This window comes from Variovorax defluvii, from assembly GCF_039541515.1.
GTDB lineage: Bacteria > Pseudomonadota > Gammaproteobacteria > Burkholderiales > Burkholderiaceae_C > Variovorax > Variovorax defluvii.
Window position 1 is genome coordinate 56,928 of the sequence record NZ_BAABGJ010000021.1, and the last position, 53,885, is coordinate 110,812.

Here is a 53,885-nt window from a genome sequence, read left to right on the forward strand (position 1 = left end):
CAGCCAGGCCACGACGGCGAAGAAGGTCCAGGCCGCAATGCGCTTGACCCATGGCCACCAGGCGCGCCGCGCCCGGCCCGCCGCGCCGCCGGCGCGCGGGGTGGTCCTGGAGCTGCCGCTCATGCGTGGTCCGTTCGCGCCGCGCCGGTCTCCGTGGACTTCGGGTCGACCACCGGTTTCAGGCGCGGCGCGTGGCGCGGCAGCCAGCCGGCCCAGGAGGGGTACCAGCGCAGCAGGTGAAACACGAAAAAGCTGCGAACCAGCCGCCAGCCGCTCCATTCGTCCAGGTCGGCCGCCTCCACGTGCTTGCAGTGGTTCTGCATGAGGCGGTCCAGGCGTGACTGCAGCTCCTGGGCGAAGGCGGCATCGCGCACCACCACGTTGGCCTCGAGATTGAGCGAGAGGCTCAGGGGGTCGAGGTTGCTGGAGCCCACCGTGCTCCACCGGTCGTCCACCACCGCGACCTTGCCGTGCAGCGGCCGCTGGCAGTACTCGTAGATGTGCACGCCGGCGTGCAGCAGGTGGTGATACAGCATGCTGGCCGCCACCTTGACGATCGGCATGTCCGGTTCGCCCTGCAGGATCAGGTTCACCTCCACCCCGCGGCGAGCCGCGCGGCGCAACGCCTTGATCAGCCGGTAGCCCGGGAAGAAATAGGCGTTGGCGATCACGATGCGCCGGCGGGCGCTGCGGATGGCAGCCAGGTAGTGGCGCTCGATGTCGTTGGTGTGGCGGCGGTTGTCGCGCGTGACGAACTGCACTTCCGCGTCCCCGGTCGGGGCCAATTCGGCCTGCGGCGCGGCCTTGATGCGGCGGCGGAACCAGCCCGCGCCCTTGCCGCCGACGGCGATCGCATGCAGCACGAAGCGATGAATCTCCGACACGATCGGCCCGGTCAGCGCCACGGAATAGTCCTGCTTGGCCTTGGGGCCGAAATCCATCACATGGTCGGCGGAGTAGTTGATGCCGCCGACGAAGGCCAGGCGGCCGTCGATCACCACGATCTTGCGGTGCATGCGGCGGAACAGGTTGAGGCGCTGGCCGAGGAACTGCTGGCCCGGATCGAAGGCACGCATCCGCACCCCGGCCTGGCCCAGCGACTGGATGTAGGCCTCCGACAGATCGGGCGAGCCGAAGCCATCGATCATCAGGTCGACCTTCACGCCGCGCCGTGCGGCCTCGCGCATGGCGTCGGCCAGTGCATTGCCGACCTTGTCCTCGAACAGGATGAAGGTCTCGATGATGACCTCACGCTCCGCGGAGCGGATCGCGTCGAAGACGCGCGGGAAGAATTCCTCGCCGTTCTCCAGCAGTTCGATGCGGTTGCCGCCGATCCAGGCCATCTCGGTGTCCTCAGAGCTCGATTTCCGCGACCAGCGGAGCGTGGTCCGACAGGTGCGACCAGGGCCGGCGCGGGAGCACCACCGGCGCATGCACGCCGGCATTGCGCACGTAGATGCGGTCCAGCGACAGCACCGGCAGCCGTGCCGGAAATGTCCTCGCAGCACGGCCCAGCGCCTGCACGAACACCTCGCGCAACTGCGCGCCCTCCTCGAGGATGCGGTGCGCGCGGCCGCGCCAGTCGTTGAAGTCGCCCGCGACGATCAGCGGTGCATCGGCCGGCACCTCGTCGCGCACGATGTTGCACAGAAGATCGAGCTGCTGCTCGCGGTGGTTCTCGGCCAGGCCCAGGTGGGCGCAGATCACGTGCACGTCCACCGTGCGGCTCGGCAAGCGCAGGATGCAGTGCAGGAGCCCCCGCTTTTCCGGGCCGACGATCGACACGTCGTGGTTCTTGTGGTGGACGATGGGGAATTTCGACAGCACCGCGTTGCCGTGGTGGCCGCGCGGATAGACCGCGTTGCGGCCATAGGCGAACTGCGGCCACATGGTGTCGGCCAGGAATTCGTAGTGCGGTGCCTCGGGCCAGTTGTCGATGCGGCTCGAATGGCGCGAATGCGTTCCGAGCACCTCCTGCAGGAACACCACGTCCGCACCCACCGTCCTCACCGCTTCGCGCAATTCCGGCAGGATGAACTTGCGGTTGAGCATCGTGAAGCCCTTGTGGGTGTTCACGGTCATGACCTTGAGCGACTTGGGCGGTGCCGTTGTGCCGGCAGCGGGCGAGGAAGGTTTCACGTGATGAGTTGTAAGCCGCCTTCGCTGCGTCGGCTGTAGGAGCCCGCCATCTCCTGCCGCCGCCTCCTGGCTTGGCCTGCGCCGGGCGCGGGCAGGCTCCTACAGGAATGGCGGTCGGGCCCTCACACCGGGCGCGTGGGGCGCTCCCTACCTTGAAACCAGAGTCTTTCGAAAAGGACTCGGATTCTTGAACTGTCGAACCTGTTGAACCTGGAGACAAGGAGATCGCCATGAATAAAGCATCGGTAGCCACCGCCATGCTCGCGGGCCTCATGGGCCTGGCGGGCGCCAGCTACGCGCAGACGACCTCTGTGCCGGCGCAACCCGACCCGGCCAAGGGCGGGCAGGCCAGCACGAAGAGCGTGCCGGGCGGGGTGGCCAACGCCACGCAGCGCCCCGACGGCAGCGCCCCTGCATCGCGAGAGGCCGTGCGAGCCGAGGCCCGTGCGCACAATCGCAACAACGTCAACAACCCTGTGCCGAAGGGCGAGGCGACCACCACGGTCAACGGCCAGCCCAATGCGATGCCGCGCACCACGGGCCAGATGTCGCGCACCGAGGTGAGCATGGAAGCGCGCAAGGAGCGTCCGCGCTTCGGCAATCCGGGGGAGCGGCCGGACGTGCCGACCAATCCGACCAACCGCACGGGGACGCCGCAATAAGCGCTGCGCCAACTGCGACCCCATGAAAAAGCCCGCTGCGATGCGGGCTTTTTCATGGGGCGGTACCGAGTCTCAGCTTCGAGTGGGCTCGCCCTCGCCATGCCTGTGCATGTGCGGTCCGTGGCCGTGGCCGCGCGGCCCGAAGCGCAGCGTCTGGGCATCGAAGGTCTTTTGCTGCTCTGGCGAGAGCGTCGCGTAGAGATTGCGCGTGGCCGTCATCAGCTCGTTGAAGCGGGTGTTGCGCTCGGCATGGCGCGCCTGCATGCGTTCCAGGCGCTGCGGGGTGCTCATCTTGGCGAAGGCCTCGCGTTCCGCACGCGCCTGGCCGGCAGGCCGGGCCGGGCGTCGTTGCGCGGCGGCGAACTGGTTCCACGCGCTTTCCTGGCGCGACTCCAGGTGCAGCTTCTGCTTGAGATCGGCCAGGCGCTGGGCGCGTTGGGCCTGCATGCGCTCGATGCGTTGCGCGCGGTCCATGCGCGGCTCCTTCTTCGCGGCCTCCGTGGCCTGGGCCTGCGGTTGTGCGACCGGCGCAGCGGAGGCGGGCTGCGGTGCCTGCGCGAAGGCGGCGCAGGCGAAGGCGGCCGAGGCGATCAGGCCGGCCATGCGGATCTTTTGACGGGGCGGGATCATGTGCGTTGCTTCCTTTCGAAGAAGCCTGACGGCGGGGCCGGCAGGTGAGGAGGAGTCTGAAGGCCCTCTGTTTCGCCGCCGTGGCCCGTGCGTCAGCCGTGCGTAAAGAAAGATCTCGGAGCGTGTCGTCCGCCCTGGCCCGGCCCTTCGGTGGCCGGCTACTTGGGTCGTGGCGGCTCCAGCCCCGCGTCCGCCGTCGTCAGCCGCCCGGCGCGCAAGGCCATGACCGCACGGGCCACGGCGCGCGCGACGTTGCGCACCTCTTCCTGCAGGCCGGTGTCGCGGTCCAGCGCGTCGTGGCCGGTGGCGTAGGGCTCGTAGTAGCCCAGGTAGCGGTCCAGCCGGGCCTGGGCCCCCGCGTCGATCAGGCCCATCCAGTCCAGCCAGTCGCTGAGGTTGCGCCGCAGGCTTTCGACGCCAGCCACGTCGCCATGCACCACCAGGCCGTAGGCGCGACCGGCCAGGTGCTTGGGATAGTCCCAGCCCTTGAGCTCGATGGCCTTGGCCTCGTCGGCCTTCTTGCCGTGCGTGGAGCTGGGATCGGGGTTGCCGCCGTCGGCGCAGACCATTCGGTCGGCCATCAGCTTGAGCGGACTGGTGGCCTGGTACCAGTGGGTCGGCGTGAACAGAATGACGCCGTGCGCCGAGACCCAGCGCTCGTAGATCTCGTTCATCCAGTCGCCGGTCTGCTGCAACGCGTGGTTGGGGTAGCAGCTGCAGGGCCAGTGGCACAGCGGCATGGCGGTGGAGACACAGCCCTTGCAGGGATGGATATGGCGGCCGTAGTCGGAGGTGAGCCGGCTGAGGTCGAGCACGTCGCAATCGAGCTGCGGCTCGAGCACCTCCTTCGCGAGCTGAAGCAGGCGCCAGGTCTTCGACATCTCGCCCGGGCAGGTGCCGTCGTTGCGCGGGGAACCGTTGATCAGGAGCACGCGTGACGGTGTTTCCGGCCGCGACCATGCGGCCTGCGCCTGCTCGATGCGCTCCCTCGCCTCCAGCCAGTCGACCGAGAGTTCGTAGTCGGGATCGGCATAGCCGGGGCCGGCCTGGCGCGTGACGGGCGCCTTGCGGCCTTCTTCGTAGGCCCTCCACGCGATGGCTTCGATGCGCGAGAGAGCTTCCAGCTCGGCTTGATACGCCGGATCGCGGAAGCGCTGCATGAATCGCTCGTGGAACGCGCCGCGTTCGATCGGGAGCGGCGCCTGGCCCTTGCGGACGTCGGTCATCGCGCCAATCTAGCCAGTGCACCGCGTTTGCGAGGCGCTCCGCTGGGCGCAAGATGCCGTAGGCAGAGGGCTACAGCTTGCCGTTCTGGAAATCGTGCACGGCCTGCGTGATCTGCTCGCGCGTGTTCATCACGAAAGGGCCGTACTGCACGATCGCCTCGCGCAGCGGCCTGCCGGCAATGAGCAGCGCGCGCGCCGGGCTGTGGTTGGAGGCCTGGGCGCGCAGCCGCACACCGTCGCTGTCGGGCTCGTTGGCGAGGATCGCCATGCGCTTGGTGGGGATCTCGCTGCTGTCGACGAAGAGCGATTCGCGGAATACATAGACGAGTGCGTTGCGGTCCGGCGGCAGGGGCTGGGCGAATTCGGTGCCCGGGGGCAGGGTGAGGTCCAGGTAGAGCGGCTCGGTGAGCTCGCGCTGCACCGCACCCGCGATGCCATGGCTCTCACCCGCGATCACACGCACGTGTACGCCGGCGGGCGTGACGAACGCGGGGATCTCGGCGCTCTGGATGTCGCGGTACCAGGGCTCGCGCATCTTGTCCTTGGCCGGCAGGTTGAGCCAGAGCTGAAAGCCTTCCATCATCCCGTGTTCCTGCTCGGGCATCTCGCTGTGCACCAGGCCACGGCCGGCGGTCATCCACTGCACGCCGCCGTTTTCGAGCAGGCCTTCGTGGCCGGCGCTGTCGCGGTGGCGCATGCGGCCCGCAATCATGTAGGTCACGGTTTCGAAGCCCCGGTGCGGGTGGCTGGGGAAGCCGCCGATGTAGTCGCCGGGGTTGTCGCTGCTGAAGGCGTCGAGCATCAGGTACGGGTCCAGGCGCTGCTGCAACGTCTGGTGCAGCACGCGCGTGAGCTTGACGCCGTCGCCGTCGCTGGTGGAGACGCCGGCGACGATCTGGTCGATGCCGCGCGGACGCGCCAGCGTCACGGCTTCGACGTGGTGGTGATGGGGGCTGTTCGGCCTGGGTGCGGTGTTCGGTACGGTACTCATGGAGCGGATGGTGGCACGGAGCGGAGACCGCGCTAGGGGTGGGGCTGCCGGCCGCCGAGCGCCTCCGGCTCCCAGGGCTCACGAGCGTGCCTCCGCCGGGGCAGCTCTGCGTGTCACGAGCGCCGGCGGGTGGCGCGCCGGCGCAGCCAGGCCGAGGTGCCGAGCGCCACCGCCATCACGGCGAAGGAGACCACGGTGGTGACCGTGCCCAGCGCATAGATGGCCGGCGTGGTGACGGTCGAGGTCAGGCCCTGCAGCTCCAGCGGCAGGGTGTTGACGTCGCCGATGGCCTGCGAGGTGCGCGCGATCTCGTCCCACGACAGCGTGAAGCCGAACATGCCGATGCCCACGATGGACGGCCCGATCAGCGGCAGCACCACGTGGCGGAAGCTCTGCCAGGGCGTGGCGCCGAGGTCGCGCGCCGCCTCCTCGTAGGCCGGGTCGAAGCGGTTGAAGACCGCGAACATGATCAGCAGGCCGAAGGGCAGGGTCCATGTGAGATGGGCGCCCAGCGCCGAACTCAGCAGGCCGAGGGCGGTGCCGTAGTTCTCCAGCGTACCGGTGGCCTCCAGCGCCTGCAGTGCGCTCTTGATGCCGCCGTCGAGCAGGCGGAACTGCAGGCCGATGCCGAGCGAGACGATGATCGACGGCATGATCAGGCTGGCCACGGTGACGAAGAACAGCGTGTTGCCGCCCGCGAGCTTCTTGCGGAAGGCAAGGCCCGCGAGCACGGAGAGCACCACCGTCATCAGCATCACCACCATGCCCAGCATCAGCGAGCGGCGGAAGGCCGCGCCGATGTCCACCGTGCCCAGTCCTTCGGCCAGCTTGCGGAACCAGTGCAGCGACATCCCGCGCAGAGGAAAGGTGAGCCCGCCCTCCGGCCCCTGGAAGCTGAGCACGAAGATGGTGATCATCGGCCCGTAGAGGAAGAGCACGAAGAGCGCGAACACGATCGCCAGCGGCCAGAAGCCGGGGGCACGCTGCTCGCCGATCGGGGTTCGTCCCACCTCAGAGCTCCTTTCGGAGATCGACCAGTCGTGTGAGGCTCCAGATGAGCATCAGCACCACCGCCAGCAGAATCATCGCGTTGGCGGCCGCCAGCGGGAACTGCAGGTAGGAGGTCTGCACCTGGATGATCTTGCCCACCGAGGCGATCTGCTGCCCGCCCATCACGCCGATGGTGACGAAGTCGCCCATGACGATGGTGATGACGAAGATCGAGCCGATCAGGATGCCCGTGCGCGACAGCGGCACGATCACGTTCCACAGCGTCTGCCAGCCGGAGGCGCCGGCATCGCTGGCGGCCTCGAGCAGCGAACGGTCGATGCGCATCATCGAGTTGAAGATGGGCACGATCATGAACATGGTGTAGAGGTGCACGAAGGCCAGCACCACCGAGAAGTCGGAGAACAGCAGCCACTCCACCGGCTGCTCCACCAGGCCCACTCCGACCAGCCCCTGGTTGACCAGCCCGTTGCGGCCCAGCAGCGGCACCCACGAGATCATGCGGATCACGTTGGAGGTCCAGAAGGGCACGGTGCACAGTACGAACAGCAGGGTCTGCATGCCGGGCGAGCGCACGTGAAAGGCCAGGAAGTAGGCCACGGCGAAGCCCACCACCAGCGTGATGGCCCACACCAGCAGGCAGAATTTGAGCGTGCTGAGGTAGGTCGACAGCGTGACGCACAGATCGCCGTTGTCCGTGAGCCCCGAACAGCCCTCGAAGATGCTCGCGTAGTTGCGCAGCGTGAGGGCCGGGATCAGCTCGTACTCGTTGAAGTTCCAGAGGCTGACCATCGCGATCAGCGCCAGCGGGATGAGGAAGAAGAGCAGAAAGACGAGCGCAAACGGCGCGGCTTGCCACCACGCCTTAGGCGCCTTTGCCGGCGTCCGGTCGATCAGGAGGGTCGTTGTGGTGGCACTCATTGATGAACGTGGGGTCGAATTTATGGACTGCCCTCAGGCAGCCACGAATTCGTTCCATTTCCTGACCATGTACTCGTTCTCGTCCATCACCGCGTTCCAGCAGGCGATGCCGCCCATGCGTTGCTCGTAGCTCCCACCGTCGCGCGTCGACCCCGCCTTGGCCAGCAGTTCGCCATTGGGGCTCTTGATGTCCTGCGTGGCGGCCTTGCCCTCCATCCAGTAGGCCCACTCGTAGGCCTCCATCCTGGCCTTGGCCGTCTCCAGCACCGCGCTGTAGTAGCCCTGGCGGTTGAGGTACGCGCCAGCCCAGCCGTCGAGGAACCAGTTGATGAACTCGTACGCGCCGTCGAGCTTGCGGCCCGAGAGCGTGGCGGGCAGGCCGAAGCCGGCGGCCCAGGCGCGGTAGCCTTCCTTCAGCGGCTGGAAGTTGCAGGCGATGCCCTTGGTGCGTACGGCCGTGACGGCGGGCGACCACATCGACTGGATCACCACCTCGCCCGAGGCCATCAGGTTCACGCTCTCGTTGAAGTCCTTCCACAGCGCGCGGAACTGGCCGGCCTTCTTGGCCTCGATCAAGGTCTTGATGGTGAGGTCGATCTCGGCCTTGCTCATGTTGCCCTTGTCGGCGTACCTGTGCAGGCCCTTGGCCTCCACCACCATGGCTGCGTCCATGATGCCGATGGAGGGGATGTTGAGGATCGCCGCCTTGCCCTTGAACGCCGGGTTGAGCAGTTCGGCCCAGCTGTCGATGGGCCGCTTGATCAGGTCGGGCCGGATGCCCAGGGTGTCGGCGTTGTAGACCGTCGGAATGAGCGACATGAACTGCGTCGGCGACTTCGCGAACACCTTGCTCTTCTCGCCCTCGAGAAAGATCACCTTCTTCGGCGCCGTGCCCTGGTCGCCGACCTTCTTGCCGCCCACCTCGCCCTGGGTGAAGAGCGTGGTGATCTTGTCGGCGTTCCTGATCTTCTTCGTGTCGATGCCCTTGAGGTTGCCGGTGGGCACGATCTTCTTGAGCGAGAAGTACTCCGTGTCGATCAGGTCGAAGCTGTTGGGCGCGGTCACGGCGCGCTTGGTGACGTCGTCGGTGGTGACGGCGACGTACTGGATCTCGATGCCGGTGTCGGCCTTGAACTTCTCGGCGATGGCCTTGTCCTGGTTGACCGCGGTGCCGAGGTAGCGCAGCACGATCTTCTCCTGCGCGTGGACGGCAGGGAACACGCCGGCCGCGAGGATACCGGCGGTGCCCTTCAGCAGGGTGCGGCGCGCGAGGCCTTGGCTGTTCGGATCGTGGGCTTGGGACATGGGCGGGTTTCCTCGAAAGGCATTGGTTGAAGGATCGGAAGGGAGGGGCGGTGCTAGGCCGCCATCGTTGCGAGTGCGGACAAGGGCTGCCGCACGCTGGGCGTGCCGGCCGGCGGCGCCTCGGGGCGGATCGCGCCTGGCCCGAGCGCGCGTGCATCCGCCGCGGACCAGGAGAGCCGGACGTGTTCACCGACCGAATAGGGCCGCGCGGCGAAGCTCTTTTCCGCCAGCTGCACAGACGCCTCGCGCATCGCCGGCGCCGCATCGGCCAGCCGCAGCCCGATCAGCACGTAGGTGCCCTGGTATTCCACGTCCGTGATGGTGGCGGCCAGGCCCTCGCCTTCGCCCTCGGGCGCGATGCGCATGTGGTCGTTGCGCACCGCGATCAGGCCATGGGGCAAGGCCAGCACGTTGTGCCCGCCCATGAAGCGGGCGACGAACTCGCTGGCGGGGTGGTTGTAGACCTCGTGCGGCGTGCCGACCTGCTCGATCAGGCCCTGGTTCATCACCACCATGGTGTCGGCCAGCGCCATCGCCTCTTCCTGGGAGTGCGTGACGTGGATGAAGGTCAGGCCCAGGTCCTGCTGCCAGCGCCGCAGCTCTGCGCGCATCTGGATGCGCAGGAAGGGGTCGAGCGCGGACAGCGGCTCGTCCAGCAGCAGTACGCGCGGCTCGGTGATCAGTGCGCGCGCCAGCGCCACGCGCTGCTGCTGTCCGCCGGACAGCTCGCCCGGCTTGCGTTGCGCCAGGTGGCCCATGGCGACGCGGTCCAGCAGCTGGGCCGCGCGCCGGTGGCGCTCGACCCGGGAGACGCCTTTCATCTTGAGGCTGAAGGCCACGTTGTCCAGGGCCGAGAGGTGCGGGAAGAGCGCGAAGCTCTGGAACATCATCGCCGTGCCGCGGGCGGCGGCCGGCAAGTGGGTGATGTTGCGGTTGTCCAGCAGGATGTCGCCGGACGAGACCGATTCGTGGCCGGCCACCATGCGCAGCGTGGTGCTCTTGCCGCAGCCCGAGGGGCCGAGCAGGCAGCAGTAGCTGCCGCTGGCGATGCGCAGGTCGATCCGGTCGACGGCGGGCGGCGTGCCGGCGGCATAGCGCTTGGTCAGCGCGACGATCTCGACGGCCGCGGGAGGTGGGGCGGTGACGGCATCCATCGCTGCCGGCACCGCAAGACGTATGCCAGCATCGCCTGGCCCGGAATGCGCCGACTTGGTGCGATGCTGACCAAGTCAGTGATTAGATTAAAAACAGCTCTGCAAATCGTGCGCTTATAAATATATCGAATTAGCTTGGCAATCGTTGCTAATGGCCGTGACTAAGAGTTCATCTGTTGTTCTCGCTTCTTTTCATCAGTTCTATTCGCGAGACGCATCTTTTCTTTAAACTCATCCAGTCCTTGTGCGCGCAGAGTTCGACGTTCTTCTTGTGACCAATTGGCAATTTGTCGTTCGGCCTCAGCGATACGTTCGTCGAGGCTAGGCTTAGGATGGATCATTGAGGTTCTCCTTGTTCAGTGAAGAAAGCAATTTGCTTCGATATTTTTTACCAAGTTCTCGAAGCGATTTGATGAATGACCCTGTAATTTGAGTTTCTATATTAAAATAAGTGTTTAGGTATCGCTGAAAGCGTACCTGCCCGCCGGCAATTGACCATTCGACAGCATTTCCATCTCCTTGCTTGCGAAGATCAGCGGCATCAAAAAGAAGTTGATACTGACGCGGAGCAATACCCTGAAAAGGTTCAAAGTTCACGATACGCTGTGAAGGTGTTGCTGGGTCCACAGCGATGGAATCATCATGTAGTTGCTTGGCGCGGCTTTTTGGATACGGCTCAATATATACGACTCTCATGATCCCGCTCGCAACAATGTGACGGGCGCACATATGACAAGGAAACGTCGTAGTAAAAAGTGTTGAACCCTTCAGCGGTATTCCGAGTCTCGCCGCAGACGTAATTGCTGCCATCTCTGCGTGCACACTACGACCAAACTCGAGCAAGTTCATCAGCGCTGCACCTTTCAAGACATCAATGCGATCACCGACAGTCAACTGCTTTACCAGTGCTTCAATATCCTCTGTTTCTGCCGTTTCTGCAAGCAATTTCGCTTGCTTTAATCGACCCAATGCTTCTTCGAGCATGAATTTTCGTTGTCTCGCACTGGAGTCATAGCCTCTCTTGAAGTCCCGCGCATCAGGGGCATCCCCAGGCCAATATTGATCACCCCCAGCCTTGGGAACATCATTGCAGCCAACTGTCAGCACATCGCCAGTTTCTGTGAGAATCGCCGCGCCGACTTGCCGGTTTAAGTCAGCCGACCTAAGCGCAGCAGAGCGAGCGTGATACATACCATGCTCGTCCCGCGTTGGTGTGTGGAATCTGTAACCAAAGAAGAGTTCAAGAAACCTTTGAACCTCGCTTTTTACGCCGTCGACATGGCGAACATCAACGAAGAAATCTGCCAACGGGAACGCATCCTTAACATCCTGTCCAAGCTTTTTTCCAAACTCTGTTTCGTCTTTTTCTATCAGCCTCTCTGCATGTGCACGGGATTGACTTTCGTCGCCCAATCGGGATCTGGAAAATCGCTCGGCCAAGGTATTGACTCTAAATTCCCGTGGAGCGTACGCGCTCACCAGGATAAATCCGCGGCCATATATCGCCCTTAGCCGTTCGACTTCCGCAGGATGTTTAAGTGAGCGCAAAATGTAGGCATTTTCTTTTACTTTGCTGCCCAGAGAGTGCTTCCGATGCAAGGCGATTTGCTCAACTCCCAGCCATGCCACGGCATCACCGCATCGGCTTTTCTCGCGAAGCATTGTGCCCGCATTCATAAGCAATTCAATGCGCTCGTGTTCAGGGTAAGTTTTGCAGTCAATTCCAAATACTTCTTGGATTGAATCGCTTAAGCGGATCGGAGTTGTGCTGTAGTTGGCCGCAGACAATACTGAAGTAAGGGCCGAAATAAGCGGTTCCAACTCAATCCCGATTGGGCTGACTAAACCGATAACAATCTCCGGCTTGCCTTCCGCAGGCATTACGTCGGTGAATGGCGCCGCATCGTCGTCATATTCTTCTTCATTCCCGGTTGCAGAAGTATTTTCGGTAATGGTTGAATCGTTCATCGCTTCTTAGTTGTTGGTTGATGAATTGTCTTTTTGCTTGCAGCCAAATGGTGGATCCGTCTAAGGCGGGGCAAATCGTGCACTCGTCAATGTCTTCTTTAGTGCTTCGCGCTGCGCGCGGTTAAGACCGCTAATCCCCTCGGCCACCCACTTGGCGCGCTCGCCGTCGATGCGGCCGTCGCGCTGCCATTTGCCGACCGCCGCGCCGGGATTGTTCAGCATGGCGGCCAGCCAGACGGCCTGGGCCGGCTCCAGGTTGCGCGCGCTGCGCTTGAAGTAGCGCTTGGCGGCCGCCTCGGCGCCGCACGGGCCGCCCTCGCCCCAGGGCGCGTTGTCCAGGTAGAGCTGCAGGATGCGCGCCTTGCCCAGGGTCTGCTCCATCTCGACCGCGTAGAGCAGCTCGCGCAGCTTGCGCTCGGCGCTGCGCTCGCTGCCGGTGACGATCAGGCGGGCCAGCTGCTGGGTCAGGGTGCTGCCGCCGCGCTCGACCTGGCCGGCGTTCTGGTTGGCGTCCAGCGCGGCGGTGAGTTCGGCCAGGTCGTAGCCGGGGTGGCTGAAGAAGCGCTGGTCCTCGGCGGCGATGACGGCGCGCGCCAGCCAGCTGTCGGTGGCGAGCCGGCTGGGCGGGCCGCAGCTGGTGCGGGCATCGAGCAGGGCCTCGGTGCCCAGGCCCTCGACGGTGAACTGCTCGATGCGCGGGTGCAGGGCGAAGCGCTCGGCCGGCAGGTCGATTTGCGCGCGCAGGGCCAGGGTGCCGCCGATCCTGGCGCGTTGCAGTTCGGGCAGGGAGGGGGCCAGCACCGCGTACCAGCGGGCGATCGGCGCCTCGGGCGCGTCGAGGTGGATCTGCAGCGCGGTCTGCGTCAGCCGGGCGTCCCAGCGCGCGCGCAGCAGGTTGTCACCGGCCAGTGTGGAGACGGTGGAGGCTGCCGGGATGGCCTCCAGCGTGCCGGCGAGAGAGGGGCCGTCGCGGCGGGCGGTGAAGCGTCCGGTGTCCAGCCGCAGCGGCTGGGTGCCCAGCGCCGGCACGGAAGCGGTGCAGGGTGCACAGATCAGCGCCAGCGTGTTGCTGGCCTCGACCCACTCGACCTGCACCGGGCCGTGCGCGGTCTGGAAACTGCGGCCGTGCAGCCAGGGGCCGAACCAGGAGGAGGTGGCCAGGCGGATCGCGGTGGGCACGCCCACGTTCAGCGCGAAGGGGCCGGCCTGGATGCGGGTGGGCCATTCGCCCGGGCTGGGCGCCAGCGCGAAACGGACGACCAGGTAGATGGCGACCACGGCGGTCAGCACCAGGGCCAGCAGCCCGAAAAGCAGGAACAGCAGCGCTTTCTTCAACAACTCTTTTCACTCGCTCGCGAAGGCAATCGGCCTGGCCTGGGTGACCGCCTGCCAGGGCCCCTTGGACCGGCCCGTGGCCGCTGCCCAATACCAAGCCGAAGTGTCGGTGAAAGCAGTGCCCCGGGCGTCCACGATGCGCTCGCAGACCCTCAACTTTTGACCATTGTGGCCTTCGGTGACGAAACAACGCCACAGTCGGCCCTGGCCATCGCGTTCCAGGCGGGCGTCTCCGATGCGAAAGCCGAGGGCGCGGTAGCAGTCGCTGGCCGGGTGCAGCATGCGGGTGGGCACGTCGACTCGACGCAGCACCAGGGTCCGGCGGCCGTCGGTCAGGCGGGCGATGGTGCCGGGAAAGCGCTCGGCGAAGCGCTGTTCGACCGCGCCCAGCGCCATCGGGCGCACGGGCACGCCGTCCCAGTGGCTGGGCCATTCCTGGAAGGCCGCGACCGGCGCGGGAGCCGGCGCCGGCCGCAGCGCGACGGCGGCCGACCACAGCAGGCACAGCGCCATGACGAGCGCGAAGACCGCCTTGTGCGCGATGCGGTTGAGGAAGCGGTTGCCGAAGCAGCGTTCAAGAAAGAGCGGTATCCACATGGCGGGCTCCGGGTGCGGTGATCAGGTCGGCAACGCCCGGGGAGGGTGCGGGACGCCGCCGAGCGGGCGCCATCAGACACGCGACGGCGCCGCACACCCCGGCCAGCACGGCCAGGCCCAGGGCCTGGTGCAGCCAGGGCGCGAGCGCCCGGCCGGCGCCTTCGAAGCCCACCAGCACGCTGTTGCGCAGCACGTTGCCGGCCAGCACCAGCAGCCCGACGGCGGGCAGGCGCCCCAGGAAGCGCTGGTCGCCGTGCCGGGCCCACAAGGCCACCACGCAGGCGCAGAAGTAGCCGAACCAGGCCATCTGCACGCCCGAGCAGGGTGCATCGACGATCACCAGGCGCCCGTCCACCAGCAGGCTGCTGCCCTCGCGCAGCACCGTGAAAAACGGCGCCAGCAGCCAGCGGCTGGCCTCGGCGGTGACGAGGCGCAGCGGGTAGCCGGCATAGAACTGCAGCGATGACAGCAGCGGCAGCGCAAGCACTGCCAGCCCGATCACCGGCAGCCTGGCGAGCTGCCGCGGCAGGAAGGCCAGCAGGCCGGCGGCCAGGGCCAGTACGGCGATCAGGGCCGCGGCCAGCGGCGGCAGCGCGGGCAGGGCGCCCACGCCGGTGCGCAGCAGGGTGGCGGCGACGGTGCCGGCACCGGCCAGCGCGAGCCAGCCGAGTCGCGGCGCGGCACGCAGGGCCCCGCGCTGGTGCCAGGCCAGCACCGCGAGCGCGGCCAGGGCCAGCAGGCCGAGCGGATCGTCCGCCCCGTCGCCGAGCCGGCGGACCATCCAGGCCCAGGTCGGCGCCAGGGCCGCAGCCTGGAGGGCCAGCCAGGCGCCTGCGGGCGCGCGGTCGAGGCGGATGCCGCCTTCGAAGAGCCGGGGATGCCGGCGTGCCCATTGATCGAGCGTCACGGGCCGGTCCTCACGCGGTGTAGCGGCGTTCGTCGCGGCGGCGCGCACGCCGGCGCAGCATGGCCAGCATGGAGAGTGCCACCGCGATCGCGCCCAGCGTCTCGGGCTCCGGCGTGCTCGGTACCTCGGCGCCCAGGGCATGGCCCTGGCCGAGCGCCTGTTCGCTCACGCCCTTGGGCAGGGGCTGGGGCTGGTCCACCGTGGTACCGGCCTGCGGGGTGGGGTTGCGTACCACCTCGTCCACCGCGATGAAGCTGGTGTACTGCGTCAGCAGGCCGTAGCGCAGGCCGAGCTCGGTGATGCGCTGCTTGAGGGCATCGCCGCCTTCCAGCGCTTCCTGGTCGCCGAGGCGCGCGATGCGGTGGCGCGCCCACAGGCTGCGCAGCGCGGCGGCGTCCTGGCGCATCCGGCCGTCGATGGCCAGTTCCTGCCGGAAGGGGCCGCCGGCGCCCTGGCCTTCGATGACGACGCGGCCGCGGGCCTCGCCGCGCCATTTGCCGAACACGATCACCGGGCGCTCGCCCAGCACGTCGGGCAGGGCCTGCGGCTCGACGTCGTAGACCTCGAGGCCGCCGAAGGCGGCTTTCACGTTCGTGAGCACCGGCGACTCGACCATGCGGCGGAAGCGCGCGGCCTCCGCGGGCGCCTGGAGAGGGTCGGTGACGATGAAGGGCTCGCCCATGCCGGCGCGCGCCAGGCCTTCCATCAAGTGCCGGTTGACCGAGATGCCGATGCCGAAGGCGAAGACATTGGCCTTCGACAGGTTGCGGCGTACCAGCTCGAAGGCCTCGCGCTCCACGGTGACGTAGCCGTCGGTCACGACCACGACGGTGCGCGAGACGTTCTCGGCCTTGGGCTCGGCATAGACGCGCTTGAGGGCCGGGATCAGCTCGGTGTTGCCGCCGCCGCGGTAGTTCGTGATGGTGGCCAGGGCCTGCTCGATGTTGGCGCGGCTGGCCGGCACCGACTGCGGCGCCAGCATCTTGCTGCTGCCCGAGAACAGGAGCACGTTGAAGGTGTCGCTGGGGCGCAGGCCGCCGATGAGTCGCTCGAGCAGTACCTTGGCCGTGTCCAGCGGAAAGCCGTGCATCGAGCCGGAGATGTCGACCACGAAGATGTAGTCGCGTGGCGAGATCGTGCTGGCCGCGACCGACCTCGGCGGCTCGACCATGGCGAGGAAGAAGTTCTCGGCGTTGTCGCCCTGCCCCTTGTAGAGCATGAGGCCGGACTCGACCTTCTCGCCGGCCAGGCGCCAGTCGAGCACGAAGTCGCGGTCGTTGGCCGGGCCGGCGCCAGAGGCGAGGGCGACCTCGGCATGCCGGTCCTCGCTGCTCTTGCGCACGTCGATCGCATGCGTGGCGCAGCGGATGTCCTTGATGCCCAGCGGCACGTCGAGCGACACCCTCATCGCGAACGCCGTGTTCGGCGCGACGCCGGCGCGCAGGGTGGGCTGCGCGACCCAGGCCGCAGCCCTTTGCTCCGAGCGCGGGCTGTTGTAGCGCGGGCCCACCACCGTGGGGAAGACGAACTGGTAGCTGCCCGCCTGCGGTACCAGCAGCTCGGTGTAGCGCAGCTCCACCCGGACGTCGTCGCCCGGCAGGATGTTGGCGACGTTCATCTGGAACACGTTGGGCAGGTGCTGCTCCAGCAGGGCGGCGGTCTTGCCCTCTTTCTTCGCCACTTCGTAGTCGATGCGAGCCTGCTGCTTCTCGCGGATCTGCGCGGTGATCAGGCGGTCGGCCAGGCGCACGTTCAGTCCGCTGACGGCGGCGCGGGTGGAGCCGGGGAAGACGTAGCGCGCCTCGAGGGGTCGGGTGCCTTCGTTGCGGTAGGTCTGTGTGACGGTCACGTCGGCGATCACGCCCGAGACCTTCACGTCCACCTCGGTGCGCTTGAGCGGCAGCTGGTCGACGGCGGGTTCGTCGCTCTTGACGAAGAAATAGGGGCTCTCGGTCTTCTGGCGCGGCGCCGTCTGCTGCGCATGCAGCGGCTTGGCGACGAGCAGCGCGAAGCCGGCGCCGGCGAGCGCGACGGTCGTGAGCCAGAGCCAGCGGCCGGGGCGGGTGGTGGTGGCTTCCATGGTCCTTGTCCCTCGATGGATGTCGTGCAACGGTGCACGGCGCTCACTGTCGAGGGCGAGGACGAATGGAATGGGAAGCCTTCTTGAAGCGCGGGGCGCTGTGTGAAGTCCGTGTGAAGTCCGCCGGCGGCGGCACTTCACATGCGCTTCGGACGGTGCGGCCAGCATCGCTTCATCGCTTCCATCGAGGAATCACCGTGCTTCAAGTGCTTTGCAACCCTCTGCCGATCCCCGTCGCCCGCATCGCGTGCGCGGCCGTGGAGGGAGGGGCATGAAACGAATGCTCCGCTGGACCCTCGGGCTCGCCGCGGGGGGCGCGCTGGCCTCGCTCTGCGCCGTCGGCATCGCCGTCGCCGTGCTCCATCCGCGGCTGCCGGATGTCTCCTCGCTCGACGACTACCAGCCCCGGCAGCCGCTGCGCATCTACACCGCCGACGATGTGCTGATCGGCGAATTCGGCGAGGAGCGCCGCACCTACACACCGCTGGACCAGATCCCGCCCGTGATGAAGAACGCGGTGATCGCGGTGGAGGATGCGCGCTTCTACGAGCACCCGGGCGTCGACCCCATCGGCCTGCTGCGCGCGGTGGTGGCGAACCTGCGGCACGGGCTGCACCAGGGTGCCTCCACGATCACGATGCAGGTGGCGCGCGAGATCTATCTGAGCCAGGAGCGCACGCTGACGCGCAAGCTCTCGGAGGCGATGCTGGCTTTCGAGCTGGAGCGGCGTTTGGGCAAGGACCGCATCCTGGAGATCTACCTGAACCAGATCTACCTGGGTCGGCGAGCCTTCGGCTTCGCTGCAGCCTCCGAGACCTATTTCGGCAAGCCGCTGCAGCAGATCACGCTGGCCGAGGCTGCGATGCTGGCGGGCCTGCCGAAGGCGCCGCATGCCAACAACCCGGTGGTCAATCCGCGGCGCGCGCGGGCGCGCCAGCTCTACGTGCTCGACCGCATGCAGGAGGCCGGGATGATCGACGCCGGCCAGGCGTCGGCCGCGAAGAAGGCGCCGCTGCAGCTGCGCACGCCCTCGGACCCGCCGCGCCTGCATGCGGAGTACGTGGCCGAGACGGTCCGGCAGATGATGGTGGCGCAATACGGCAAGGAGGCGTACACGCGCGGCTTCCAGGTGCGGACTTCGCTGGTCGCCGCGGATCAAGGCGCCGCTTACCAGTCGCTGCGCAAGGGCCTGCTGGACTACGAACGGCGGCAGCCCTGGCGCGGGCCGGAACGCTTCGTCGAGTTGCCCTTCGAGGCGCCCGCGCTCGACGATGCGGTGGACCAGGTGTTGGCCCGGCATCCCGACAGCGAAGAACTGCTGGCCGCGGTGGTGCTGGAGGCCGACGCGAAGACCGTCACGGCCGTGCGTGCCGACGGCGAGTTGCTGCGCATCACGGGTGCGGGCCTGCACCTGGCGCAGCCAGGGCTCGCGAAGGCAGCGCCGCCGAACCTGCGCGTGCGGCGCGGCGCGGTCATCCGCATCGCGAAGACGCCGCAGGGTGCGTGGGAGATCCTGCAGATGCCGCAGGCCGAGGGCGCTTTCGTGGCGCTGGACCCGCGCGACGGTGCGGTCAAGGCCCTCGTCGGCGGCTTCGACTTCGGCCGCAACCAGTTCAACCACGTGACGCAGGCCTGGCGCCAGCCGGGCTCGAGCTTCAAGCCCTTCATCTACTCGGCCGCGCTGGAGAAAGGCTTCACGCCGGCCACGCTGGTCGACGATGCGCCCCTCTACTACGACAGCGCCGCCACCGGCAGCCGGCCCTGGGCGCCGAAGAACTTCGATGGCGGCTTCGACGGTCCGATGACGCTGCGGCGCGCGCTGGAGCGCTCGAAGAACATGGTGACGATCCGCGTGCTGGAGTCCATCGGCCCGCGGGATGCGCAGGACTGGATCACGCGCTTCGGCTTCGAGCGCGAGCGGCACCCGGCCTACCTGCCGATGGCGCTGGGCGCGGGCGCGGTCACGCCGATGCAGATGGCGAGCGCCTATGCGGTGTTCGCCAACGGCGGCTTCCGCGTCAGCCCGCGGCTGGTGACCCGGATCACCGATGCGCGCGGCGAGGTGCTGGTGGAAGCGCCGCCGGTGGCGTTGGACGAGTCGGCTCGCGCCATCCCGGCGCGCAATGCTTTCGTGATGCGTTCGCTGCTGCAGGGCGTGGTGCGCCACGGCAGCGGCTTCAAGGCCTGGCAGGCGCTGCGGCGGGAGGACCTGCACGGCAAGACCGGCACCACCAACGACTCGGTCGACACCTGGTTCGCCGGCTTCCAGCCCACGCAGGTGGGCATCGCCTGGATCGGCTACGACACGCCGCGCCAGCTGGGCGTGCGCGGCGAGACCGGCGGCAGCCTGAGCCTGCCGGTGTGGACCGGCTACATGCAGGCCGCGCTGCGAGGCGTGCCGGTGGCGCCCGCGACGGTGCCGGACGGCGTGGTGCAGGTCGACGGCGAGTGGTATTACGACGGCTACGCGCCGGGGCGCGGCATCGCGAGCCTGGGCCTGGACGCGGCACCCGCCGCGCCGGCCGAGGCGCTGGCCGGTGCGACGGTGGGTGCGGTGCCGACGGAGCAGGAGCGGTCGCGGATTCTCGAACTGTTCCGTTAGGCGCTCGCCAAGGGCAAGGTGAGCGTGGCAATCGCCCCGCCGCGCGGCGCGTTCGCCAGCTCGATGCGTCCGCGGTGCAGGCCGGCGATCTCCTTGACGAAGGCCAGGCCCAGGCCGGTGCTCTTCTTGTGGCTGTGCGGGCGCGCCAGCGAATAGAACTTCTCGAAGATCTTGTCCTTGGCGTAGTCGGGGATGCCGCGGCCGTGGTCGCGCACGGTGATGCGGGCTTCGCGCGCGCCGGCGTGCAGGGCCAGCGCGACCTCGGCGCCTTCGGGCGAAAAGTCGATCGCGTTGTCCAGCAGGTTGCTGACGGCGCGGCGCAGCAGGAAGGGGTCGCCTTCGACGCGCGCGTCGCTGTCGATCGCCAGGTGCAGGCGGATGTCTCGCGACGCCGCGGCACCTTGCGCGCTGGCGGCGACCTCCTGCAGCAGGGGCGCGAGTGCGACGGTTTCGCTGCGGTCCAGGGCGCGCTGGGTCTCCAGCGCGGTCAGCTCCATCATGCGATCGACGATCTCCTGGATGCGCTGCGCCTCGTGCGTGATGTTGGCCAGGAAGCGCGCGCGCTCGGCCTGCGGCATCGAGGGCTCCTGCACCAGTTCGGCGGCCCCCCGGATGGCCGACAGCGGGCTTTTGATCTCGTGGGTGAAGGTCTGCACGTAGTCGGACACGTAGCTGCGGCCGGTGAGGGCGTCGCGGATCTCGCCGACGCCGCTGCGCAGGGTGTCGACCGCGCGCCGCAGCATTCGGGCGGGGCTGATGCTGCGCTGGGCGCGCAGCCAGCGCCAGTAGTCGGAGATGAGGCCGAAGGGCCGCACCAGCCAGATGGAGATGATCAGCGCGCCCACCAGCAGCGCGAAGGCCGAGCCCACGCCCACCCACAGCGTGCGGGCGCGTGCATCCTCGACAAACTGGCCGAAGGCCTGGACCGGCTTGCCGACACTGACCACGCCGACGATCTCGTTGCCCCAGCGCACCGGCGCGGCGACGTACATGACGGAGGTGAGCGGGTCCTTCTCGATGTCGCGCGAGGTGCGCGCGCCGTACATGCCGGCCAGGGTGCGGCTGACGTCGCCCCACTGGGAGAAGTCGGCGCCGGTGCTGCGGCCCAGCGAGTCGAAGAGTACGCGGCCGCTGCGGTCGGTGACGTAGACGCGCAGCTCCACGCGGCGTTTGTGCAGGTTGTAGATCTGGGCCGAGAACTGGCGCGCGTAGACGCTGCGGAACAGGGGCTCGAGCCGGGCGGTGTTGATGGCGCCGGCGATCACGTCCTGCTCGATCAGGCTGGCCATGAGCTGCGAGGTCTCGACCAGCGACTCCTCGGCCGACTCGCGGTAGCGCGGGTCGATGTCGGCCACCACGCGGTACAGCAGGGAGGCGATGCCCGCCGCGTAGATCAGCAGGATGCCGATGAAGATGCGGGTGCGTCGGCTCACGGCGCGTGGGTCGCAGTCATCACCGGGGCTGCGGTGGCAGGTCTTCGTGCAGCGCGTAGCCGGTGCCGCGCAAGGTGCGGATGGGCTCCACGTCCGGCGCGATGGCGCGCAGCTTGGCGCGCAGGGTCTTCACGTGCGCATCGACGGTGCGGTCGAAGCTGTCGCTGGCGTCGTCCCAGACCCGCTCCAGCAGCTCGTCGCGCGTGAAGACGCGGCCCGGGCGCTGAACCAGCAGCTTCAGCAGGCCGTACTCGTAACGCGAGAGCTCGAGCAGGCGGCCGTAGTAGCGGATCTGCATGCGTTCGGCATCGAGGGCGAAGGGGGACGCGTCCTCGACAGGCGGCGCGGCGGCCCTGCCCGGCGCCGGCACAGGTGCCACGTGGCCGTTGCCCTGGCCGCGGCCGCTGCGGCGCAGGATGCTGCGCACGCGCGCCACCAGTTCGCGCGGGGAGAAGGGCTTGGCCACGTAGTCGTCGGCGCCGAGCTCCAGGCCCACCACGCGGTCGATCTCGTCGCTGCGGGCGGTGAGGAAGAGCATGGGGACTTCGGGGCCGCCCTGCTCACGGTTGAGGGCCTGCAGGCGCTTGAAGAGCTCGAAGCCGTTCATGTCGGGCAGGCCGACATCGAGGATGGCCAGCGCCGGCGGCTCGGCGGCGAAGCGCGCGATCGCCTCCTCGGCGGTCGGGCACCAGACCGGCAGGAAGCCGTCGGTCTTGAGCACGTACTGCAGGGTGTCGGCGATGCCGGATTCGTCCTCGGCGATCAGGATCCGCGGTGGAGAGAACATGGGGCGGATGGTAGCGGGCCGGAACTTCGGGCCGGTCCGGGCAACGAACCGGGTCCTGCCTCTGACGGAGATACGCACCGTGACCCCATCCGAAACCCGTGCCATCGTGAGCCTGAGCCTGCTGGCGGCCTTTGCCGACGGCGAGAAGCATGAGCGCGAACGCGCCGAGATCAAACGCATCGCCGAGGGCCTGTCGCAGGCCGACGGCGTCCAGCTGCCGATGCTCTACCAGGACGTGCTGATGAAGCGCCTGTCGCTCGCCTCGGTGGCGGGGGAGCTCAAGAGCCCGGAGGCGCGGCAGCTGGCCTACGAGATGGCGGTGTGCGTGTGCGACGCCGACGGCATGCAATCGGAAGCCGAGCGCGCCTTTCTCATCGATGCCCGCACCGCGCTCGGGCTGGATGCGCCGATGGCCGCGCGCTTCAACGAGCAGGCCGAGGCGATCGCGGCCGTTCCGCTGGCTCCTGCCGCAGACGCGGCCGCGGCCACGGGCCCGGCCGTCGATGGTGCGGCACTGGACCAGGCCATCCTCAACGCTGCCATCGTCAACGGGGCGCTGGAGCTTCTGCCCGAAACGCTCTCCACCATGGCCATCATTCCGCTGCAGATGAAGCTGGTGTACCGCATCGGAAAGGCGCATGGCTACGAACTCGACGGCGGCCACGTGCGGGACTTCCTTGCCACCGTCGGCGTGGGCCTGACCTCGCAGTACCTGGAGCAGGCCGGCCGCAAGCTGTTGGGCGGGCTGTTGGGCAAGGTGGGGGGCGGGCTGCTGGGCGGCCTGGGCAAGCAGGCGGTGAGCTCGGGCATGAGCTTCGCCACCACCTATGCCCTGGGCCACGTCGCCAAGCGCTACTACGCGGGCGGCCGCACCCTGTCGACGCAGATGCTGAAGGACACCTTCGCCGGCCTGACGCAGGAGGCACAGGGGCTGCAGGCGCGCTACCTCCCGGCGATGCAGGAGAAGGCACGCAGTCTGGATGCTGGGAAGGTGCTGTCGATGGTGCGGGGCGCCTAGTTCAGCGAAACATCGAAATGGGTCAGGGCCGCCCGTATGGGGTGGACAGTGTCAGCCGATTTCAGTGTTTCAGTGGACCAGCCTCAGGCGCGGAGGATGCGGTATTGGCTGCGCGGCCGCCCGTCGTAGAGCATCCACCGGCGCTCCACCACCCCGGCTTCTTCCAGTACCTTGAGGACGCGGTAGACCTTGGACATGGCCATGGGCTCGCCGCCGTCCATCAATGCCTTGTAGATCGACGGGACATCGCCCGCCCCGTCCTCCATCCGGTCCAGGGTGCGCAGCAGGGCCGCATGGGGAAGGCCGACGCGGCGGGAGCTGGCGGGCCGCAGCCGTGCGTTGATCAGCTCCACGAGTTCGATCTCGGTCGCGATGCGGTCCAGGGGCGGCAGCGGCGGCATGGGCGCCTTCGGCTTCGGGTGCGGCTTCGACCTGGCCGCCGCGCCGGCCAGGGCCTTGCCCGCATCCGGCACCGGCGTCAGCAGCACCCGCGAGCGCGGCGCCCGGGCAGTGGCGTTGGCCGTGCGTGGCCGCGCACCGGTGTGGCGGGTGGAAGGCTTGCCGGTGGAGGGCGTCATGGCTTCGGGTCCGATGCCGGCGGGCCTCGGTGTTGCTGTCGAGTAGGACCGTAGCGTACTACTCGTGCGAGCCGCCGCGCGCCAAGATCGGCCCAGGAAAGCTGGGCCTTCCGCGTGAAATGGGGGACGGTGAGCGGCTGGCTGGCTCGCCGGCTAGTGCCGGTCGAAGCAGCAGCCGGCGTAATAGGCCTTCTCGCCGCCTTCCACGAAGGGCACCTCGATCGGCTTGCCCTCGTTGCGCCAGGCATCGCGGCGCTTGTAGCCGGCCTCGGCGAGTTCGGCCAGCAGCTGGTCGTGGTGCTGGATGCGGTAGGGACAGACAGCGAAGCCAATGCTGTTGAGCGTGTAGAGCGTGCGCTCGGCATGCACCGCGGTCGTGTTGAGGATGATGCGCCGCGGCTTGACCGGCAGCGACGCGAGGATCTCCGACATGCGGGTCGGCAGGTACTGCAGGCTCCCCGAGGCGTAGAGCACGTCGCAGCCGCTCGCATCTGCGATCTCGGTGGTGAAGGCGAGCTGGGCCGTGACCTCGCGCTGCACCGCGAGTTCGCGGCCGCTCTTGACCACGGCAGGCACGTCGCAGACGGTCCAGCGCAGATCCTGCGGGTAGCTCAGCATGCGGCGGAAGGCGTAGTACTTGATGCCCACGTGGCCGCCCAGGTCGACGATGCTGCGCATGCCTTCATCCAGCGATTTCCCGAGCCAGAAGAGGCCCGGATAGTCATAGAAGGCGACCTGGTGGCTGTAAAAGGCGTCCGCCGGCGCGTTGTCGTAGCCGACGGCCTTGCTCGGCGGCGCACCGGCCTCGGCGGCGGCGAAGCTCTCGAAGGAACCCATGAACAGGTTCTCGTCGCGGTTTTCCAGGAACTTGCGCCTGTACGCCGCTTCGCGGACGGACGAGGGCAGAAGACTCGAAATCATGAGGACCCTTTGTGGTTCGACGCAAACGCAGCGCGCATTTTGCACTTTGAAACAAAGGTATTCAACATCTTCCGATGTCGTGCGCGGAATTCACCGCGCCTGTGCCCGACGTGCGCGCTATTCGACGCGGTAGCCGGCGTTTTCGATCGCCAGCTGGATGTCCTGGCGGGGCTGCGTGCTGAGCACGTCGACGTGGCCGGTTTCGAGATCGACCGTGACCTGCGCCTTGGGATCGACCGCTTGCACCGCGTTCTGCACGGCGCTGACGCAGTGATTGCAGCTCATGCCGGATACCTGGAATTTCTGGCTCATCGTTGAGGCTCCATCGAAAAGGAAGGAGCCTCAGTTTGAACCTTCTCACGGTGTCAAGGTAAAGCGGATTCGGGCTTGACCTGCCGGTCGTCGGGGTTTCGTGCCGGTCCCCGAGGTCGCCGTCGTGCGGCGCCCGGCATGCGGTAAAAACGCGTATCTCCCTGCGCGCTGCTCCCCCATGCGAATCCTCCTGGTCGAAGACGATGCCGTGCTGCGCGGCGTGGTGCTGCGCAGTCTTGCCGATGCGGGCCACCGCGTCGACGTGGCGGCGAACGCGGAAGACGCGGACCATCTCTGGCGCGTGCAGTTGTTCGATGCGGTGCTGCTCGACCTGAGCCTGCCGGCGACCGCCAGCCCCACCAGCGGCTGGGCGAGCGGGCTGAACGTGCTGCGCCATGCGCGGGCGCGCGGCGACCGGACGCCGGTGCTGGTGCTGACCGCGCGCGGCCGTACCGAGGAGCGCATCGCCGGGCTGGACGCCGGCGCCGACGACTACCTCGGCAAGCCCTTCGAACTCGCCGAGGTGGAGGCACGGCTGCGCGCGCTGGTGCGGCGCGCGCAGGGCACCGAGGACGTCGCGACGCTGGGCCATCTGAAACTCGACCGCAGGGCCCGCCGCTTCTCGGTCCGCAGCGCGCCCCTCGACCTGCCGGCGCGCGAGTTCGAGGTGCTGTGGGAGCTGATGAGCCCGCCAGGCCGCACGGTCAGCAAGCGCGCGATGTCCGACAAGCTCTCCACCTTCGACGAAGCGCTGGGCGACAACGCGCTGGAAGCCTTCATCTCGCGGCTGCGCAAGAAGCTCGTGGGCAGCGGCGCCGCGATCCGCACGCTGCGCGGCATCGGTTATCTGCTGGAACCGGCGGAGTGAGTGAGAGCCGACAGGCCATCCACGGGAAGTGACAGGCCTGGCGTCGGCCTGAGCGTTCCGCCGTCCAGGCCGAAGACGCCCTCGCTGACGGGGCGGATGCTGCGGCGGGTGCTGCTGCCGCTCGCGTTGACCTGGCTGGCGGGCACGGCCGTGGCGGTGGCGGTGGCGAGCCACTTCACGGAGCAGGCCTTCGACCGTTCGCTGCTCGACGACGCCTATGCGGTGTCCGCCCACGTGGAGGCGGGCGAGCGCGACATCCAGCTGCGGCTCACGCCGCGCGAGGTCACGAGCGTGCTCTTCGACCAGTCCGAGACCATGTTCTTCGCCGTGCTGCGGCGGGACGGTTCGCTGCTCGCGGGCCACGCCGGCCTGCAGGCGCCGCAGCCCGAGGCGGGCGCGCGCTACCGCTTTTCCGACATCCGGTACCTGGGGCGCGCGCTGCGCGCGGTGGTCTTGCATCACGAGACGCAGGGCGCGGGCGCCTTCCACGTGGTGATCGCGCAGACGACGCGGGCGCGCACGGCGCTGATCGAGCGGCTGCTGGTCTACTCGCTGGCGCCGCAACTCGTGCTGCTGGTGCTGCTCGCCCTGTGGCTGTGGCGGCGCATCGAGGGTGAACTGCGGCCGCTGGGCGAATTGCGGCAGACGCTGGACCGGCGCGCCGCGCACGACCTCGCGCCGGTGCCGGTGGCGCGCAGCTCGCGCGAGCTGGAGCGGCTGGGCGACACGCTCAATGCGCTGTTCGCGCGGCTCGGCCACAGCGTGCGGGCGCAGCGCGAGTTCGCCGGCAATGTGGCGCACGAGCTGCGCACGCCGCTGGCGGGCATCCGCGCGCTGGCCGAGTACGGCCTGGCGCAGCAGGCGCCGGCGGTTTGGCGCGAGCAACTGCAGCAGATCGCCGCCAGCCAGGCGCGCGCCAGCCACCTGGTCGACCAGTTGCTGGGCCTGGCGCTGGCCGACGAGGCGCACACGGCGCTGCAGCGGGAGCCGGTGCGCCTGGACCTGCTGATCGAGCAGGCTGTGCTGCGGCACCTCGCGCGCGCGGACGCGCAGGGCGTGGACCTGGGTGCCCTGGGTCTGGATGCGGCCGTGACGGTGGAGGCCAGCGCGGCGCTGGTCGAGGGCATTCTCGACAACCTCATCGACAACGCGCTGCGCTACGGTGGGCGCACGATCACCATCGAGCTGGCCGGGCGCACGCTGTCGGTGATCGATGACGGGCCGGGCATCCCCCCCGAGGTGCAGCGTGCGCTGATGGCGCGCTGGTCGCAGGGGCCGGCGGGCCAGAAGCTGGGGCAGGGCGCGGGGCTGGGGCTGGCGATCGTGGCGCGCTACGCGGCGTTGCTCGGTGCCGCGCTGCGCTTCGAGAAGGCGGGCGAGGCGGGCGGGCTGCGTGTCAGCGTCGCCTTCGGCGCCGCACCGCCCGTCGGGGCGGGTTCGCTCACAGCTTCTCAGGCCAGCGCGGGGTAGTCGATGTAGCCCTTCTCGCCGCCGCCGTAGAAGGTGCTCTTGTCCCAGGGGTTGAGCGGCGCGCCTTCGCGCAGGCGGCGCACCAGGTCGGGGTTGGAGATGAATGGCTTGCCGAAGGCGACGAGGTCGTCGCCTTCCTTCAGGGCGGCCTCGGCGAGCGGCTTGTCGTAGCCGTTGTTCACCATCCAGGCGCCTTGGCCGCCGGCCTGACGGTAGGCGGCCTTGAGGGCCTCGTAGTCGAAGGGGCGGTCCGCGATCTCGCGCGGCCCACCGGTGGCCCCCTCGATCACGTGGATGTAGGCCAGGCCCAGCGGCGCGAGCTGCTTCACGACGTGCTCGAAGAGCGGTTGCGGATCGTCATCGTGCACATCGTTGGCAGGCGTGACGGGCGACAGGCGGATACCGGTGACGCCGCCGCCGACCGCATCGACGACGGCGCGCGTCACCTCGAGCAGCAGGCGGGCGCGGTTTTCGATGCTGCCGCCGTAGTCGTCCTCACGCCGGTTGCTGCCGGTCTTGAGGAACTGGTCGAGCAGGTAGCCGTTGGCGGCGTGGATCTCGACACCGTCGAAGCCGGCCGCCCGCACCGCGTTGCGCGCGGCCGCGGCATAGGCCTGGACGATGCCGGGAAGTTCGCTCGCTTCAAGGGCGCGCGGCTCCGAGGTTTCGACGAAGGTGGGCACGCCGTTCTTGATGAGCACCGTCTTGGTCTTCGCAGCGATTGCCGAGGGCGCGACGGGCTTGCCGCCGCCCGGCTGGAGTTCGGTGTGCGACACCCGGCCCACGTGCCAGAGCTGGACCACGATCTTGCCACCCTTGGCATGCACCGCATCAGTCACATGCTTCCACGCGGCGAGCTGCTCTTCGCTGTAAAGGCCGGGCACGTCGGCGTAGCCCTGGCCCTGGTGGCTGATGGCGGTGGCTTCGGTGATCAGCAGGCCCGCGGCGGCGCGTTGTGCGTAGTAGGTGACGGCAATGGGCGGCGGGACCGCGTCGGGCGAACGGTTGCGCGTGAGCGGAGCCATGACGACGCGGTTGGCGAGTCGGAGCTGGCCGGCCTGGATAGGATCGAAGAGGGAAGGCATCGGTTGCTACCTGGTTGTTGCGGAAGGGTCGCGCCGGCAAGGGTAAGGCGCCGCCATCGGGCCTGCTCGCATGGGGTTGTCGTTTAGGTGCTAGTGCCGGGCCACCCGGGCATGCCGCAGAATCGGCGCAGTCCATGCCCCGCCACGATGCCGCCGCCATCACCCCCGCCCGGGCCCTGCGCCTGGCCTTGGCATTGTCGATGGGGGCCGCGGTGTCGCTGGGCATCACGCGCTTTTCCTATGGCCTGTTGCTGCCGCCCATGCGCGCCGACCTGGACTGGAGCTATGCATTGGCCGGCGCCATGAACACGGCCAATGCGGCCGGCTATCTGGTGGGCGCATTGATGATGCCGGCCCTGATGCGGCGAATCGACCACGGGCGCCTGCTGGTCGGGGGCTGCGTGCTGGCGAGTGTGTTCATGGCGGCCAGCGGCTTCTTCACCTCGGCACCGGCGCTGCTCGCGCAGCGGCTGCTGGCTGGATTGGCCAGCGCCTGGGTGTTCGTGGCCGGCGGGGTGCTGGCGGCGCGGCTGGGCGCGCTGCAGCCTGCGCGCATGGGCCTGCTCCTGGGGCTGTACTACGGCGGCACGGGCTTCGGCATCATCCTGTCGGCCCTGCTGGTGCCGCCGGCGCTCCTGGCGGCTGCCGGCCGGGCCCACGCCTGGTCCTGGGCCTGGTGGGCGCTGGCGCTGGCGAGCATCGCGGCGACGGTGCTGCTGGCCGTCGCGATGCGCGCGATGCCGGCGGGGCAGCCGGGCGCGGCGGCCGCAACGTCGGAGGGCGCGCGTGCGCAGGCCGGCGTGCTGCGCTTCGGCTGGGCGCTGGCCGGCTATGGCTGCTTCGGCATGGGCTACATCGGCTACATGACCTTCGTGATCGCGCTGCTGCGCGAGCAGGGCGCCAGCGCCGGTGGCGTCGCGGCCTTCTATGCGCTGCTGGGGGTGGCCTGCGTGGCCTCGGCGCGGCTGTGGGCCGGACTGTTGGATCGCTACCGGGGCGGCGAGCCCCAGGCCGTCCTCAACATGCTGCTGGGTGGCGCGACGCTGTTGCCGGTGCTCAGCGCCGCCTGGCCGGTGACGCTGCTGTCGGGCCTGCTGTTCGGCGGGGTTTTCCTGTCGGTGGTGGCCTCGACCACTGCGCTGGTGCGCCACAACCTGCCGCCAGGGCGGTGGGCCGCGGGCATCAGTGCCTTCACCATCGTCTTCGCCCTGGGGCAGATCGTGGGCCCGACCGTGACCGGCTGGATCTCGGACGGGCCGGGCGGGCTGGCTCGCGGCCTGGTGGTGTCGGCCGTGACGTTGTGGGCGGGGGCGCTGCTGGCGTGGCGGCAGCGGCCGCTGCCCGGCTGAGGACCCGCCTCGTCCTTTCCTACTTGAGGAGGCCTTCGGCCTTGAGCGCCTCCTGCACGGCCGGGCGGGCACCGACGCGCGCATGCCAGGCTTGCACGTTCGGGTAGGGCGAAAGGTCGAGACCGACGGGCTTGGCCCAGTTGGTGACGGTGAACAGGTAGCCGTCGGCGACGGTGAAGTGCTCGCCCATCAGATACTGCTTGCCCTCCAGCTCGCGATCGAGCCACTTGTAGCGCGACTCCAGCTTGCTCTTGAAGATGGCCTTGGCCTCGTCCGGCATGCCGGGGCCGAAGAAGGGCGAGTAGGTCTTGTGGATCTCGGTGCCGATGAAGGTGAGCCACTCCTGCAGTCGGTAACGCGACAGGGTGCCGGCGGCAGGGGCGAGGTTCTTGGTGGGCGCGAGATCGGCGACGTACTGAACGATCGCCGGGCCTTCGCGAAGGCGCGTACCGTCATCGAGTTCCAGCATCGGCACGTAGCCGAGCGGATTGATGCCGTAGTAGTCGGTGCCGTCCTGCAGCTTGTGGCTCTTGGTGGAGGCCAGCACGGGCTCGAAGGCGATGCCCGCTTCGCGCAACGCAATGTGCGGAGACAGGGAGCAAGCGCCCGGCGAGTAGTACAGCTTCATGCGAAAACTCCAATAAAAGTGAGATGGCGATGCTAGCGGTTTTGGCGCGCGGGCTTGTCCTACGGTGCGTTGGGCGCGGCGACTATCGGTCGTGGGCACGGGGCTTCGTAAGCTCGACGACGCTGCGGTGAGGTCCGCATCGAAGGAGCCCTCCATGTTGAAGTACGCCATCATTTTCGCGATCATCGCGCTGATTGCCGGCGCGCTCGGTTTCGGCGGCGTGGCCGCGGGCGCCGCCGGCATCGCCAAGCTGCTGTTCGGCCTGTTCCTCATCGTTGCCGTGGTTTTCCTGGTGCTTGCCGCACTGGGCATCGGGGCGGCTAAAAAAGCATTGGACTGACCTGACCCGGCGCGCTGCGCTGGCGTCATCGCTTGGAGGAGGAAGACATGCACGTGTCGCACGTGGACGCGGCGCTCGACTATGAGGTCGAGGCGCCTTCGCACCTGGTGTTCAATATCGAGGCGACGCGCGGTGGCGCGCAAGCCGTGGCCAGCGAGGAACTGGTGATCGAGCCGGCGGTGCAGCGGCAGGCCTTTTGCGATGAAAGCAGCGGCAACCGCTTTATCCGCTTCGATGCGCCAAAGGGGCCGCTGAAGATCCGCTACCGGGCGCAGGTTCAGCGCACGCACGTGGTGGTGCCGTCCAATCTGGAGGAGCGGCCGGTGAACCAGGTGCCCAACGACATCATTCCCTTTCTGATGTCCAGCCGCTATTGCGAGTCGGACCTGATGTCGCGCTGCGCGCAGCAGCTCTTCGGCGACTTGCCACCCGGCATCGGGCGCGTGCAGGCGATCGCGGACTGGATCTACGACAGCATCACCTACGAGCCCGGCAGCAGCGACTCGACCACCACCGCGCGCGAGGTTTTCGTCGAGCGGGCGGGCGTCTGCCGCGACTTCGCACACCTGGGCATTACCTTTTGCCGCGCCCTCAACATCCCGGCGCGATTGGTGGTCGGCTATGTCTCGTTCGAGGAACCACCACAGGACTTTCACGCGGTGTTCGAAGCCTGGCTGGGCGGGCAGTGGGTCCTGTTCGATGCCACGCGCATGGCGCCGGTGGACCGGCTGGTGCGCGTGGGCACTGGCCGCGATGCAAAGGACGTGGCCTTCTGCACCTTCTTCGGGCCGGTGCGGATGACCGGCAAGATGCTGACGGTGCACGAGGTACAGGACGAGCGCCTGCTCGTGTCGAGCGGGCCGACGCCAAGCGGGCAGCTGGTGGGTATCGAGAAGCCTGTGCCGGTGGCGGCGGCATTGTCGTTGCTGCAGACGGCGGTCGAAGCTCGCGCGCTATAAAAAAGATAGCGGTGCGCCGGGTTGTCAGAAGGCTTGCCGGCGGGCGACTGGCGCCCTTCGCCATGTCCCTCCGGCCCTCTCGATGCAGCCTGCGCGATTAAAATCGATGCCCCTTTCCGCCGCGCCCGCGCCTGGGCGCCCCCTCCATGCTGTACCCCGAAGAATTCGATGTCATCGTCGTCGGTGGCGGCCATGCCGGCACCGAAGCCGCCTTGGCCTCCGCGCGGATGGGCGCCCGCACGCTGCTGCTCACCCACAATATCGAAACCCTGGGGCAGATGAGCTGCAACCCGTCGATTGGGGGCATCGGCAAGGGGCACCTGGTCAAGGAAGTGGATGCACTCGGCGGCGCGATGGCGATCGCGACGGACGAGGCAGGCATTCAGTTCCGCATTCTCAATTCGAGCAAGGGCCCTGCGGTGCGGGCGACGCGTGCGCAGGCCGACCGGGTGCTCTACAAGGCAGCCATCCGCCGGCGCCTGGAGAATCAGCCCAATCTGTCGCTGTTCCAGCAGGCAGTCGATGACCTGATGATCGAAGGCGACCGCGTGGTGGGCGCGGTGACGCAGGTTGGCATCGCCTTCCGCGCACGGGCGGTCGTGCTGACCGCCGGCACCTTCCTCGACGGCCGCATCCACGTCGGCCTGGACAACTATCAGGCCGGCCGGGCTGGAGATCCGCCGGCGGTGAGTCTCTCGGCGCGCTTGAAAGAACTCAAGCTGCCGCAGGGCCGTCTGAAAACGGGCACACCGCCGCGGTTGGATGGTCGAACCATCGATTTTTCGAAGTGCACCGAGCAGCCGGGCGACGGGATGCCTGGTGGGCCCGGGCCGATGCCAGTGTTCAGTTTCATTGGCCGCACCGACATGCATCCGCGGCAGATGCCCTGCTGGATCACCCACACCAATGCCCGTACGCACGAGATCATCCGCTCCGGCTTCGACCGCAGCCCGATGTTCACCGGCAAGATCGACGGGGTGGGGCCGCGCTACTGCCCGAGCGTGGAGGACAAGATCAACCGCTTCGCCGGCAAGGAGAGCCACCAGATCTTCCTCGAGCCGGAGGGGCTGACCACCAACGAGTACTACCCCAACGGCATTTCCACCAGCCTGCCTTTCGATATCCAGTACCAACTGGTGCGCTCGATGCCTGGACTGGAAAGTGCCCACATTCTGCGGCCGGGGTATGCGATCGAATACGACTACTTCGATCCGCGCGCGCTCAAGAGCAGTTTCGAGACGCGGGCTATCCAGGGGCTGTTCTTTGCGGGCCAGATCAACGGTACGACGGGTTACGAAGAGGCCGCGGCGCAGGGCCTCTTCGCCGGCATCAATGCAGCGTTGCTGTGCCGGGGAGAAGAGGCCTGGTTGCCGCGCCGCGATGAAGCGTATCTGGGTGTCCTTGTCGACGACCTGATCACCAAGGGCGTCACCGAGCCCTATCGCATGTTCACCAGCCGCGCCGAGTTCCGGCTGCAGCTGCGAGAGGATAACGCCGACATGCGGCTCACGGAGGTCGGACGGCGCTTGGGTCTGGTGGACGATGCGCGGTGGGATGCTTTTTCTCGCAAGCGCGATCTTGTTTCACGTGAAACAGAACGCCTCCGCTCGATCTGGGTGAACCCTCGCACCCTGCCCGCCAGCGAGGCGGAACGTGTGCTCGGTAAGGCGATCGAGCGCGAATACAACCTGGGAGACCTGCTGCGCCGGCCCGGCGTGGACTACGCGTCGCTGATGTCTCTGGACGGCGGCAAGTATGCATCACCCCAGTTGCTGGGTGAATCGGAGATCGAGCAGATTGAGATCGCGGCCAAGTACGCCGGCTACATCGATCGGCAGCAAGACGAGGTGGAGCGCACCACGCACTTCGAGACGCTCCGACTGCCGGCGGACCTGGATTACAGCCAAGTCAGCGCCTTGAGTATCGAAGTGCGCCAGAAGCTCGCCATGCATCGTCCGGAGACTTTGGGTCAGGCATCGCGGATCTCTGGCGTGACGCCGGCCGCGATTTCGCTGCTGCTGATCCATTTGCGAAAGCGCGGGCACCGGGCTCTTCCGCGCGCTACAGCGGCGGAGACGCCGGCGGCGACTGAATGATCTCCAAGCGGGCCCTGCACGACGGCGCTGCCGCTCTCGGGTTGCCGTTGAGCGATGAGCAAGGCGAGCGGCTCCTGACCTACGCCGCGCTTCTCCTTAAATGGAGCAAGGTCTACAACCTTACGGCATTGCGGGACCCTGCCAGCGTACTGTCCCATCATCTGCTCGACAGTCTTTCTGTCATCGGGCCGCTGGCACGTCGGCAGCCGGGGAGGGCGGCCCTTCTGGATGTTGGCGCCGGCGCGGGTCTCCCGGGCGTGGTGATCGCGATCATGCGCGACAACATCAGGGTGAGTTGTCTGGACGCAGTGGCAAAGAAGGCTGCCTTCGTCCAGCAGGTGGCCGGCGAGCTAGCGCTGCCAAACTTGAAGGGCGTGCATGCTCGGGTCGAGTCGCTCGCTGGTAGCTATGAGTTGATCAGCTCCCGAGCCTTTGCTTCCCTCTCCGACTTCTTTTTGGGCTCCAGGCACCTCCTCGCACCCGGAGGCATCTGGATGGCCATGAAAGGGAAGCGACCCACCGAGGAAATCGCCCAGCTGCCCGCAGAGATCGAGGTGTTTCACGTGGAACAGCTGCACGTGCCCGGCTTGGACGCCGAACGTTGCGTGGTTTGGGCCCGAAAAGCTGCCGGCTGAGCGCCGTGTCAGAGTCGACCTCGCGTAGACTCGACCACTCTCCATCCAAGTCATTTTCCATGTTCGGCATCGCTGACTACGGCGCTTTTGTCGCCGCCATCATCCTCTTTCTCGCGATTCCCGGGCCTGGGAATCTCGCTCTGATTACTTCCACCGGCAAAGGAGGTATTCGGGCGGGCCTGGGGGCTACCTTCGGTGTGATCGCAGGAGACCAGATCCTGATGTGGGCGGCGGTGGCCGGCGTCGCCGCGCTGTTGAGCGCCTTCCCGGTGGCGTTCAAAGCTGTCCAATGGTTGGGCGCCGTCTATCTGGCCTGGATGGGCTTCCGCATGCTGGCCGCCAAGCCGGGCGCTGCTCCGGTCCTCAACATCCGACCGCGCCAGTACTTCCGCCAGGCGCTGACCATCACTCTGCTGAACCCCAAGGCGATCGTCTTCTACATGGCCTTCTTCCCCCTCTTCGTCGATCCGGCACGCCACCAGGGGGTTGTGACTTTCGGCGTCATGGCCTTGACCATCGCCGTCCTGACCTTCCTTTACTGCCTGACCGCGATACTGCTGACGCACTTCTTCGCCGAGCGCCTGCGCGCCAGTCCGCGCATCTCGTCCGTTCTGGAAAAGCTGGCGGGCGTCTTCCTGATCGGCTTCGGCATCAAGCTGGCGGCCAATCAGTAGCATGGCCAAGATCTTCTGCATTGCAAATCAAAAGGGGGGCGTGGGCAAGACCACGACCACCGTCAACCTCGCAGCCGGATTGGCCAAAGTGGGCCAGCGTGTCCTGATGATCGACCTGGACCCGCAGGGCAACGCGACCATGGGATCGGGCATCGACAAGCGGCAATTGGAAACCACGGTCTATGACGTTCTGCTGGAATCGGCCTCGGTGGCCGAAGCCCGCGTGAGGGCGGACAAGTGCGGCTACGACGTCCTGGGCGCCAACCGCGAACTGGCGGGCGCCGAGGTCGAGATGGTGACGCTGGACCGCCGGGAGAAGCGGCTGCGCACCGCGCTGGCCACGGTCGGCGCCGAGTACGACTTCATCCTGATCGATTGCCCGCCCAGCCTCAGCCTCCTGACGCTGAACGGCCTGTGCTCGGCCCACGGCGTGATCGTGCCGATGCAGTGCGAGTACTTCGCTCTCGAAGGCCTGACCGACCTCGTCAATACCATCAAGCAGGTGCACGCCAATCTCAACAAGAACCTGCAGATCATCGGCCTGCTGCGCATCATGTTCGACCCGCGCATCACCTTGCAGCAGCAGGTGAGCGAGCAACTCAAGGCGCACTTCGGCGACAAGGTCTTCGATACCGTGATCCCGCGCAATGTGCGCCTTGCCGAGGCCCCGAGCTACGGGCTTCCGGGCGTGATCTTCGATCCGAGCGCCCGCGGCAGCCAGGCGTTCATCGCCTTTGCGGAAGAACTGGTCAGGAAGATGCCGCCGGCCAGCGCCTTGGCCGGCGCCGCGCCCGCGCCGGTCCCGATGCAGCCGCCTCCCGTCGCCGTCCAGGATCCGTCCGCCCTTTGAGGCTTCCGATCGGTCTGCTATCAATTTCGGAGCGCATGACAACACCCACCATCCTCCTGTTGCCCGGCTGGCAGAACAGCGACCCCTCGCATTGGCAGAGCCGCTGGGAAGCGGTGCATGGCGATAGGCGGGTCGAACAGCATGACTGGATGCGGCCGCTGCGCGGCGACTGGTCGGCCCGGCTCGAGGAAGAAGTGCTGTCCGCCACCGAACCGGTGGTGCTGGTGGCCCACAGCCTGGGTTGCATCCTGGTGGCCGCCTGGACCGCGCATTCCCGCCACACTGACAAGGTGCGCGCTGCCTTCCTGGTGGCGCCGGGCGACCTGGAGCGCGAGGACCTGCGCGAGCTGATTCCCGGCTGGGCACCGATCGTGCGTCAGCCCTTGCCATTCCGCGCGCTGATGATCGCGGCGAACGACGACCCCTATTGCAGCGCCGAACGCTCCCGCGGCATGGCGCGCGACTGGGGCGCGCGCTACTTCGACGCCGGCCGCGGCGGTCACCTCAATGGCGAATCCGGCCTGGGGGACTGGCTCCAAGGGCGGCAACTCCTGAACGACCTGCTGAAAGAAGAATGACCTCGATGGCCACCAAGAAACCCAAGGGCCTCGGCCGCGGACTGGAAGCACTGCTGGGCCCCGCCTTCAACGGCCCGGAGACGCCTGCCAATGACGAAGCCGCGCCGCTCAGCCCGACGACCTTGAGCCTCGACCAAATGGTGCCCGGCGTCTACCAGCCGCGGACCCGCATGGATGAGGGTGCGCTCTACGAGCTGGCCGAGAGCATCAAGGCGCAGGGCATCATGCAGCCCATCCTGGTGCGCCGGCTCGACGGCGAGGCGGCGCGCGCCAAGAACGCGGAATACGAGATCATCGCCGGCGAGCGCCGCTTCCGTGCCGCCAGGCTGGCCGGGCTGGACAGCGTGCCGGTGCTGGTGCGCGACGTGCCGAACGAGGCCGCCGCCGCCATGTCGCTGATCGAAAACATCCAGCGCGAGGATCTCAACCCGCTGGAGGAGGCGCAGGGCCTGCAGCGCCTGGTGTCCGAATTCGGGCTGACCCACGAGTCGGCTGCCCAGGCGGTGGGCCGCTCGCGCAGCGCCGCCAGCAACCTGCTGCGGCTGCTCAACCTCGCCGAGCCGGCCCAGGCCATGCTCATGGCCGGCGACATCGACATGGGCCATGCGCGCGCACTGCTCGCCCTGGACAAGGCCACCCAGATCACCGCCGCCAACCAGATCGCGGCCCGCAAGCTGTCGGTGCGGGAGGCCGAGGCGCTGGTCAAGAAGCTCAGTGCCGAGTTCAGCCTGCGGCCGCCGGTTCACCGCGGCGGCGAGAAATCGCGCGACCTGCAGCGCGTCGAGGAAGAACTGGCCGACCTGCTGGCCGCAGAGGTCGAGGTGCGGATCAAGAAACGCAGCAAGCGCGGCGGCAAGGTGGAGCAGAGCGGCGAGCTCGCCATCCACTTCGGTTCGCTCGAAGCCCTCAACGGCTTGATCGACCGCATCCGCCAAACGGCCTAATTCGCGACCTCCGGAACTCCAGCTTCCGGGCGATTGTCCGGAGGCCTCTTTGCGCATATGCTTGCCCGTTACGTTTATTAACTATAGTCCGAAAGTACTCGGAGGAGCCTGACCATGACCCTCTCCCGTTTCCCGCTCGCCGCCGTCGCCCTGGGCGCGCTTCTTCTGACAGGTTGCCAGACCACGGATATGCAGATGGGCAGCCAGAGCGCCAAAACGGTGGCCACCGGCAGCGCGGCCGGCTCTGCTTCCGCCAACACCAGCAGCTCGCTCGAGCGCTGCGCCTCGCCGCTGGGCACCGTCTCGCTGATCGAGAACCAGTCGGCCGGCTGGTACACCATTCTGCGCAACGAATACAAGCTGCCGCCGACCGCGAACCTGCTGCGCCTTCTGGTGCAGCAATCCAATTGCTTCGTGGTCGTGGAGCGCGGCGCGGCCGGCATGAACGCGATGTCGCGCGAGCGCGAACTGATGGCATCGGGCGAGATGCGCCAGGGCAGCAACTTCGGCCGCGGCCAGATGGTGGCCTCCGACTACGGCCTGTCGCCCGAGATCGTGTTCAGCAACAACAACGCCGGCGGCATCGGCGGCGGGCTCGGTGGCCTGGTCGGCGGACGCTACAGCGGTGTACTGGCCGCAGTTGGCGGCAATCTCCAGACCAAGGAAGCCAGCGCCTTGCTGACCTTGATCGACAACCGCTCCGGCGTGCAGGTCGCGGCCTCCGAAGGCAGTGCGTCAAAGACGGATTTCGGCGCTTTTGGCTCCGTCTTCGGCGCCTATGGCGGCGGCGGCCTCGGTGGCTACACCAACACGGCCCAGGGCAAGGTGATCAGCGCGGCCTTCATGGACGCCTTCAATCAGATGGTCGTCTCGCTGCGCAATTACAAGGCGCAGACGGTGCAGGGCCAGGGCCTGGGCGGCGGCGGCCGGCTGGGCGTCGATGGCGGCGTGGCGCCGTCCCAGACCTCGGCCCCGGCCGAGCGTGCGCCAGCGCGCCGCCGCTGAACGAGGAAGCGCCGGGCCATCGGTCCGGCGCACGAGAAAGCCCGGCCTCTTCGGGAGCGCCGGGCTCTTTTTTGGGGCGAGCCTCAGAGACTGAAGATCTTGCCCGGGTTCATGATGTTCTTCGGGTCGAGCGCGCGCTTGATGGTGCGCATCATGTCGATCGCACCGGCGCCCGTTTCGTCCACCAGAAAGCCCATCTTGTGCAGCCCCACGCCGTGCTCGCCGGTGCAGGTGCCCCCGAGCGCCAGCGCGCGCGCCACCAGCGCATGGTTGAGCTTCTCGGCCGTGACCCGCTCCTCGGGCACGTCGGGATCGAGCAGGTAGCCGAAGTGGAAGTTGCCGTCCCCTACGTGTCCCACCAGGAAGTAGGGGATGCCGCTGGCATCGGCCTCCGCGACCGATTCGAGCAGGCAGTCGGCCAGCCGCGAGATCGGCACGCAGGTGTCGGTGCTGATCGCGCGGCAGCCCGGGCGTGACTGCACGGCCGCGAAGTAGCTGTTGTGCCGCGCGGTCCACAGGCGCGTCCGTTCCTCCGGCGTGCTGGCCCACTCGAAGGCTTTTCCGCCATGGTCGCTGGCCAGCTCCTGCACCGTCTCGGCCTGCTCCTTCACGCCGGCCGGCGAGCCGTGGAACTCCATCAGCAGCATCGGTTCCTCGCGCAGGCTCAGCTTCGAATAGGCATTCACCATACGCACCGTGTTGACGTCGATCAGTTCCACGCGTGCGATTGGCACGCCGAGCTGGATGATCTCGATCACGGTGCGCACCGCCGCCTCGATGCTCGGGAAGGAGCAGATCGCGGCCGACACCGCCTCGGGCAGGGGGTAGAGGCGCAGCGTGATCTCGGTCACCACGCCCAGCGTGCCTTCGCTGCCGACCAAGAGGCGCGTGAGGTCGTAGCCCGCGGAGGATTTCTTCGCCCGCGTGCCGGTGCGAATCACCTCGCCACTGGCGGTCACCACTTCGAGCGCCAGCACGTTCTCGCGCATGGTCCCATAGCGGACCGCATTCGTTCCACTCGCGCGCGTGGCCGTCATGCCGCCGATCGAGGCATCGGCGCCGGGGTCGATCGGAAAGAACAGCCCGGTGCTCTTGATCTCATCGTTCAGTTGCTTGCGCGTGACGCCGGGCTGCACCGTGACCGTGAGGTCCTCGGCATGGACCGAGAGCACGCGGTTCATGCGGCTCACGTCGATGCTGATGCCGCCCTGCACCGCCAGCAGATGGCCTTCGAGCGACGAGCCGACACCGAAGGGAATCACCGGCACGCTGTGCTCGCCGGCGAGCTTCACCGCGTCGGCCACGTCCTGCGTGCACTCCGCGAAGACCACGGCCGCGGGCGGGGGCGCGTCGAAGGAGGACTCGTCGCGCCCGTGCTGCGTGCGCACGGCCAGCGCCGTGGAACACTGCTCGCCGAAGCGCGTCTTCAATGCGTCGAGCAGGGCCTGTGGCACATCGCGCAGCGCGATCGAGGGCGTGAGGTGGGAGAGGGCGGTGGGCGCGTTCATCGGCGGGTCTCCGTCAGGGGGCTACCATTCTACGAACCGCACCTTCCGAACGACCTCGACACATCGACATGGGCAACCGACTCACGCAGATCGCCACGCGAACCGGCGACGACGGCACCACCGGCCTCGGCGACAACACGCGCGTTCCCAAGGACCACTTGCGCGTGCATGCCATGGGCGACGTGGACGAACTCAATTCGCACATCGGCCTGTTGCTGTGCGAGCCGGTGCCGGACGGCGTGCGCGAGCTGCTGGTCGACGTGCAGCACCAGTTGTTCAACCTGGGTGGCGAACTGTCCATGCCCGGCTTCACGCTGCTGAAGGCCGATGCGCTGCTGCAGCTCGACAGCGCCCTGGCCGAGCACAACGCCGCCTTGCCGCGGCTGGCCGAATTCATCCTGCCCGCCGGGACGCGGGCCGCCGCGCAGGCCCACGTGTGCCGCACCATCGCGCGACGCGCCGAGCGTTCAGTCGTCGCCCTGGGCGCGCAGGCCGAGTTGAACGATGCGCCGCGCCAGTACCTCAACCGCCTGAGCGATCTGCTCTTCGTCCTGGCACGCGTGCTCAATCGCGTGGACGGCGGCGACGACATCTACTGGAAGAGCGAGCGCCTGGCACGCGCTGCTGCCGCTGCCGCCGCAGGCGGCGACGAGTGAGCGTGAATCATCGATGCAAGAAGACCGCACCATGCCGACCCCCTCCCTGAACCTGAAGCCCATGACCGCGAGCACTGCCGCAGCCGTGTTCGTCGTCTGCCTTGCGTTGCCGCACGCTGCCTCGGCGCAGAACGCGAACAATCCCCCCACGACGCAGCCCGCCCGCACGCTGAAGCCGCCGCCGCGCGACAACAAGGTCCTCGGCGGCATCCAGCGCGGCACCGATGCCGCCGGCCGCAGCATCGACCATGCCGACGCGGCCACCCGGCGCGGCGTCAGCAATACCTCCGAGCGCGCCAGCCGGCCGATCCGCAACTTCGGCGAGTCGCTGGGCCGCAAGCTTCCGGGCGGCACGGGCCACGGCGCGCCGCCCAAGGTCGGTCCGCAGGGCAACGCGCCCTGAAACCCCGGCGAGAGCCTCTTTACCGGCACTTACATCCTTCATCGCCGCCATATCCGCCGCCTGCGTCAGCGACACATGGGCTTTCCACAATGAAGCCATGTTCCAACGCAATGAAGGAGTCGTCATGAACAAGCGCAGCAAGGTCCCTACGAGTGCCGTCGCCGCAGTGCTGGCCCTGTGCATGGCCGGCAGTGCCCTGGCCGACGACGGTGGCCACCGCGATCATGCGCGCCGCTGGGACGACGGCCCGCGGCACGTGCAGCGCTTCGACCGCGACCATGATCGCCGTGGCTGGGACCGCGGCCACTATCAGCGCGACCACCACGATTCCGATCGCGGCCACTGGGATGGGCACGGCCACTGGCGGCGCGGCGGCCAACTGCCGCACCACTACCGTGGCGATGCGTACGAGGTCCGTGACTGGCGCGCCTACCGCCTGCAGGCGCCGCCCAGCGGCTATCACTGGGTGCAGGCGGATGGCAATTTCGTGCTGGCCGCGCTCGCGACCGGGCTGATCGCCCAGATCATCGCCTCGCAGTAAGGGCCGGACGCGGACTCAGGCCGCCGCCGCCTGGGCGCACACGTTGCGCCCGGTGATGGTGAGCCGCAGGCCGCCACCGTGCCATTCGAGCCAGTTCAGGGCCACATAGGCGTCGATGTCGGTGTCGGCGATCCGGTCGGCCTGGCGCTGTTTCAGCAACTCGACCGTGGCGGGCAGCGCCTGCCGCAGCCTGTCACGTGCAGCGGCTTGGTCGGCCGCCGCTGCGGCGGCGGGGTTGCGCATGAGAGAAGTCGATACCTTGGCCAAGATCGCTCCGATTTCGCGAGAGGAAAAGGGCCAATGTACGCCTCCTGGCCGCCGCATCGCGGACCTTTTTATCGGTTTGGACGATCCGCAACTGTGTCGCCGCTCATTTGCGGGGCGCCTTCAGCAGCTTGCTGACTTCGTCCACATTGGCGCGAATGCGCTGGCGCACGATGTCGAAGGCCTCGGCCTGCGAGCGTGCCGCCAGTTCCGACAACTCGCGGATATCGTCCAGCGCCTGCTTGAAGGCGGCCCGGCCCATCGCGTCCAGCTTGGACAGGTTCTCGCGCGGCTCCGTGGGCGACATCCCCTTGACGGCACCCTGCCATTCCACGATCGAGGCCTTGAGCATCTCCGTCTGGCGCTGCACCACGGCCTGCAGCCCCTGGTAGGACTTCTCGTTCGCCTCCATCAGCGCCGCGAGGTCCTTGCGGCCGCTTTCCACGATGGTGCTGGCCGCCCCCGCCAGCGGGAGATTCTGCAGACGGTCGGCCATGCCCTTGAGCGGCTTGACGAAGGCATCCTGCACGTCCTCCGCGACCGTCGCGCGCGCTTTCTTCGCACCCGCACTGCTGCTCGTCTTGCTCGTTGCCATGCTTGTGTCTCCGGGTTGTGATTGGAGTCGCCACGATACGCCGATACCCCTGCCGGATGGAAGAAGCAAGATGCCGAAAGCCGTGTCCTTGCAATTTCGGACGCATGTGCTAAATTGCGCCGCATGGACGCCAAGACCCAGAAGAGCGAGATGACCCGGACCGCCATCGTCGGCGCGGCGATGGATCTCGCCTCGGCCGAGGGCCTGGACGCCATCACTCTGCAGGCTGTCGCCACCCGGCTGGGCCTGTCCAAGAGCGGAGTGTTCTCGCGCATCGGTTCGCGCGAGGCGCTGCAGAAGGCGGTGATCGAGGAGTTCGGCCGCCGCTTCCTGGCCGACGTCTTCGTGCCCGCCATGCAAAAGCCCAAGGGCCTGGCGCGCCTCGACGACATCGTCTCCCGCTGGATCGCGCGCACCCGCGACATCGACACCGAGACCGGCTGCATCTACACCGCCGGCGCCTTCGAATACGACGACCGCGAGGGGGAGCTGCGCGACCTGCTGGTCCAGGAGGTCACGCGCTGGCGCGCCGCGCTGCGCCGCAGCGTCCAACAGGCGGTGGAGACCGGCGAACTGCGGGCCGACACCGACCCGGCGCAGCTCGTCAGCGAGATCAACGGCCTGATCATGTCCCTGCTGCACGATGCGCGCTTCCTGCGCGACACCCGAGCCGCCGAACGCGCCCGGCTCACCTGGCAACGGGTGCTCGCCACTTACCGGGCCTGATTTCATGTCTTCGCCCTTCCTCGTCCCTGTCCTTCGTTCGTTCAAATTTCGCACAACCGTGCGATTAAGGAGAAAGTCATGCTGATCGCTCTTCTGTTCCTGGGGGCCTGCCTGGTCGGCGTGGGCGCGCGCGTGGTCGTCTCGACCTTGCGCGGCCTGCCTCGGACCAACGAGGACTGGGTCTGGTACTGAAAGGAAAACACATGCCCACCGCCACCTCCGGCTCTGCCGCGCCCGCTGCCGCCGCGGCCTCCAACTACTACAGCGCTGGTCCCTGGATGCGTGCGCTGCGCCTCGCGCTGGGCGCGTCGCAGCGAGCCTGGCCCGCACTGGGGGTGCGCGCCGCCTACCGGCTCTTCGGCACACCGCTGCCACTCAAGTGGCTCAATCGCCGCCACGGCCCGCCGGAAAGCTGGCAGCGCGAGGCCTGGCCCTTCGAGGATGCCGACCTCGGCCTGTACACGCCGAGGGCCGTCACGCTGGGCGCACCGCGCGTGCTGCTGATTCACGGTTGGGGAGGCCACGCCGGCCAGATGGTGCCGCTGGCACAGGCCCTGGCGGCGGCGGGTTTCGCGCCGCTCCTTCTGGAGATGCCGGCCCACGGGCGCAGCGCAGGCACGGTCAGCAACCTGCCCCAGTTCGCACGCGCGATAGAGTACGTGGCCTCTCGTCTCGCCCTGGAGGGCAGCCCGCTCCAGGCCGTCGCAGCGCATTCCCTGGGCGCGAACGCGCTCGCCTTTGCGGCCAGCCGCGGCTTGCGCGCGGAGCGCCTGGTGCTGCTCGCGCCGCCGGCCTCCCCGTATGCCTTCACGCGCTACTTCGCCCACGTGTTCGGCCTCAGCGAGCGCACGCGCGCCGCCCTGCAGCAGCGCATCGAGGCGCGCGAAGGCGTGCTGATGCCCTTGCTGGAGCCGGCCGCCGTCGGCCCGCGCATCACGCAGCCCACGCTGGTGGTCCACGACCGCGACGACCGCGTGAACCGCTTCGCCGACGGCGTGGCCTATCGTGACGCCATCGCCGGCGCGCGGCTCGTCGCCACCGAGGCACTGGGCCACCGCCGCATCCTGCGCGAGCCTCTCGTGCTGGAACAGATCGCAACCTTCATCGCTGCCCCCTGAATCACGCCGGGCGCGAAGCCGGCCCGTTCGGGAGACAGCGCGGAACCGGCTTTGCCGGGCCGCTGGTGTCGCCCCCGGAGAGGGGGTTGGCGGCCCACACGAAGTGGGGGAGCCTGGGGAAGAGCTTATCTAGCAGCGAGAGCCGTGCCGTCGGGCAGCTCGATCTTGACCTCGAGCACCTCCAGGTCGTCCTGCTTCTCCAGGTTGACCTTGATGTCATCGGCATTGATCGACACGTACTTGGAGATCACCGCGATCAACTCGCGCTGCAGCTCCGGCAGGTAGTCCGGCCGGCGCTTGCCGCTCAGGCTGCTGCGCTCGTGCGCGAGGATGATTTGCAGGCGCTCCTTCGCGACCGCCGCAGTCTTCTTCTTTTCGCCCAGCAGGAACGAGAGGAAAGACATCCCTTACCTCCCGCCGAAGAAGCGCTTGAAGAAGCTGGGCTTCTCCGCGTCGACGAAGCGCATCGGCCTGTCCTCGCCGAGGAAGCGCGCGATCACGTCGGCATACGCCTGCGCCACCACGCTCTCCTTGTCGTGGATCACCGGGATGCCCTGGTTGGAGGCCTGCAGCACGCTCTCCGACTCCGGGATCACGCCGATCAGCTTGATGCGCAGGATGTCCTGGATGTCCTCCAGCGACAGCATCTGCCCGCCGGCCACGCGGTTCGGGTTGTAGCGCGTGATCAGCAAATGCTCCTTGATGGGCTCGCCGCCTTCCTTGGCGCGCTTGGTCTTGGAGCCCAGCATGCCGAGGATGCGGTCGGAATCGCGCACCGAGGAGACCTCGGGGTTCGTCACGATCAGCGCCTCGTCGGCGAAGTGCATCGCCATCAGTGCGCCGGTCTCGATGCCGGCGGGCGAGTCGCACACGATGTAGTCGAAGCCCTGCTCGTCGAGCTCCTTGAGGATCTTCTCGACGCCCTCCTGCTTGAGCGCGTCCTTGTCGCGCGTCTGCGAGGCGGCCAGCACGAACAGGTTGTCGCACTGCTTGTCCTTGATCAAGGCCTGGCTCAGGTTCGCTTCGCCCTGGATCACGTTGATCAGGTCGTAGACCACGCGGCGCTCGCAGCCCATGATCAGGTCCAGGTTGCGCAGGCCGACATCGAAATCGATCACGGCCGTCTTCTTGCCGGCCAGCGCGAGGCCCGATGCGAAGCTCGCGCTCGTGGTCGTCTTGCCGACGCCGCCCTTGCCTGAGGTCACCACCACAATCCTGGCTGCCATTTCGTTCCTTCTCTACGTTTCGTTCGTTCAGGGGTGCGAGCGCATCGTCATTCGATCGCGCTCATCACGATCTTCTTTCCGTCCAGCGAGATCTGTGCCGGTTTTCCCGCGATCTGTTCCGGCAGCGCCACTTCCGAGGTGCGGTAGATGCCCGCGATCGCGACCAGCTCCGCCTCCATGCAGGTGGTGAAGATGCGCGCCTCGGTGTTGCCGCGGGCTCCGGCGATCGCCTTGCCGCGCAGCGGCGCATAGACGTGCACGTTGCCGTCCGCGATCACCTCGGCCCCGTAGTTGACCACGGCCGTCACCACCACGTCGCCACCGCGCGCGTAGACCTGCTGGCCGGAGCGCAGCGGCTTGTCGATCACCAGCGTGCCGACGGCCGGCACCGGCACCTCGCGCACGATCTGGGGTTGCGGCGACTGGGCCGGCGGCGCGGGCGGCCGCGGGCTGGGCGTGGGCGGCACCGGCATTGCCGTCACCGACAGGCCGGCGGCCCGCGCCGCTGCGTTCTGCGCGTTGCTGCCACCGCGGACCGCGATCGGCTGCGTCTGATGGCGCGCCAGCAGGGCACGCAGCGCGGCGAAGTCGAGCTCGGCCGGCGCTTCGGCCTCCTGCAGCAGCGACAGGTCGATGACCACCGGCTCCTGCTCGAAGAAGTCGGGAGAGTCGGCCAGTTGGACATCCATGGCGGCCGCCAGGACGTCCAGGTCCGCCGTCTTGAGGATCACGGCAATCAGCGGAAGCGTCGCGCTCTTGAATTCGAAAACCGCTCGGGTGCGCGCGGCGGATGCATCGGCCATGGATATCGTCAGTGCGAAAAGCGTGGAAGTCTAACGGGCACGGGCGTCGAGCCCCGGAGAGGGTCCCTGAAAGCGGCACGCGGCACAACACTTCTTGCACCAGGTTTCACTTTCTCGTTAATGTGAATGCGCAATCTTCCTACAGGGCGGGGAACCCTCGATGCGCAGACTCGCCGCTTCTCAAAACGCCAGTTGCGCCTATTTCACAGATGCAGCCCATCCTCGACATTCGCTCGGTGCATTCGCACCTCTACACCTACAGCCTCTGCGCGGCATCGGCGGCCGAACCCCGTGACGGCGATCTCTTCGACAGTGCCGAACATTGCCTGCTGGATGCCGGTCAGGGTCTCTCTCACTATTTCGACCAGGTGCAGATCCGCTTCGCCGGCTTCGCTCTCGGCAGCTACCCCGTCGCCCGGATGGTCAGCGATCCGCTGGGCCTGTTCGAGGAACTGATGTCGCGCGTGCTGCGCACCTGCCGCACGCGCGCCGTGCCGCAGTGGCGTCCCCAGCCCGCTTCTCAGGCTCTCGGGTCGGAGCGGTTGAGCAGCGCGTAGAGCAGGACGGCACCGAAGGTCGCGGTGCCGATCCCGCCGAGGGCGAACTGGCCGAACTTCAGCGTGAAGTCGCCCGTGCCCAGGATCAGCGTGATGGCCGCCACGATGAGGTTCTTGTTCTGCGAGAAGTCGACCCGGTTGTCGACCCAGATCTTCGCCCCCGCCACCGCGATCAGCCCGAACACCACGATGCTCACCCCGCCCATCACGGGCAGCGGAATGGCCTGGATCAGCGCGCCGAACTTGGGGCTGAAGCCCAGCAGCAGCGCGATCAGCGCCGCCACCACGAAGATCGCGGTGGAGTAGATCTTGGTCGCGGCCATCACGCCGATGTTCTCCGCGTAGGTGGTCACACCGGTGCCGCCGGCCGCGCCGCTCACCATGGTCGCGATGCCGTCGCCGATGAAGGCGCGGCCCAGGTAGGGGTTCAGGTCGCGCCCTGTCATCGCGCTCACGGCCTTGATGTGGCCCAGGTTCTCCGCCACCAGGATCACCGCCACCGGCGCGATCAGCAGCATCGCGTTGGCCTCGAACACCGGCTTGGCGAACTGCGGCAGGCCGAACCAGGGTGCGGACGCGAGCGGGCCCAGGTCGATCGGCTTGCCCAGACCCATGCCGTTGGTCAGCAGCGCGTAGATGAGGCTGGCCGCGATCAGCCCCATCAGGATCAGGAGGCGCTGCACCATGCCGCGGCTGTACACCGCGATCAGGCCCACGCACAGGAAGGTCAGCGCCTGCATCCAGGTGTCGAAGCCGGTGGGCGCCATGTTCTTGATCGGCACGCCCGCCAGGTTGAGCCCGATCACCGCGACCACCGCCCCGGTCACCACCGGCGGCATCAGCCGCTCGATCCAGTGCACCGCCACGTCCTGCTCGATCTCTTCCACCTCCATGCCGCGCAGCGGTGCCGACTTGTGGTGGCGTTCGTTGGTCAGCGCCACCAGCACGCCGATCAGCACGTAGACCAGCCCGCAGGCGATGATGCCGCCCAGCGCCACGCCCAGGTTCGCGTTCGGGCCCTGGCCCGCATAGCCGGTGGCGGCGATCACCACGCCGATGAAGGCGAAGCTCGACCCCAGGTAGCTCGGCACCCGCCCGCCCGTGATCAGGAAGAAGATCAGCGTGCCGATGCCGCTCATCAGGATCGCGATGTTCGGATTGAAACCCATGAGCACCGGCGCGAGCACCGTGGCACCGAACATCGCGATCACGTGCTGCACGCCCATCGCGGTCGTCTGCAGCCAGGGCAGGCGCTCGTCGGGCGCCACCACCGCGGCCTGGCCGGGGGCGACTTCGCGCCAGCGGGGAAGATAGGAATCGCTCATGGTCCGGGTTCTCCTCGGTCGTTGTTGTGTTGTTGACGGGGCCGGTGCTTCAGCCCTGCGGCGCCAGCACTGCCATGGTGAGGCGCGAGACGCAGGTCAGCTCGCCGGCATCGTTGGTCAGGTCGATCTGCCAGACCTGCGTGCTGCGGCCGCGGTGCACCGGCCGCGCCGTGCCGGTGACCCAGCCGGAGGTGGCGGCGCGGATGTGGTTGGCATTGATGTCCAGGCCCACCGCGCGGTAGCCCTCGGGGGCCGAGTAGTGCGCGCCGCAGGAGCCCAGCGTCTCCGCCAGCACCACGGACACGCCGCCGTGCAGGATGCCGTAGGGCTGCCGCGTGCGCCCATCCACCGGCACGCGGCCCCGGATGAAGTCCTCGCCGATCTCCAGGAACTCCATGCCCAGGGTGGCGACGGCCGTGTTCAGGTGACTGCGGGTGAGCTCTTGGATCGAGATTTCTTTTTTCCAGATGGACATGGGTGGCTCCGGTTCGATGGTTCGATGTGGCGGGAAACTATAGCGATTGGCCCTGACATGGCCATGGGGACATGGCTGATGCCGCTGCATGGGCAGCGGACTAAGCTCGTGCGATGAAACGAGCTCGCCCTTGGCTCATCGGCTCGGTGATCGCCGTGCTCCTGCTGCTCGGCGGGGCGTGGTTCGCCTGGCGCCTGCTGCCCAGCGACGAGGCGCTGGCGGCGCAGATCGAGGAGCGCTTCCAGAAGTCCACCGGCATCGAACTGCGCGTCGGCAGCGCGAGCTGGTCTTTGCGCCCGGCGCCGGTCGTGGTCCTCGGGGACATCGCGACCGGGCAGGACAGGCCGATCACCGTGCGCCGCGTGGTCCTGCGGCCCCGGCTCGATGCGTTGTGGCGCCGCACCGTCGCCATCGAGGCGATCGAAGTCGAGGGCGCCGTGCTGCCGTACGCGTCGGTACGCGCCTTCCGCGGGCGCTGGCAGGGCGGCGAAGTCTCCGGCATGCTCGCCGGCGCCTGGACCCTGGCGGAAATCCCGGTCGAGCGCGTGCGGCTGCGCGACGTCGTGTGGATCAACCGCCGCGACATCGCGCTGGCCTACGACGCCGACCTGCGCTTCGACCGCGGCTGGCGCCCGCGCGAGGCCGAACTGCTGCGGCCCGGTGTCTCGCCGACGACCCGGCTGCGCCTGGAGCGCGAAGGAGACGAGGACCGCTGGCGCACGCTGATCGATGCCGGCGGCGGCACGTGGAACGGCCAGGCCGCGCTCGAAACCACCGAATCCGGCCGGCTGCGTCTGAGCGCCCAGCTCGAACCCCGGGGCGTGGACGTCGGCGACCTGGTGCGCGCCTTCGGCCGGCGCCAGGTCGTGGCGGGCCGCTTCGACGGCCACACCGAGATCCGCAGCGAGGGGGACAACGTCGCCGAGCTGATCCGCGACGTCCGGACCCGCACGCGCTTCACCATGCGGCCGGCGACGCTCCAGGGCTTCGACCTCTCGAAAGTGACTTCGGGTGGCGTCAGGGGCGGCCAGACGGTGCTCGACGAACTCACGGGCACCCTGGAGACGCAGAACACCGTCGATGGCGTGCGCCTTCGCTATGCCGGCCTGCAGGCCCGCTCCGGCGTGCTCAGCGCCAGCGGCAGCGCCACCGTATTCAATCGGCGGCTGAACGGCGAGCTGGCGATCGACCTGGTCGACGGCGTCGTCGGCCTGCCGCTCAAGCTGGCCGGGACGCTCGACGAGCCGCTGCTGTCGATGACCGGCGGCGCGCTGGCCGGCGCGGCGGTCGGCACGGCCGTGCTGCCGGGCGTGGGCACCGCGATCGGCGCGCGGGTCGGCCAGCAGATCGAAAAGCTGTTCGGGGACGAGAAAAACAACCAGGAGAAAAACAAGAAGTAGTCTCCGGCCGGGCTCGGGCTCATGCGGGCCTGAACCCTGGCAGCGCGTGCATCCGCTGTTTCAGCGCATCGATGAACGCCGTCACCCGCGCCGGCCGGTACAGCCCCGGTGGCAGCGCGACGTGGATGCCGATCGGCTCCAGCCACCAGCGCGGCAGCACGCGCTTGACGCGCCCGGCCTGGATGTCCGCATGGCACATCCACGGCGCGGCCGCGCCGATGCCGGCACCGTTGAGGATCGCGCGGTAGCTCGACAGCAGGCTGTCGGTCTTGATCGGCGTGTCCAGCTGCACCATGCGCGAGCGCCCCGACTTGTCCAGCAGGCGCACGCTGCCCTCCACGTAAGGCACCAGGCCCACGCAGGGCAGCGAGGGCAGGCGGGCCAGCGTGACCGGCCCGGTGCGCTTGAGCAGCGCCGGCGTGGCGATCAGCACCCGCTGCATCTCGCCCAGGTGACGGCTGACCAGGCCCGGGTCCCGCACCGTGCCGACGCAGACCCAGCACTCCGCGCCCGAGGCGGCAAGGTCCACCACCCGGTCCGTCAGCGTCAACTCGACGCGCAGCGCCGGATGGCTGGCGCGCAGGTCCGTCACCGCATCGGTCAGGAAGCCGGTGCCGTAGCCGGAAGGGCCGATCACGCGCAAGGTGCCCTCCGGCCGGCTCTGGCCGCCCGAGAGCCGGCTGGACAGGCCCGACCAGCGGTCTGTCAGGTCGTGCGCCTCGGCCAGCAGCGAGCGACCCTCGTCGGTCAGCGAGAAGCTGGCCGTGTTGCGGATCGCCAGCTTGCAGCCCAGGAGTCGCTCCAGCTCCAGCAGGCGGCGGCTGGCGGTCGGCTGCGTCGTGCCCAGCAGGCGTGCGGCCTTGCTCAGGGAACCGCTCTCGCCGATGCGGATGAAGGTCTCGAGCAGGTCCAGGCGGTCGTGGGTGTATTTCAGGCGGCTCATGCGCACGACGTATAACACTTCATCGCTTGATACGTCTTCCGGCGTGGGGGCGCGATCCGTATCGTGCCCGGAATGCGCATCGACACCCCCATCCGGACCATCGGCGACACGCCCCAGGGCGGCAGCGTCCTCGGCTTCTACGCGCCCAAGGGCGCACCGCGCCCCCCGCGCATCGCACGCGGTGAAGGCGTCTTCCTGTTCGACGACGCCGGGCGGCGCTACCTGGACGCCACCGCCGGCGCGGTGGTCGCCAACATCGGCCACGCCAACCCGCGCGTGCTGGCGGCGATGAACGAGCAGGCGGCCAAGGTCAGCTTCGCCTATCCGCGCTTTTTCGAGAGCGAGCACAACATCGCGCTGGCCGATCGCGTCTGTGCGCTGGCGGGCGAAGGCTTCGACCGCGCCTTCTTCGTCTCCGGCGGCTCCGAGGCCAACGAATCGGCAATCAAGCTCGCGCGCCAATACGCGGTCGTCCGCGGGCAGGCCAGCCGCAGCAAGGTGATCTCGCGCGATCCCAGCTACCACGGCTCCACGCTGGGTGCGCTCGCCGTCACGGGCGACGCCAACACGCTGAACCTCTACGGCCCGATGATCCGCGCGATGCCGAAGGTGCCGGCGCCGCAGTCCTATCGCGTGCCCGAGGGGCACACCGTGGCCTCGTACGAGAAGGCCTGTGCCGAGGCGCTGGAACAGACCATCCTGCGCGAGGGCCCCGAGACGGTGCTGGCCTTCATCCTGGAGCCCATCGGCGGGCTCTCCACCGGCGCGGTCGTGTCCTCCGCCGCCTACTTCGAGCGCGTGCGGCAGATCTGCGACCGGCACGGCGTGCTCGTCATCTACGACGAGATCATGAGCGGCGCCGGCCGTACGGGCGCCTTCCTCGCTGCCCATCACTGGCCGGCCGCGCGGCCCGACCTTGTCACGCTGGCCAAGGGCCTGGCCGCAGGCTACACGCCGCTGGGCTGCCTGCTGGCACCCGACCACATCGTGGACGCGGTGGCCGGCAGCGGCGGCTTCGTGCACGGCCACACCTACTTCACCAACCCGCTGTCCTGCGCGGTCGCGCATGCGGTGGTGGAGGAGGTGATCGGCCAGGGCCTGGTCGAACGCGCCGGCGACATGGGCGCGCTGCTGGCGGCGCGCCTGCGCGAGGTCGCCGAGCGCTCGCCCATCGTCGGCGACGTGCGCGGCAAGGGCCTGCTGACCGCCATCGAGATCGTGGCCGACAAGGGCAGCAAGCGACAACTGCCGGCCGCCTTCAACGCGCCGGCGCGCCTCACCGAGCATGGCCTCAGGCACGGCATCGCGCTCTACAACCGCCGCGCCAACCTCGGCGCCTTCGGCGACTTCCAGATGATCACACCGCCGCTGACCATCACCGCGCCCGAGGTCGACCTGCTGGCCGAACTGCTCGAGCGCTCGCTGGCCGACCTGGCCGACGAGATCGCACACAAGGGCCTCGCCGCCTGACCCTTTTACCCATCCACCCAGGGCCCACCATGAAGCTCCCCGCTCTCCTGAAGACCGCGCTCGCCTGCGCCAGCCTCGCCTTCTCCGTCGCCGCGCCGGCCCAGATCGCCGCGAACAAGGGGCCGCTCAAGCTGGTCGTCGGCTACCCTGCCGGCGGCTCGGCCGACGTGCAGGCGCGCACGCTGTCCGACAAACTTGCCGCCGAGCTGGGCACCACCGTCGTGGTCGACAACCGCACCGGCGCCGGCGGCCAGATCGCGGCCGACTACGTGCGCAACGCGGCGCCCGACGGCCTCACCGTGCTGCTGGCCAACATGCACATGATGGTGATGCTGCCGCTGACCTCCAAGTCGGTGCGCTACGACGCGGTGAAGGACTTCAAGGCCGTGGGCCGCATCGCCAGCTTCTACGAAGGCATCGCCGTGCCCGCCGCGCTGCCGGCCAAGGACGTGAAGCAGTGGCTCGAGATCGCGCGCACCGATACGCAGAAGGCCAGCTACGGCGTCCCGGCGCCCGGCAGCGTGGCGCAGTTCATCGGCTACCGCCTCGGCACCGGGGCCCAGGCCAACCTGGTGGCCGCGCCTTATCGCGGCGCCGCGCCGCTGGTACAGGACCTGTTGGGCAACCAGATCGCCGCCGGCATCACGCCCATCGCCGACCTGGTGGCGTACCAGCAGAGCGGCAAGCTCAAGGTGCTGGCCGTCAACGGCGCGAAGCGCTCCGCGCTGCTGCCCGACGTCCCCACGCTCAAGGAACTGGGCCAGACCCATTTCGACAACCTCGAATGGACCGGCCTGTTCGTGCCGGCGGGCACGCCCCAGGCCACCGTCGACCAGTTGCACAAGGCGCTGGGCAGGGCGCTGGCCGGCAAGGACGTGCAGGAGCGCTTCGCCAAGCTCGGCTTCGAGGCGCATCCGAGCAGCCCGAAGGAGCTGATGCAGCTCATCCAGGACGACCTGCACAGCTGGGGGCCGGTGGTCAAGGCCTCGGGCTTCGCCTCGGAATGAGCGGCATTCCCTCGCACAAGACCCTCCATCTCCCCGGCGTCCACGGCTACGCCGACCGCAAGAGCGTGGCGGCCGGGGAGGTGCTGCGCTTCCACGTCAGCAGCGACCGCGCCTGGCAGCTCTCGGTTTGCCGCCTGGGCAGCGATGTGGAAGGGCGCAGCGACGACGAGGTGCTGCACCGCTTCGCGCCTTCGGCCGCGCGGGTGCAGCCCATCCACCCGGGCTCCTACGTGCATGTCGAGAAGGGCCTGCCGGCCGCGCTGCCGCTGCAGGGCCTGACGGTGGAATGCTGGATCAAGCCGTGGAGCGTGGAACGGCGCCAGAGCGTGATCGGCCAGTACGACTTTCCCGCGCACTGCGGCTGGGGCCTGTTCATCGAGGCCGGCGGCGCACCCGCCTTCTACCTGGGTGACGGCTGCGCCTTCCGCGCCGATGCGCAGCAGGCGCACGGCCGGCTCGCCGTGCGGCGCTGGCAGCACGTGGCCGCCACCTGGGACGGCCGGGTCGCCGCGCTGTGGATCGACGGCACGTGCATCGGCCGATGGGACGCGCCGCAGGCCGTGTGCCCTGGCCCGTCGCCGCTGCGCCTGGGCGCCAGTGCCGTCGAGGGCGCGGCCGATGTGTTCCTCGATGCCGACCTGGCCATGCCGGCCGTGTACAACCGTGCGCTGGCGCCCGCCGAGATCGCGCAGCGCCATGCCGCGCGCGGCCTCGCCGCACCCAACGGCCGCGCGGTGCTGGCCTGCTGGCCGCTGCGCGAGGAGCGTGGCGCGCAGGTGGCCGATGCCAGCGGCCACCAGCGCACCGGCCGCA

General features: G+C 68.2%; 57 protein-coding genes (2 of these 57 cut by a window edge). 25 read left to right on the plus strand and 32 right to left on the minus strand.

Annotated elements, in window-relative coordinates; all coding sequences use genetic code 11:
- The 3 genes in view from ABEA07_RS12585 to ABEA07_RS12595 are tightly spaced (at most 10 nt apart) and all read right to left on the minus strand, a layout consistent with a single transcriptional unit that may run on beyond the window.
- Positions 1-123 carry the start of a lysylphosphatidylglycerol synthase domain-containing protein gene (locus ABEA07_RS12585; protein WP_345538214.1) on the minus strand. The gene continues 879 nt to the left of window position 1, outside the view, so 123 of the gene's 1,002 nt are visible here — the first part of the coding sequence; it begins with the start codon at positions 121-123; the stop codon falls past the left edge of the window.
- Positions 120-1,343 carry a cardiolipin synthase ClsB gene (gene clsB, locus ABEA07_RS12590; RefSeq protein ID WP_345538215.1) on the minus strand — a complete coding sequence of 408 codons (1,224 nt, stop codon included), beginning with the start codon at positions 1,341-1,343 and terminating at the stop codon, positions 120-122. The genes ABEA07_RS12585 and clsB overlap by 4 nt, the downstream gene beginning before the upstream one ends.
- 10 nt (positions 1,344-1,353) lie before the next feature.
- Positions 1,354-2,082, minus strand: a complete 729-nt coding sequence (locus ABEA07_RS12595; RefSeq protein ID WP_345538381.1) for an endonuclease/exonuclease/phosphatase family protein — start codon at positions 2,080-2,082, stop codon at positions 1,354-1,356.
- 287 nt (positions 2,083-2,369) lie between these two features.
- On the opposite strand from ABEA07_RS12595, the gene ABEA07_RS12600 reads away from it, so the two are divergent.
- A complete protein-coding gene (locus ABEA07_RS12600; protein ID WP_345538216.1) occupies positions 2,370-2,801 on the plus strand; it encodes a serine/threonine protein kinase in 432 nt (143 codons plus the stop codon).
- Positions 2,802-2,873: 72 nt separating this feature from the next.
- Here the strand turns inward: ABEA07_RS12600 and ABEA07_RS12605 are convergent, their stop codons facing one another.
- From ABEA07_RS12605 to ABEA07_RS12665, 13 genes are all read right to left on the minus strand, one after another.
- The gene (locus ABEA07_RS12605) at positions 2,874-3,431 is read right to left on the minus strand and encodes a Spy/CpxP family protein refolding chaperone (protein WP_345538217.1); all 558 of its coding nucleotides are present in this window, start codon (positions 3,429-3,431) and stop codon (positions 2,874-2,876) included.
- A gap of 158 nt (positions 3,432-3,589) precedes the next feature.
- The gene (locus ABEA07_RS12610; protein WP_345538219.1) at positions 3,590-4,657 is read right to left on the minus strand and encodes a flavodoxin family protein; all 1,068 of its coding nucleotides are present in this window, start codon (positions 4,655-4,657) and stop codon (positions 3,590-3,592) included.
- A gap of 70 nt (positions 4,658-4,727) precedes the next feature.
- Positions 4,728-5,648 carry a pirin family protein gene (locus ABEA07_RS12615; RefSeq protein WP_345538220.1) on the minus strand — a complete coding sequence of 307 codons (921 nt, stop codon included), beginning with the start codon at positions 5,646-5,648 and terminating at the stop codon, positions 4,728-4,730.
- A 113-nt stretch (positions 5,649-5,761) separates the two neighbouring features.
- Positions 5,762-6,658: an ABC transporter permease gene (locus tag ABEA07_RS12620; RefSeq protein WP_345538222.1), complete on the minus strand. Its 897-nt coding sequence runs from the start codon at positions 6,656-6,658 to the stop codon at positions 5,762-5,764.
- A 1-nt stretch (position 6,659) separates the two neighbouring features.
- Positions 6,660-7,577 carry an ABC transporter permease gene (locus ABEA07_RS12625; protein ID WP_345538223.1) on the minus strand — a complete coding sequence of 306 codons (918 nt, stop codon included), beginning with the start codon at positions 7,575-7,577 and terminating at the stop codon, positions 6,660-6,662.
- A gap of 33 nt (positions 7,578-7,610) precedes the next feature.
- The gene (locus tag ABEA07_RS12630; protein WP_345538224.1) at positions 7,611-8,882 is read right to left on the minus strand and encodes an ABC transporter substrate-binding protein; all 1,272 of its coding nucleotides are present in this window, start codon (positions 8,880-8,882) and stop codon (positions 7,611-7,613) included.
- Positions 8,883-8,935: 53 nt separating this feature from the next.
- Positions 8,936-10,036 carry an ABC transporter ATP-binding protein gene (locus ABEA07_RS12635; protein ID WP_345538225.1) on the minus strand — a complete coding sequence of 367 codons (1,101 nt, stop codon included), beginning with the start codon at positions 10,034-10,036 and terminating at the stop codon, positions 8,936-8,938.
- A gap of 161 nt (positions 10,037-10,197) precedes the next feature.
- Positions 10,198-10,377 carry a hypothetical protein gene (locus tag ABEA07_RS12640; RefSeq protein WP_345538227.1) on the minus strand — a complete coding sequence of 60 codons (180 nt, stop codon included), beginning with the start codon at positions 10,375-10,377 and terminating at the stop codon, positions 10,198-10,200.
- Complete coding sequence (locus ABEA07_RS12645; protein ID WP_345538229.1) at positions 10,364-12,004, minus strand: anti-phage dCTP deaminase; 1,641 nt, start codon at positions 12,002-12,004, stop codon at positions 10,364-10,366. The genes ABEA07_RS12640 and ABEA07_RS12645 overlap by 14 nt, the downstream gene beginning before the upstream one ends.
- 60 nt (positions 12,005-12,064) lie before the next feature.
- A complete protein-coding gene (locus ABEA07_RS12650; protein WP_345538230.1) occupies positions 12,065-13,339 on the minus strand; it encodes a biosynthetic peptidoglycan transglycosylase in 1,275 nt (424 codons plus the stop codon).
- 9 nt (positions 13,340-13,348) lie between these two features.
- Positions 13,349-13,936: a hypothetical protein gene (locus tag ABEA07_RS12655; RefSeq protein WP_345538232.1), complete on the minus strand. Its 588-nt coding sequence runs from the start codon at positions 13,934-13,936 to the stop codon at positions 13,349-13,351.
- A complete protein-coding gene (gene xrtQ, locus ABEA07_RS12660) occupies positions 13,914-14,843 on the minus strand; it encodes an exosortase Q (RefSeq protein WP_345538234.1) in 930 nt (309 codons plus the stop codon). The genes ABEA07_RS12655 and xrtQ overlap by 23 nt, the downstream gene beginning before the upstream one ends.
- Before the next feature lie 10 nt (positions 14,844-14,853).
- Positions 14,854-16,923 carry a VIT and vWA domain-containing protein gene (locus ABEA07_RS12665; RefSeq protein ID WP_345538235.1) on the minus strand — a complete coding sequence of 690 codons (2,070 nt, stop codon included), beginning with the start codon at positions 16,921-16,923 and terminating at the stop codon, positions 14,854-14,856.
- Positions 16,924-17,194: 271 nt separating this feature from the next.
- Here ABEA07_RS12665 and ABEA07_RS12670 point away from each other — a divergent pair, with 271 nt between their 5' ends.
- Positions 17,195-19,525, plus strand: coding sequence for a penicillin-binding protein 1A (locus ABEA07_RS12670; RefSeq protein WP_425584127.1), 2,331 nt, complete (start codon positions 17,195-17,197; stop codon positions 19,523-19,525).
- Here ABEA07_RS12670 and creC read toward each other — a convergent pair.
- Positions 19,522-20,958, minus strand: coding sequence for a two-component system sensor histidine kinase CreC (gene creC, locus ABEA07_RS12675; protein ID WP_345538236.1), 1,437 nt, complete (start codon positions 20,956-20,958; stop codon positions 19,522-19,524). The genes ABEA07_RS12670 and creC overlap by 4 nt on opposite strands.
- A gap of 19 nt (positions 20,959-20,977) precedes the next feature.
- Complete coding sequence (creB, locus tag ABEA07_RS12680; protein ID WP_345538237.1) at positions 20,978-21,745, minus strand: two-component system response regulator CreB; 768 nt, start codon at positions 21,743-21,745, stop codon at positions 20,978-20,980.
- 79 nt (positions 21,746-21,824) lie between these two features.
- On the opposite strand from creB, the gene ABEA07_RS12685 reads away from it, so the two are divergent.
- Positions 21,825-22,763, plus strand: a complete 939-nt coding sequence (locus ABEA07_RS12685; protein ID WP_345538238.1) for a YcjF family protein — start codon at positions 21,825-21,827, stop codon at positions 22,761-22,763.
- A gap of 83 nt (positions 22,764-22,846) precedes the next feature.
- On the opposite strand, the gene ABEA07_RS12690 is transcribed toward ABEA07_RS12685, so the two are convergent.
- From ABEA07_RS12690 to ABEA07_RS12700, 3 genes are all read right to left on the minus strand, one after another.
- Positions 22,847-23,341, minus strand: a complete 495-nt coding sequence (locus ABEA07_RS12690) for a transcriptional repressor (protein ID WP_345538239.1) — start codon at positions 23,339-23,341, stop codon at positions 22,847-22,849.
- A 153-nt stretch (positions 23,342-23,494) separates the two neighbouring features.
- Positions 23,495-24,262 carry a TIGR04325 family methyltransferase gene (locus ABEA07_RS12695; protein WP_345538240.1) on the minus strand — a complete coding sequence of 256 codons (768 nt, stop codon included), beginning with the start codon at positions 24,260-24,262 and terminating at the stop codon, positions 23,495-23,497.
- A 117-nt stretch (positions 24,263-24,379) separates the two neighbouring features.
- On the minus strand, positions 24,380-24,574 hold the full coding sequence (locus ABEA07_RS12700; RefSeq protein WP_345538241.1) for a heavy-metal-associated domain-containing protein: 195 nt from the start codon (positions 24,572-24,574) through the stop codon (positions 24,380-24,382).
- Positions 24,575-24,752: 178 nt separating this feature from the next.
- Here ABEA07_RS12700 and ABEA07_RS12705 point away from each other — a divergent pair, with 178 nt between their 5' ends.
- Positions 24,753-25,442: a response regulator transcription factor gene (locus tag ABEA07_RS12705; RefSeq protein WP_345538243.1), complete on the plus strand. Its 690-nt coding sequence runs from the start codon at positions 24,753-24,755 to the stop codon at positions 25,440-25,442.
- A gap of 96 nt (positions 25,443-25,538) precedes the next feature.
- Positions 25,539-26,912 (plus strand): sensor histidine kinase, encoded by a 1,374-nt coding sequence (locus ABEA07_RS12710; RefSeq protein ID WP_345538383.1) that lies wholly within the window; start codon positions 25,539-25,541, stop codon positions 26,910-26,912.
- Here the strand turns inward: ABEA07_RS12710 and ABEA07_RS12715 are convergent.
- Positions 26,894-27,997, minus strand: coding sequence for an alkene reductase (locus tag ABEA07_RS12715; protein WP_345538244.1), 1,104 nt, complete (start codon positions 27,995-27,997; stop codon positions 26,894-26,896). The genes ABEA07_RS12710 and ABEA07_RS12715 overlap by 19 nt on opposite strands.
- Positions 27,998-28,131: 134 nt before the next feature.
- On the opposite strand from ABEA07_RS12715, the gene ABEA07_RS12720 reads away from it, so the two are divergent.
- Positions 28,132-29,346, plus strand: a complete 1,215-nt coding sequence (locus ABEA07_RS12720) for a YbfB/YjiJ family MFS transporter (RefSeq protein ID WP_345538245.1) — start codon at positions 28,132-28,134, stop codon at positions 29,344-29,346.
- A 19-nt stretch (positions 29,347-29,365) separates the two neighbouring features.
- Here ABEA07_RS12720 and gstA read toward each other — a convergent pair whose 3' ends face one another.
- Complete coding sequence (gene gstA, locus ABEA07_RS12725; protein WP_345538247.1) at positions 29,366-29,974, minus strand: glutathione transferase GstA; 609 nt, start codon at positions 29,972-29,974, stop codon at positions 29,366-29,368.
- Positions 29,975-30,128: 154 nt separating this feature from the next.
- Here gstA and ABEA07_RS12730 point away from each other — a divergent pair, with 154 nt between their 5' ends.
- The 9 genes from ABEA07_RS12730 (at position 30,129) to ABEA07_RS12770 (ending at position 38,055) form a co-directional block, all read left to right on the plus strand.
- Positions 30,129-30,314 (plus strand): DUF1328 family protein, encoded by a 186-nt coding sequence (locus tag ABEA07_RS12730; protein ID WP_345538249.1) that lies wholly within the window; start codon positions 30,129-30,131, stop codon positions 30,312-30,314.
- 47 nt (positions 30,315-30,361) lie between these two features.
- Positions 30,362-31,273 (plus strand): transglutaminase-like domain-containing protein, encoded by a 912-nt coding sequence (locus ABEA07_RS12735; protein WP_345538251.1) that lies wholly within the window; start codon positions 30,362-30,364, stop codon positions 31,271-31,273.
- A gap of 146 nt (positions 31,274-31,419) precedes the next feature.
- A complete protein-coding gene (gene mnmG, locus ABEA07_RS12740) occupies positions 31,420-33,369 on the plus strand; it encodes a tRNA uridine-5-carboxymethylaminomethyl(34) synthesis enzyme MnmG (protein ID WP_345538252.1) in 1,950 nt (649 codons plus the stop codon).
- Positions 33,366-34,004 carry a 16S rRNA (guanine(527)-N(7))-methyltransferase RsmG gene (gene rsmG / locus ABEA07_RS12745; RefSeq protein WP_345538253.1) on the plus strand — a complete coding sequence of 213 codons (639 nt, stop codon included), beginning with the start codon at positions 33,366-33,368 and terminating at the stop codon, positions 34,002-34,004. Before mnmG ends, rsmG begins: the two co-directional genes overlap by 4 nt.
- A gap of 59 nt (positions 34,005-34,063) precedes the next feature.
- Positions 34,064-34,678, plus strand: coding sequence for a LysE family transporter (locus tag ABEA07_RS12750; protein ID WP_345538254.1), 615 nt, complete (start codon positions 34,064-34,066; stop codon positions 34,676-34,678).
- Position 34,679: 1 nt separating this feature from the next.
- Positions 34,680-35,528 (plus strand): ParA family protein, encoded by an 849-nt coding sequence (locus ABEA07_RS12755; protein ID WP_345538255.1) that lies wholly within the window; start codon positions 34,680-34,682, stop codon positions 35,526-35,528.
- A 35-nt stretch (positions 35,529-35,563) separates the two neighbouring features.
- Positions 35,564-36,106, plus strand: a complete 543-nt coding sequence (locus tag ABEA07_RS12760; protein ID WP_345538256.1) for an RBBP9/YdeN family alpha/beta hydrolase — start codon at positions 35,564-35,566, stop codon at positions 36,104-36,106.
- A gap of 5 nt (positions 36,107-36,111) precedes the next feature.
- Entirely contained in the window at positions 36,112-37,050 is a 939-nt protein-coding gene (locus tag ABEA07_RS12765; RefSeq protein ID WP_345538257.1) for a ParB/RepB/Spo0J family partition protein, read from the plus strand.
- A gap of 114 nt (positions 37,051-37,164) precedes the next feature.
- Complete coding sequence (locus ABEA07_RS12770) at positions 37,165-38,055, plus strand: CsgG/HfaB family protein (protein WP_345538258.1); 891 nt, start codon at positions 37,165-37,167, stop codon at positions 38,053-38,055.
- A gap of 83 nt (positions 38,056-38,138) precedes the next feature.
- Here the strand turns inward: ABEA07_RS12770 and ABEA07_RS12775 are convergent, their stop codons facing one another.
- Positions 38,139-39,563, minus strand: a complete 1,425-nt coding sequence (locus tag ABEA07_RS12775; protein WP_345538259.1) for an FAD-binding oxidoreductase — start codon at positions 39,561-39,563, stop codon at positions 38,139-38,141.
- A 68-nt stretch (positions 39,564-39,631) separates the two neighbouring features.
- Between ABEA07_RS12775 and ABEA07_RS12780 the strand changes: the two genes are divergently transcribed.
- The 3 genes from ABEA07_RS12780 to ABEA07_RS12790 all read left to right on the plus strand — a co-directional run bounded on the left by ABEA07_RS12780 (position 39,632) and on the right by ABEA07_RS12790 (position 41,163).
- Positions 39,632-40,219, plus strand: coding sequence for a cob(I)yrinic acid a,c-diamide adenosyltransferase (locus ABEA07_RS12780; RefSeq protein WP_345538261.1), 588 nt, complete (start codon positions 39,632-39,634; stop codon positions 40,217-40,219).
- A gap of 31 nt (positions 40,220-40,250) precedes the next feature.
- Complete coding sequence (locus ABEA07_RS12785; protein ID WP_345538262.1) at positions 40,251-40,622, plus strand: hypothetical protein; 372 nt, start codon at positions 40,251-40,253, stop codon at positions 40,620-40,622.
- 124 nt (positions 40,623-40,746) lie between these two features.
- A complete protein-coding gene (locus ABEA07_RS12790; RefSeq protein WP_345538263.1) occupies positions 40,747-41,163 on the plus strand; it encodes an RcnB family protein in 417 nt (138 codons plus the stop codon).
- A 15-nt stretch (positions 41,164-41,178) separates the two neighbouring features.
- Here the strand turns inward: ABEA07_RS12790 and ABEA07_RS12795 are convergent, their stop codons facing one another.
- Positions 41,179-41,406, minus strand: coding sequence for a hypothetical protein (locus tag ABEA07_RS12795; protein ID WP_345538264.1), 228 nt, complete (start codon positions 41,404-41,406; stop codon positions 41,179-41,181).
- Between the two features lie 127 nt (positions 41,407-41,533).
- Entirely contained in the window at positions 41,534-42,022 is a 489-nt protein-coding gene (phaP, locus tag ABEA07_RS12800) for a TIGR01841 family phasin (RefSeq protein ID WP_345538265.1), read from the minus strand.
- A 123-nt stretch (positions 42,023-42,145) separates the two neighbouring features.
- Here phaP and ABEA07_RS12805 point away from each other — a divergent pair, with 123 nt between their 5' ends.
- Both ABEA07_RS12805 and ABEA07_RS12810 read left to right on the plus strand, forming a co-directional pair.
- Complete coding sequence (locus ABEA07_RS12805) at positions 42,146-42,748, plus strand: TetR/AcrR family transcriptional regulator (RefSeq protein WP_345538266.1); 603 nt, start codon at positions 42,146-42,148, stop codon at positions 42,746-42,748.
- 203 nt (positions 42,749-42,951) lie between these two features.
- Positions 42,952-43,866 carry an alpha/beta fold hydrolase gene (locus tag ABEA07_RS12810; RefSeq protein WP_345538267.1) on the plus strand — a complete coding sequence of 305 codons (915 nt, stop codon included), beginning with the start codon at positions 42,952-42,954 and terminating at the stop codon, positions 43,864-43,866.
- Positions 43,867-43,991: 125 nt separating this feature from the next.
- On the opposite strand, the gene minE is transcribed toward ABEA07_RS12810, so the two are convergent.
- Genes minE through minC form a run of 3 tightly spaced genes read right to left on the minus strand, consistent with a single transcriptional unit; the run spans position 43,992 to position 45,895 of the window.
- Entirely contained in the window at positions 43,992-44,270 is a 279-nt protein-coding gene (gene minE / locus ABEA07_RS12815; protein WP_345538268.1) for a cell division topological specificity factor MinE, read from the minus strand.
- 3 nt (positions 44,271-44,273) lie between these two features.
- Entirely contained in the window at positions 44,274-45,092 is an 819-nt protein-coding gene (gene minD / locus ABEA07_RS12820) for a septum site-determining protein MinD (protein ID WP_345538269.1), read from the minus strand.
- A gap of 47 nt (positions 45,093-45,139) precedes the next feature.
- Positions 45,140-45,895 carry a septum site-determining protein MinC gene (gene minC / locus ABEA07_RS12825; protein WP_345538270.1) on the minus strand — a complete coding sequence of 252 codons (756 nt, stop codon included), beginning with the start codon at positions 45,893-45,895 and terminating at the stop codon, positions 45,140-45,142.
- Between the two features lie 209 nt (positions 45,896-46,104).
- Here minC and ABEA07_RS12830 point away from each other — a divergent pair, with 209 nt between their 5' ends.
- Positions 46,105-46,452, plus strand: a complete 348-nt coding sequence (locus ABEA07_RS12830; RefSeq protein ID WP_345538271.1) for a hypothetical protein — start codon at positions 46,105-46,107, stop codon at positions 46,450-46,452.
- Here the strand turns inward: ABEA07_RS12830 and ABEA07_RS12835 are convergent.
- Both ABEA07_RS12835 and ABEA07_RS12840 read right to left on the minus strand, forming a co-directional pair.
- Entirely contained in the window at positions 46,416-47,777 is a 1,362-nt protein-coding gene (locus ABEA07_RS12835; RefSeq protein WP_345538273.1) for a solute carrier family 23 protein, read from the minus strand. The two genes, ABEA07_RS12830 and ABEA07_RS12835, sit on opposite strands and share 37 nt — an antisense overlap.
- A 49-nt stretch (positions 47,778-47,826) precedes the next feature.
- The gene (locus tag ABEA07_RS12840; RefSeq protein ID WP_345538274.1) at positions 47,827-48,252 is read right to left on the minus strand and encodes a hotdog fold thioesterase; all 426 of its coding nucleotides are present in this window, start codon (positions 48,250-48,252) and stop codon (positions 47,827-47,829) included.
- A gap of 113 nt (positions 48,253-48,365) precedes the next feature.
- Between ABEA07_RS12840 and ABEA07_RS12845 the strand changes: the two genes are divergently transcribed.
- Positions 48,366-49,652, plus strand: coding sequence for an AsmA family protein (locus ABEA07_RS12845; RefSeq protein WP_345538275.1), 1,287 nt, complete (start codon positions 48,366-48,368; stop codon positions 49,650-49,652).
- Between the two features lie 19 nt (positions 49,653-49,671).
- Here ABEA07_RS12845 and ABEA07_RS12850 read toward each other — a convergent pair whose 3' ends face one another.
- Complete coding sequence (locus ABEA07_RS12850) at positions 49,672-50,595, minus strand: LysR family transcriptional regulator (protein ID WP_345538277.1); 924 nt, start codon at positions 50,593-50,595, stop codon at positions 49,672-49,674.
- 72 nt (positions 50,596-50,667) lie between these two features.
- Here ABEA07_RS12850 and ABEA07_RS12855 point away from each other — a divergent pair, with 72 nt between their 5' ends.
- The 3 genes in view from ABEA07_RS12855 to ABEA07_RS12865 are tightly spaced (at most 29 nt apart) and all read left to right on the plus strand, a layout consistent with a single transcriptional unit that may run on beyond the window.
- Entirely contained in the window at positions 50,668-52,065 is a 1,398-nt protein-coding gene (locus tag ABEA07_RS12855; RefSeq protein WP_345538278.1) for an aminotransferase family protein, read from the plus strand.
- 29 nt (positions 52,066-52,094) lie between these two features.
- Complete coding sequence (locus tag ABEA07_RS12860) at positions 52,095-53,072, plus strand: Bug family tripartite tricarboxylate transporter substrate binding protein (RefSeq protein WP_345538279.1); 978 nt, start codon at positions 52,095-52,097, stop codon at positions 53,070-53,072.
- Positions 53,069-53,885 carry the start of a N,N-dimethylformamidase beta subunit family domain-containing protein gene (locus tag ABEA07_RS12865; RefSeq protein ID WP_345538280.1) on the plus strand. It continues 1,460 nt past the right edge of the window, so 817 of the gene's 2,277 nt are visible here — the first part of the coding sequence; it begins with the start codon at positions 53,069-53,071; its stop codon lies beyond the right edge, outside the window. The genes ABEA07_RS12860 and ABEA07_RS12865 overlap by 4 nt, the downstream gene beginning before the upstream one ends.

Excerpts from the sequence above, each read along its gene's own strand:
- clsB (WP_345538215.1), bottom strand. The coding sequence starts at position 1,343 with ATGGCCTGGATCGGCGGCAACCGCATCGAACTGCTGGAGAACGGCGAG.
- ABEA07_RS12595 (WP_345538381.1), bottom strand. The coding sequence starts at position 2,082 with ATGACCGTGAACACCCACAAGGGCTTCACGATGCTCAACCGCAAGTTC.
- ABEA07_RS12600 (WP_345538216.1), top strand. The coding sequence starts at position 2,370 with ATGAATAAAGCATCGGTAGCCACCGCCATGCTCGCGGGCCTCATGGGC.
- ABEA07_RS12605 (WP_345538217.1), bottom strand. The coding sequence starts at position 3,431 with ATGATCCCGCCCCGTCAAAAGATCCGCATGGCCGGCCTGATCGCCTCG.
- ABEA07_RS12610 (WP_345538219.1), bottom strand. The coding sequence starts at position 4,657 with ATGACCGACGTCCGCAAGGGCCAGGCGCCGCTCCCGATCGAACGCGGC.
- ABEA07_RS12615 (WP_345538220.1), bottom strand. The coding sequence starts at position 5,648 with ATGAGTACCGTACCGAACACCGCACCCAGGCCGAACAGCCCCCATCAC.
- ABEA07_RS12625 (WP_345538223.1), bottom strand. The coding sequence starts at position 7,577 with ATGAGTGCCACCACAACGACCCTCCTGATCGACCGGACGCCGGCAAAG.
- ABEA07_RS12630 (WP_345538224.1), bottom strand. The coding sequence starts at position 8,882 with ATGTCCCAAGCCCACGATCCGAACAGCCAAGGCCTCGCGCGCCGCACC.
- ABEA07_RS12635 (WP_345538225.1), bottom strand. The coding sequence starts at position 10,036 with ATGGATGCCGTCACCGCCCCACCTCCCGCGGCCGTCGAGATCGTCGCG.
- ABEA07_RS12640 (WP_345538227.1), bottom strand. The coding sequence starts at position 10,377 with ATGATCCATCCTAAGCCTAGCCTCGACGAACGTATCGCTGAGGCCGAA.
- ABEA07_RS12645 (WP_345538229.1), bottom strand. The coding sequence starts at position 12,004 with ATGAACGATTCAACCATTACCGAAAATACTTCTGCAACCGGGAATGAA.
- ABEA07_RS12655 (WP_345538232.1), bottom strand. The coding sequence starts at position 13,936 with ATGTGGATACCGCTCTTTCTTGAACGCTGCTTCGGCAACCGCTTCCTC.
- ABEA07_RS12665 (WP_345538235.1), bottom strand. The coding sequence starts at position 16,923 with ATGGAAGCCACCACCACCCGCCCCGGCCGCTGGCTCTGGCTCACGACC.
- ABEA07_RS12670 (WP_425584127.1), top strand. The coding sequence starts at position 17,195 with ATGAAACGAATGCTCCGCTGGACCCTCGGGCTCGCCGCGGGGGGCGCG.
- creB (WP_345538237.1), bottom strand. The coding sequence starts at position 21,745 with ATGTTCTCTCCACCGCGGATCCTGATCGCCGAGGACGAATCCGGCATC.
- ABEA07_RS12690 (WP_345538239.1), bottom strand. The coding sequence starts at position 23,341 with ATGACGCCCTCCACCGGCAAGCCTTCCACCCGCCACACCGGTGCGCGG.
- ABEA07_RS12695 (WP_345538240.1), bottom strand. The coding sequence starts at position 24,262 with ATGATTTCGAGTCTTCTGCCCTCGTCCGTCCGCGAAGCGGCGTACAGG.
- ABEA07_RS12700 (WP_345538241.1), bottom strand. The coding sequence starts at position 24,574 with ATGAGCCAGAAATTCCAGGTATCCGGCATGAGCTGCAATCACTGCGTC.
- ABEA07_RS12705 (WP_345538243.1), top strand. The coding sequence starts at position 24,753 with ATGCGAATCCTCCTGGTCGAAGACGATGCCGTGCTGCGCGGCGTGGTG.
- ABEA07_RS12710 (WP_345538383.1), top strand. The coding sequence starts at position 25,539 with ATGCTGCGGCGGGTGCTGCTGCCGCTCGCGTTGACCTGGCTGGCGGGC.
- ABEA07_RS12715 (WP_345538244.1), bottom strand. The coding sequence starts at position 27,997 with ATGCCTTCCCTCTTCGATCCTATCCAGGCCGGCCAGCTCCGACTCGCC.
- ABEA07_RS12720 (WP_345538245.1), top strand. The coding sequence starts at position 28,132 with ATGCCCCGCCACGATGCCGCCGCCATCACCCCCGCCCGGGCCCTGCGC.
- gstA (WP_345538247.1), bottom strand. The coding sequence starts at position 29,974 with ATGAAGCTGTACTACTCGCCGGGCGCTTGCTCCCTGTCTCCGCACATT.
- ABEA07_RS12730 (WP_345538249.1), top strand. The coding sequence starts at position 30,129 with ATGTTGAAGTACGCCATCATTTTCGCGATCATCGCGCTGATTGCCGGC.
- ABEA07_RS12735 (WP_345538251.1), top strand. The coding sequence starts at position 30,362 with ATGCACGTGTCGCACGTGGACGCGGCGCTCGACTATGAGGTCGAGGCG.
- mnmG (WP_345538252.1), top strand. The coding sequence starts at position 31,420 with ATGCTGTACCCCGAAGAATTCGATGTCATCGTCGTCGGTGGCGGCCAT.
- rsmG (WP_345538253.1), top strand. The coding sequence starts at position 33,366 with ATGATCTCCAAGCGGGCCCTGCACGACGGCGCTGCCGCTCTCGGGTTG.
- ABEA07_RS12750 (WP_345538254.1), top strand. The coding sequence starts at position 34,064 with ATGTTCGGCATCGCTGACTACGGCGCTTTTGTCGCCGCCATCATCCTC.
- ABEA07_RS12755 (WP_345538255.1), top strand. The coding sequence starts at position 34,680 with ATGGCCAAGATCTTCTGCATTGCAAATCAAAAGGGGGGCGTGGGCAAG.
- ABEA07_RS12760 (WP_345538256.1), top strand. The coding sequence starts at position 35,564 with ATGACAACACCCACCATCCTCCTGTTGCCCGGCTGGCAGAACAGCGAC.
- ABEA07_RS12765 (WP_345538257.1), top strand. The coding sequence starts at position 36,112 with ATGGCCACCAAGAAACCCAAGGGCCTCGGCCGCGGACTGGAAGCACTG.
- ABEA07_RS12770 (WP_345538258.1), top strand. The coding sequence starts at position 37,165 with ATGACCCTCTCCCGTTTCCCGCTCGCCGCCGTCGCCCTGGGCGCGCTT.
- ABEA07_RS12775 (WP_345538259.1), bottom strand. The coding sequence starts at position 39,563 with ATGAACGCGCCCACCGCCCTCTCCCACCTCACGCCCTCGATCGCGCTG.
- ABEA07_RS12780 (WP_345538261.1), top strand. The coding sequence starts at position 39,632 with ATGGGCAACCGACTCACGCAGATCGCCACGCGAACCGGCGACGACGGC.
- ABEA07_RS12785 (WP_345538262.1), top strand. The coding sequence starts at position 40,251 with ATGCCGACCCCCTCCCTGAACCTGAAGCCCATGACCGCGAGCACTGCC.
- ABEA07_RS12790 (WP_345538263.1), top strand. The coding sequence starts at position 40,747 with ATGAACAAGCGCAGCAAGGTCCCTACGAGTGCCGTCGCCGCAGTGCTG.
- ABEA07_RS12795 (WP_345538264.1), bottom strand. The coding sequence starts at position 41,406 with ATGCGCAACCCCGCCGCCGCAGCGGCGGCCGACCAAGCCGCTGCACGT.
- phaP (WP_345538265.1), bottom strand. The coding sequence starts at position 42,022 with ATGGCAACGAGCAAGACGAGCAGCAGTGCGGGTGCGAAGAAAGCGCGC.
- ABEA07_RS12805 (WP_345538266.1), top strand. The coding sequence starts at position 42,146 with ATGGACGCCAAGACCCAGAAGAGCGAGATGACCCGGACCGCCATCGTC.
- ABEA07_RS12810 (WP_345538267.1), top strand. The coding sequence starts at position 42,952 with ATGCCCACCGCCACCTCCGGCTCTGCCGCGCCCGCTGCCGCCGCGGCC.
- minE (WP_345538268.1), bottom strand. The coding sequence starts at position 44,270 with ATGTCTTTCCTCTCGTTCCTGCTGGGCGAAAAGAAGAAGACTGCGGCG.
- minD (WP_345538269.1), bottom strand. The coding sequence starts at position 45,092 with ATGGCAGCCAGGATTGTGGTGGTGACCTCAGGCAAGGGCGGCGTCGGC.
- minC (WP_345538270.1), bottom strand. The coding sequence starts at position 45,895 with ATGGCCGATGCATCCGCCGCGCGCACCCGAGCGGTTTTCGAATTCAAG.
- ABEA07_RS12830 (WP_345538271.1), top strand. The coding sequence starts at position 46,105 with ATGCAGCCCATCCTCGACATTCGCTCGGTGCATTCGCACCTCTACACC.
- ABEA07_RS12835 (WP_345538273.1), bottom strand. The coding sequence starts at position 47,777 with ATGAGCGATTCCTATCTTCCCCGCTGGCGCGAAGTCGCCCCCGGCCAG.
- ABEA07_RS12840 (WP_345538274.1), bottom strand. The coding sequence starts at position 48,252 with ATGTCCATCTGGAAAAAAGAAATCTCGATCCAAGAGCTCACCCGCAGT.
- ABEA07_RS12845 (WP_345538275.1), top strand. The coding sequence starts at position 48,366 with ATGAAACGAGCTCGCCCTTGGCTCATCGGCTCGGTGATCGCCGTGCTC.
- ABEA07_RS12850 (WP_345538277.1), bottom strand. The coding sequence starts at position 50,595 with ATGAGCCGCCTGAAATACACCCACGACCGCCTGGACCTGCTCGAGACC.
- ABEA07_RS12855 (WP_345538278.1), top strand. The coding sequence starts at position 50,668 with ATGCGCATCGACACCCCCATCCGGACCATCGGCGACACGCCCCAGGGC.
- ABEA07_RS12860 (WP_345538279.1), top strand. The coding sequence starts at position 52,095 with ATGAAGCTCCCCGCTCTCCTGAAGACCGCGCTCGCCTGCGCCAGCCTC.